Source organism: Candidatus Anstonellales archaeon, from assembly GCA_038869735.1.
In the GTDB taxonomy this organism is placed as follows: Archaea; Micrarchaeota; Micrarchaeia; order Anstonellales; family CG1-02-47-40; genus JAWCQO01.
This window is the reverse complement of record JAWCQO010000002.1, coordinates 56845-114515: the sequence shown is the minus strand read 5'-3', so window position 1 is coordinate 114515 and position 57671 is coordinate 56845. Positions and strand designations below refer to the sequence as shown.

General features: G+C 40.6%; 55 protein-coding genes (2 of these 55 only partly in view). 25 read left to right on the top strand and 30 right to left on the bottom strand.

Annotation, left to right across the window (positions count from 1 at the left end; genetic code table 11):
- Positions 1-189, top strand: partial view of a hypothetical protein gene (locus QXF67_01455; GenBank protein MEM3060184.1) — the 3' portion only. It extends 165 nt beyond the left edge of the window; 189 of the gene's 354 nt are visible here — the last part of the coding sequence; the start codon falls outside the window, past its left edge; it ends in the stop codon at positions 187-189.
- 23 nt (positions 190-212) lie between these two features.
- Entirely contained in the window at positions 213-1376 is a 1164-nt protein-coding gene (locus QXF67_01450) for a tripartite tricarboxylate transporter permease (protein ID MEM3060183.1), read from the top strand.
- Between the two features lie 31 nt (positions 1377-1407).
- Here the strand turns inward: QXF67_01450 and QXF67_01445 are convergent, their stop codons facing one another.
- The 3 genes from QXF67_01445 to QXF67_01435 form a co-directional block, all read right to left on the bottom strand.
- Entirely contained in the window at positions 1408-2265 is an 858-nt protein-coding gene (locus QXF67_01445; GenBank protein MEM3060182.1) for a thiamine pyrophosphate-dependent enzyme, read from the bottom strand.
- 17 nt (positions 2266-2282) lie between these two features.
- Positions 2283-4097, bottom strand: a complete 1815-nt coding sequence (locus tag QXF67_01440; GenBank protein MEM3060181.1) for a 2-oxoacid:acceptor oxidoreductase subunit alpha — start codon at positions 4095-4097, stop codon at positions 2283-2285.
- Between the two features lie 212 nt (positions 4098-4309).
- Positions 4310-5686, bottom strand: a complete 1377-nt coding sequence (locus tag QXF67_01435; protein MEM3060180.1) for a hypothetical protein — start codon at positions 5684-5686, stop codon at positions 4310-4312.
- Between the two features lie 42 nt (positions 5687-5728).
- Here QXF67_01435 and QXF67_01430 point away from each other — a divergent pair, with 42 nt between their 5' ends.
- Positions 5729-6358 (top strand): hypothetical protein, encoded by a 630-nt coding sequence (locus QXF67_01430; protein ID MEM3060179.1) that lies wholly within the window; start codon positions 5729-5731, stop codon positions 6356-6358.
- A gap of 77 nt (positions 6359-6435) precedes the next feature.
- Here QXF67_01430 and QXF67_01425 read toward each other — a convergent pair whose 3' ends face one another.
- The 5 genes from QXF67_01425 to QXF67_01405 are packed head-to-tail and all read right to left on the bottom strand — an operon-like array spanning position 6436 to position 10265.
- Positions 6436-7212, bottom strand: a complete 777-nt coding sequence (locus QXF67_01425) for a geranylgeranylglyceryl/heptaprenylglyceryl phosphate synthase (GenBank protein MEM3060178.1) — start codon at positions 7210-7212, stop codon at positions 6436-6438.
- Entirely contained in the window at positions 7193-8179 is a 987-nt protein-coding gene (locus QXF67_01420) for an NAD(P)-dependent oxidoreductase (protein MEM3060177.1), read from the bottom strand. The genes QXF67_01425 and QXF67_01420 overlap by 20 nt, the downstream gene beginning before the upstream one ends.
- 22 nt (positions 8180-8201) lie before the next feature.
- Entirely contained in the window at positions 8202-8843 is a 642-nt protein-coding gene (locus QXF67_01415) for an N-glycosylase/DNA lyase (GenBank protein ID MEM3060176.1), read from the bottom strand.
- 14 nt (positions 8844-8857) lie between these two features.
- Positions 8858-9418: an MBL fold metallo-hydrolase gene (locus QXF67_01410; GenBank protein MEM3060175.1), complete on the bottom strand. Its 561-nt coding sequence runs from the start codon at positions 9416-9418 to the stop codon at positions 8858-8860.
- Position 9419: 1 nt separating this feature from the next.
- The gene (locus QXF67_01405; protein ID MEM3060174.1) at positions 9420-10265 is read right to left on the bottom strand and encodes an NFACT RNA binding domain-containing protein; all 846 of its coding nucleotides are present in this window, start codon (positions 10263-10265) and stop codon (positions 9420-9422) included.
- 96 nt (positions 10266-10361) lie between these two features.
- Here QXF67_01405 and QXF67_01400 point away from each other — a divergent pair, with 96 nt between their 5' ends.
- From QXF67_01400 to QXF67_01390, 3 genes are read left to right on the top strand one after another with little or no spacing between them, the layout of a single operon-like run.
- The gene (locus QXF67_01400) at positions 10362-10883 is read left to right on the top strand and encodes a hypothetical protein (protein MEM3060173.1); all 522 of its coding nucleotides are present in this window, start codon (positions 10362-10364) and stop codon (positions 10881-10883) included.
- Positions 10884-10888: 5 nt separating this feature from the next.
- Positions 10889-11134: a hypothetical protein gene (locus QXF67_01395; GenBank protein ID MEM3060172.1), complete on the top strand. Its 246-nt coding sequence runs from the start codon at positions 10889-10891 to the stop codon at positions 11132-11134.
- Positions 11135-11154: 20 nt separating this feature from the next.
- Positions 11155-12135 carry a hypothetical protein gene (locus tag QXF67_01390; GenBank protein MEM3060171.1) on the top strand — a complete coding sequence of 327 codons (981 nt, stop codon included), beginning with the start codon at positions 11155-11157 and terminating at the stop codon, positions 12133-12135.
- A gap of 15 nt (positions 12136-12150) precedes the next feature.
- Here the strand turns inward: QXF67_01390 and ileS are convergent, their stop codons facing one another.
- The gene (ileS, locus tag QXF67_01385) at positions 12151-15165 is read right to left on the bottom strand and encodes an isoleucine--tRNA ligase (protein ID MEM3060170.1); all 3015 of its coding nucleotides are present in this window, start codon (positions 15163-15165) and stop codon (positions 12151-12153) included.
- A gap of 8 nt (positions 15166-15173) precedes the next feature.
- A complete protein-coding gene (locus tag QXF67_01380; protein ID MEM3060169.1) occupies positions 15174-15524 on the bottom strand; it encodes a hypothetical protein in 351 nt (116 codons plus the stop codon).
- Positions 15525-15637: 113 nt separating this feature from the next.
- On the opposite strand from QXF67_01380, the gene QXF67_01375 reads away from it, so the two are divergent.
- From QXF67_01375 to QXF67_01350, 6 genes are all read left to right on the top strand, one after another.
- Positions 15638-16600, top strand: a complete 963-nt coding sequence (locus QXF67_01375) for a replication factor C small subunit (GenBank protein MEM3060168.1) — start codon at positions 15638-15640, stop codon at positions 16598-16600.
- A 94-nt stretch (positions 16601-16694) separates the two neighbouring features.
- On the top strand, positions 16695-16910 hold the full coding sequence (locus tag QXF67_01370) for a hypothetical protein (GenBank protein MEM3060167.1): 216 nt from the start codon (positions 16695-16697) through the stop codon (positions 16908-16910).
- Positions 16911-16998: 88 nt separating this feature from the next.
- Complete coding sequence (locus QXF67_01365) at positions 16999-18036, top strand: mRNA surveillance protein pelota (GenBank protein ID MEM3060166.1); 1038 nt, start codon at positions 16999-17001, stop codon at positions 18034-18036.
- An 11-nt stretch (positions 18037-18047) separates the two neighbouring features.
- On the top strand, positions 18048-19820 hold the full coding sequence (locus tag QXF67_01360) for a ribosome biogenesis/translation initiation ATPase RLI (protein MEM3060165.1): 1773 nt from the start codon (positions 18048-18050) through the stop codon (positions 19818-19820).
- Positions 19821-19840: 20 nt separating this feature from the next.
- Positions 19841-20362: a DJ-1/PfpI family protein gene (locus tag QXF67_01355; GenBank protein ID MEM3060164.1), complete on the top strand. Its 522-nt coding sequence runs from the start codon at positions 19841-19843 to the stop codon at positions 20360-20362.
- Positions 20363-20397: 35 nt separating this feature from the next.
- Positions 20398-20889, top strand: coding sequence for a hypothetical protein (locus QXF67_01350; protein MEM3060163.1), 492 nt, complete (start codon positions 20398-20400; stop codon positions 20887-20889).
- A gap of 15 nt (positions 20890-20904) precedes the next feature.
- On the opposite strand, the gene uvrC is transcribed toward QXF67_01350, so the two are convergent.
- The 4 genes from uvrC to uvrB form a co-directional block, all read right to left on the bottom strand.
- A complete protein-coding gene (uvrC, locus tag QXF67_01345; protein MEM3060162.1) occupies positions 20905-22512 on the bottom strand; it encodes an excinuclease ABC subunit UvrC in 1608 nt (535 codons plus the stop codon).
- A 78-nt stretch (positions 22513-22590) separates the two neighbouring features.
- Positions 22591-23328 (bottom strand): VIT1/CCC1 transporter family protein, encoded by a 738-nt coding sequence (locus QXF67_01340; GenBank protein ID MEM3060161.1) that lies wholly within the window; start codon positions 23326-23328, stop codon positions 22591-22593.
- 87 nt (positions 23329-23415) lie between these two features.
- Positions 23416-26235: an excinuclease ABC subunit UvrA gene (gene uvrA, locus QXF67_01335; protein ID MEM3060160.1), complete on the bottom strand. Its 2820-nt coding sequence runs from the start codon at positions 26233-26235 to the stop codon at positions 23416-23418.
- A 59-nt stretch (positions 26236-26294) separates the two neighbouring features.
- The gene (gene uvrB / locus QXF67_01330) at positions 26295-28238 is read right to left on the bottom strand and encodes an excinuclease ABC subunit UvrB (GenBank protein MEM3060159.1); all 1944 of its coding nucleotides are present in this window, start codon (positions 28236-28238) and stop codon (positions 26295-26297) included.
- A 107-nt stretch (positions 28239-28345) separates the two neighbouring features.
- On the opposite strand from uvrB, the gene QXF67_01325 reads away from it, so the two are divergent.
- The 4 genes from QXF67_01325 (at position 28346) to QXF67_01310 (ending at position 32062) form a co-directional block, all read left to right on the top strand.
- Positions 28346-29929, top strand: coding sequence for a PINc/VapC family ATPase (locus QXF67_01325; GenBank protein ID MEM3060158.1), 1584 nt, complete (start codon positions 28346-28348; stop codon positions 29927-29929).
- 160 nt (positions 29930-30089) lie between these two features.
- Positions 30090-30659, top strand: a complete 570-nt coding sequence (locus QXF67_01320; GenBank protein MEM3060157.1) for an L-threonylcarbamoyladenylate synthase — start codon at positions 30090-30092, stop codon at positions 30657-30659.
- A 57-nt stretch (positions 30660-30716) separates the two neighbouring features.
- Complete coding sequence (locus tag QXF67_01315) at positions 30717-31412, top strand: RNA methyltransferase (GenBank protein ID MEM3060156.1); 696 nt, start codon at positions 30717-30719, stop codon at positions 31410-31412.
- Positions 31409-32062: a protein-L-isoaspartate(D-aspartate) O-methyltransferase gene (locus QXF67_01310; protein MEM3060155.1), complete on the top strand. Its 654-nt coding sequence runs from the start codon at positions 31409-31411 to the stop codon at positions 32060-32062. The genes QXF67_01315 and QXF67_01310 overlap by 4 nt, the downstream gene beginning before the upstream one ends.
- Positions 32063-32203: 141 nt before the next feature.
- On the opposite strand, the gene sepF is transcribed toward QXF67_01310, so the two are convergent.
- Entirely contained in the window at positions 32204-32569 is a 366-nt protein-coding gene (gene sepF / locus QXF67_01305) for a cell division protein SepF (GenBank protein MEM3060154.1), read from the bottom strand.
- A gap of 114 nt (positions 32570-32683) precedes the next feature.
- On the opposite strand from sepF, the gene QXF67_01300 reads away from it, so the two are divergent.
- Together QXF67_01300 and QXF67_01295 are read left to right on the top strand one after the other, a co-directional pair.
- Positions 32684-33961, top strand: a complete 1278-nt coding sequence (locus QXF67_01300; GenBank protein MEM3060153.1) for an AAA family ATPase — start codon at positions 32684-32686, stop codon at positions 33959-33961.
- A 47-nt stretch (positions 33962-34008) separates the two neighbouring features.
- Positions 34009-34350, top strand: coding sequence for a hypothetical protein (locus QXF67_01295; protein MEM3060152.1), 342 nt, complete (start codon positions 34009-34011; stop codon positions 34348-34350).
- A 47-nt stretch (positions 34351-34397) separates the two neighbouring features.
- On the opposite strand, the gene QXF67_01290 is transcribed toward QXF67_01295, so the two are convergent.
- From QXF67_01290 to QXF67_01265, 6 genes are all read right to left on the bottom strand, one after another.
- Positions 34398-34697, bottom strand: a complete 300-nt coding sequence (locus QXF67_01290) for a DUF1805 domain-containing protein (GenBank protein ID MEM3060151.1) — start codon at positions 34695-34697, stop codon at positions 34398-34400.
- A gap of 79 nt (positions 34698-34776) precedes the next feature.
- Positions 34777-35118: a hypothetical protein gene (locus QXF67_01285; protein MEM3060150.1), complete on the bottom strand. Its 342-nt coding sequence runs from the start codon at positions 35116-35118 to the stop codon at positions 34777-34779.
- A gap of 22 nt (positions 35119-35140) precedes the next feature.
- Positions 35141-35332 carry a transcription elongation factor subunit Spt4 gene (gene spt4 / locus QXF67_01280; GenBank protein ID MEM3060149.1) on the bottom strand — a complete coding sequence of 64 codons (192 nt, stop codon included), beginning with the start codon at positions 35330-35332 and terminating at the stop codon, positions 35141-35143.
- A gap of 116 nt (positions 35333-35448) precedes the next feature.
- Positions 35449-36030, bottom strand: coding sequence for a DNA-directed RNA polymerase (locus QXF67_01275; GenBank protein ID MEM3060148.1), 582 nt, complete (start codon positions 36028-36030; stop codon positions 35449-35451).
- A gap of 360 nt (positions 36031-36390) precedes the next feature.
- The gene (locus QXF67_01270; GenBank protein MEM3060147.1) at positions 36391-36879 is read right to left on the bottom strand and encodes a response regulator; all 489 of its coding nucleotides are present in this window, start codon (positions 36877-36879) and stop codon (positions 36391-36393) included.
- A 210-nt stretch (positions 36880-37089) separates the two neighbouring features.
- Positions 37090-39204: a sodium-translocating pyrophosphatase gene (locus QXF67_01265; GenBank protein ID MEM3060146.1), complete on the bottom strand. Its 2115-nt coding sequence runs from the start codon at positions 39202-39204 to the stop codon at positions 37090-37092.
- A gap of 177 nt (positions 39205-39381) precedes the next feature.
- Here QXF67_01265 and QXF67_01260 point away from each other — a divergent pair, with 177 nt between their 5' ends.
- The 4 genes from QXF67_01260 (at position 39382) to QXF67_01245 (ending at position 41852) form a co-directional block, all read left to right on the top strand.
- Positions 39382-39771 (top strand): PIN domain-containing protein, encoded by a 390-nt coding sequence (locus QXF67_01260; protein ID MEM3060145.1) that lies wholly within the window; start codon positions 39382-39384, stop codon positions 39769-39771.
- Between the two features lie 136 nt (positions 39772-39907).
- Positions 39908-40996, top strand: a complete 1089-nt coding sequence (locus tag QXF67_01255) for an inositol-3-phosphate synthase (protein MEM3060144.1) — start codon at positions 39908-39910, stop codon at positions 40994-40996.
- 2 nt (positions 40997-40998) lie between these two features.
- Entirely contained in the window at positions 40999-41619 is a 621-nt protein-coding gene (locus QXF67_01250; GenBank protein MEM3060143.1) for a CDP-alcohol phosphatidyltransferase family protein, read from the top strand.
- Positions 41620-41657: 38 nt separating this feature from the next.
- Entirely contained in the window at positions 41658-41852 is a 195-nt protein-coding gene (locus QXF67_01245; GenBank protein ID MEM3060142.1) for a hypothetical protein, read from the top strand.
- Between the two features lie 25 nt (positions 41853-41877).
- On the opposite strand, the gene QXF67_01240 is transcribed toward QXF67_01245, so the two are convergent.
- Positions 41878-42387 (bottom strand): DUF359 domain-containing protein, encoded by a 510-nt coding sequence (locus QXF67_01240; GenBank protein ID MEM3060141.1) that lies wholly within the window; start codon positions 42385-42387, stop codon positions 41878-41880.
- Positions 42388-42512: 125 nt separating this feature from the next.
- Between QXF67_01240 and QXF67_01235 the strand changes: the two genes are divergently transcribed.
- A complete protein-coding gene (locus QXF67_01235; GenBank protein MEM3060140.1) occupies positions 42513-43550 on the top strand; it encodes an Lrp/AsnC family transcriptional regulator in 1038 nt (345 codons plus the stop codon).
- Here the strand turns inward: QXF67_01235 and QXF67_01230 are convergent.
- The 8 genes from QXF67_01230 to QXF67_01195 form a co-directional block, all read right to left on the bottom strand.
- Positions 43540-45828: a hypothetical protein gene (locus tag QXF67_01230; GenBank protein ID MEM3060139.1), complete on the bottom strand. Its 2289-nt coding sequence runs from the start codon at positions 45826-45828 to the stop codon at positions 43540-43542. The genes QXF67_01235 and QXF67_01230 overlap by 11 nt on opposite strands.
- Positions 45829-45904: 76 nt before the next feature.
- Entirely contained in the window at positions 45905-46957 is a 1053-nt protein-coding gene (locus QXF67_01225) for a hypothetical protein (protein ID MEM3060138.1), read from the bottom strand.
- Between the two features lie 526 nt (positions 46958-47483).
- Complete coding sequence (gene rpiA / locus QXF67_01220; GenBank protein ID MEM3060137.1) at positions 47484-48215, bottom strand: ribose-5-phosphate isomerase RpiA; 732 nt, start codon at positions 48213-48215, stop codon at positions 47484-47486.
- 222 nt (positions 48216-48437) lie between these two features.
- Positions 48438-49802 carry a phosphoribosylamine--glycine ligase gene (purD, locus tag QXF67_01215; protein ID MEM3060136.1) on the bottom strand — a complete coding sequence of 455 codons (1365 nt, stop codon included), beginning with the start codon at positions 49800-49802 and terminating at the stop codon, positions 48438-48440.
- Between the two features lie 24 nt (positions 49803-49826).
- The gene (gene purF / locus QXF67_01210; protein ID MEM3060135.1) at positions 49827-51338 is read right to left on the bottom strand and encodes an amidophosphoribosyltransferase; all 1512 of its coding nucleotides are present in this window, start codon (positions 51336-51338) and stop codon (positions 49827-49829) included.
- Complete coding sequence (gene purQ / locus QXF67_01205) at positions 51335-52126, bottom strand: phosphoribosylformylglycinamidine synthase I (protein ID MEM3060134.1); 792 nt, start codon at positions 52124-52126, stop codon at positions 51335-51337. The genes purF and purQ overlap by 4 nt, the downstream gene beginning before the upstream one ends.
- 6 nt (positions 52127-52132) lie before the next feature.
- Entirely contained in the window at positions 52133-55105 is a 2973-nt protein-coding gene (locus QXF67_01200; GenBank protein MEM3060133.1) for an AIR synthase-related protein, read from the bottom strand.
- Between the two features lie 338 nt (positions 55106-55443).
- Entirely contained in the window at positions 55444-55947 is a 504-nt protein-coding gene (locus tag QXF67_01195; GenBank protein MEM3060132.1) for a hypothetical protein, read from the bottom strand.
- Between the two features lie 52 nt (positions 55948-55999).
- Here QXF67_01195 and purM point away from each other — a divergent pair, with 52 nt between their 5' ends.
- Complete coding sequence (gene purM, locus QXF67_01190; protein ID MEM3060131.1) at positions 56000-56977, top strand: phosphoribosylformylglycinamidine cyclo-ligase; 978 nt, start codon at positions 56000-56002, stop codon at positions 56975-56977.
- Between the two features lie 43 nt (positions 56978-57020).
- Positions 57021-57671: the 5' portion of a hypothetical protein gene (locus QXF67_01185; protein MEM3060130.1), read on the top strand. It continues 648 nt past the right edge of the window; the window shows 651 of its 1299 coding nt (coding positions 1-651); its start codon is at positions 57021-57023; its stop codon lies off the right edge, out of view.

The following is a 57671-nucleotide window of genomic DNA, read 5'->3' as shown; positions in this document are numbered from 1 at the left end:
GAAATTGTAATTGCAGAAAGAACGAAAGTAGTTCTTTGCGACGCAGCAGTAAATTGTATAAACGTGTATTTTAGAGCCGACATTTACAATCCGACATTTATTTCTAAAGGCGAGGTTGTGAAAGTAGAAGGGAGGGTTTTAGAGTATATGGGAAGAAAACGAGTTGAAGCAGAAAGAATATGGAGCTAGTATGAGTAGATATGTGTGGGTACTTGCTGATAATTTTTTTTGGTATAATTGTTGGTGGGATAAGCGGTATTATTCCTGGATTGCACACTAATACCCTTGCTTCGATATTGGGGTGGAATTTTGATGGCTCTGATATTTCTCTTCTTATAATTGCTATTTTTGGTTCGCAAGTTGTATTTTCATTCGTACCTGCAATTTTTTTTGGAATTCCTGATGAAAAGTCAGTTGTTTCCGTCCTCCCTGGCCATAGGATGGCAACCCGTGGAAGAGGGTACGAGGCTCTTTTGATATGCTTACTTGCTGGTGTCCTTGCTTGCATTGTGTCTTTGTTGTCACTACCTATTGCTATTTGGTCCTATCCTCTTGTTTATTCTATTTCTGAGCGCTTTATTCCCCTGCTTTTAGGGTCCGTTCTCTTTTTGCTCATCGCAAAAGAAAAGGACATGGTTTCTCGTTTTTTGTGTTTAGTAGTTACATTAACAGCTGGGCTACTTGGGTTTGTGGTTCTCAACAGTGGAAATCCTGATCCTCTTTTCCCTCTTTTTTGCGGGTTGTTCGCCGTTAGTGGGATTGTGTTTGCAACTATGGGAAATGAAAAAAGATTTTCACAACAAAGGGATATGAGCACAATAAATTTTGATTTTGCTCCAGAGATTATTTTTGGAGTAATTCTTGGGTGGTTGGCAGATCTAATTCCCGGAATCTCTTCGCCTGCCCAAATGGCACTTTTAGGTGGTCTTATATTTTGGAGAGAGGGTGAAAAAGAAGATGCGCGAAAATATTTGGCACTTATTTCTGCAATTAGTGTTTCTCAAGGAGTGTTTGCTTTTGCTTCGCTTGAGGCAATTGGAAAGGCAAGAGTGGGGGCTCTTGCAATCGCAAGCGAGATTTCTGAGAGTAATATTCTGTGGATGGTGGGAATCTTTTGCTTTTCGTTTGCGGTCGCTTCAATTGCTCTGCTTGGTCTTTCAAAAATTATAAGGAGATTAGAGACCGGAAACATCAAACGAACATATCCTGTGATTCTAGGATATTTAATTTTAGCTGTTTTGTTGGTCTCGGGAGTTGATGGATTGATAATCTTGCTTGCCTCTACACTAGTCGGAAGTCTCCCAAACATCTTAAAGACAAGCAGGCTTGCACTTATGGCGTGCTTGATAATACCAACAATTTTGTATTACATGTGATAGTAGAACATTTTAGTGAGTTGAGCAGAGCTTATTCAAATTCGTCGAGAAGCCTTTCTATGTTTACATTGGATATATCATGGCGGTGTAATGGAGTTTTTTGAATTGTTGGAAGCTCATCTTCATAGGTTGGGCGAGATTCGCGGTAAAAAATACCTATTGGAATCTTCCCCTCTCCCCACTCAAGCGATTTTTGGAATGCGGCAATCTTATCTTCCGGATTGTGATTTTGTTCTTCTAATTTATAGCAGTTTTTCTGGAAAAATGAGTAGGTATTTATTTTATTGAATATGACGCATGGCTGGAGAACATCAACAAGAGAAAAACCTTTGTGAGCTATTGCCTGAGAAAATAGTGAGGTTAGATGCTTTAGGTCTCCTGAGAACCCGCGAGCAACAAATGTTGCACCTGTTGCTATTGCAAGCGAAATTGGATTTATGGGGATTTCTATTACACCATGAGGGGTACTCTTTGTCTTTGCTCCCTTTTCGCTAGTGGGTGAAGCCTGTCCAGTAGTAAGGCCATATATCTGGTTGTTGTGGACAATGTAAGTGATGTCTATATTTCTTCGCATGCAATGTATGAAGTGACCCATGCCAATTCCGTATCCATCTCCGTCTCCACCAACAGCAATAACCTTTAGGGTATGGTTTGTAAGTTTTATTCCTGTTGCTACAGGCAGCGCACGTCCGTGCAACGACTCATATGCATATGTTTTTGCAAAGTGAGGAAGCTTTCCTGAACAGCCTATTCCAGAGACAATTACTGTATCCTTTGGATTGCAATCTCTTTCTGCAAGAGCGTTTTTTAAGGCTAGGAGTATTGCATAATTTCCACAGCCAGGACACCATGTTGGTTTGTTTGGGGAGTTAAATTCTGCTGTATTCATTATCATCACTTAGGGTGTTAGTAAAGACGCTTTATCTCATCCGCTATTGCAATCGGGTCAAATGGTCTGCCATCGTATTTCAGAAACACATTCTTTATGAAAAAACCTGTTTTTTCTCTGATAAGTGAGCGCATCTGGGCTTCTGAATTCCCTTCACATATAAGTTGCTTTCTGCTTCTTTGCAACTCGTTTAAAACTGAGAGCGAATCAAAGGGGCATGCCCAACTTATGTGCATAAATTTAATCTTGAAACCCTGGTCTTGAAGAAGCTTTAGAGCTTCCAGGCAGGGGCCCTTGGTAGAGCCCCATGCTATAAGGAGGAATTCCGCATTTGGGTCACCGTATATTTTTGGTCGGATCAAACTCTGCGGCACTGAAGCAAGTTTTCTTGCTCTTTTGTCTATCATTGCAACTCTCATTTGGGGATCTTCCGATGTAAAGCCGGTTTCATCGTGTTCATAGGAAGAGGCAACGTGCATTCCGTTCTCTTGACCAGGAAAACATCGGGGGGAGATTCCATCTTCTGTAAATACATGTCTTTTGAAAACAGGATAAGATGCATCGCTTTTGCTTTCGAAGCGCTCATCCATCCAGTGTCTGAAATTTTTCATTTGCTCGTCAGTCATTATTTTTCCTCTATCTACGCAAGCTCTATTTACATCAAATCGGTTGACGGTTGCATACTGTTCTGCCAAGTACTTATCAGAAAGGATTATAGCTGGGACCTGAAGCTTTTCAGCCAAGTTCATAACGTCCACCGTACCATAGAAACACTCTTCTACGTCCCCAGGACAAAAGACAAGGCGAGGAAATTCTCCCTGAGATGCATGAAGAACGAATTGGAGATCAGCCTGCTCAGTATAAGTTGGAAGACCTGTGGAGGGCCCACATCTTTGCACCTCAACAATTACGATGGGTTGCTCTGATATTCCTGCCATTCCAAGTGCTTCAACCATGAGTGAAAATCCACCTCCGGATGTTGCCGTCAATGCCCTTGCTCCTGCAAACGCTGAACCGCAAATCATGTTTATTGCCGCAATCTCATCTTCAGTATGCTTTACTACTAGTCCAAACTCCCGTTCGTATTTTGCCATCAAGTGCAGGATGGAGGAGGAGGGGCTCATAGGATATTCTGCAACAAACTTGCATCCTCCGCGCAATGCCCCAAGACAGATTGCTTCGTTTCCATTTAAGAGAAGTTGGCCTCTAATTTTTTCTCTTATTTCTATTTGAAGAGAGCCAGATTTGCCAAGATTGCTTACATACTGGAACCCTTCTTTAGCTGCGGTGATGTTCTTTAGGGCTATTTCTTCGCTCTTTTTTGTTTCAAACATCTTATTTAGTTGAGCTTCAACAATATCAATGCTTCCACCAAGTAAGCACATTCCAGCACCTATTGCAGCCGAATTCTCATAAACTGGATCTCCCTGTTCCTTTGCAATTCTTGAAAGTGGCACAGAGATATAAGAAACGTCGTCTCTCTTTTCTTCGCTGTTAAGTTCAAATGATTCTCCATCGTATATTATAGCACCTCCTTCAACAACTTCATCCCTGTGGAAAATCGCAGAGTTTTTATTTAGACATAAAAGAAGATGGACTGGTCCTAGCAAAGAATGGACTCTTCGTGTGCATGCCCTTACTGTTTGTGTGTTGTGCCCCCCGCGTATAAGTGAGGGATAATCATTTTCGGAGAATATATAAAACCCAAGATCTTTAAGACATCGGGCAAGAGTAAGTCCAATCGTAGCAACGCCGCTTCCGGCTTCTCCACCTATCTTGATGGTTACGTCATTAAGGGGCGTGGTTATGCGGCTTTTTTCGTCTTTGTTCATCTGGGTCGCCTTTTGAAGTCTTATTTATTTGTGGAGTTTACTCTTTATCAAAGACATTAATAAATATTTTTAATTGGCAAATGACGAAAGGGAATAAAGGATGCAATTGAGTGCGTCAGAGTCAAGTCACGACATCATTGGATTTTGCCTCAGCGTCGTATTGCTCATCATCCGACACCATGAGAGGTTGAAAAGAATTCTAATCTAGAATTCTAATCTTTATAGAATATCTGCTTCCACAAGAAATCGTATAATCTAAGACTTAGGTCAAACAATTTGTGAGAAGAAAAAAACCACTTTGGATAAAAATTGGAAAGTTTGTGGATATGCCTGAAAAAAGCAGTATCTATTTCTGAGTCAAAGCCGTCTGGTTTTGTTATATCAAAGACATATTCATTTGGGTCTGAGAGTAATGGAAGATGAATGGATAGCGGGTCTCTAATCTCCCGTATCTCCGTTCCTTTTCCAAAATGTTTTTTGAGTAGCGCATGGAAAAGTTTTTTTGGGAGAAATGCGTTTGAGTATTCTACGCTGATTGTTGACGATTCAGATGAATGCATATAGAGATCTGGAGGGTATGGCTCATATATTATGATGGAATTTGAGCCTTTATCAGGAAGCAATTGGAGGAGATTTCCACTTAAAGCGTTGATTGCTCTCACCACCCGAACTCCACTTTGCGTAGCTTCAGCCTGAGCGAATGTTGGATGAAAAATTTTGTTTGTTTCTACACCCTTTGAGCGAAGAAGCTCTAGCATATATTCGTACACTTCTCTATTGAGTTTTTTCCAGTTCCGCGTGTGGAGTATGGCTTTTTCTATCTGCCGATTTAAATGGGATTTCTCCATGCCCTCAAAGATGGTTTTTGCGTTCTCTAATCCATCTAAGCTCTTTATGGTGGTCATGAATACACCTATTTCCCTGCCCCAGTCGGAATAAAGCTCGTTTAGATAGGATTCGTATGTTGTTACATGGTCATATGTCATCTTGCTAATTAGAGCTGAAAGGGACCAGCCATTTATGTGAAGATTAAACTTTTCTGATATGCTCTTTACGGTACGGTTTCCATAATCCTCTCCTATATCGTGAAATAGGCTCAGGATTATGGCTTTAACGTCCCCACCAAGTACGGCAACGTCTCGGGCTACTGAGAGAGGGTGCGCTATTGCGGGGCTTCTATTGTCCTTTCGAAGTGTAGATCCATAAACGCCTTTTAGATGGGTTATTGCTTCTTCAAGCAATTTGGCCTCGTTTCTGTAAGAAGGTGTATGTCCAAAATGAGTCATGAACGCGGTAAATATCTGTTTTTCCAAGATACTGATTGACGGATAAGGAGGCTGATGAAGCAAAAGATAGAGAAGCTTTTCTCGCGAACTTGGTAAAAGTGGTATTTTGTCTTCCTGTGGAAGGGTTTCTGAAAGGATAGAAAAGAGGTGAGTGATTGCAGGTCCATTTGCTGGTAGGGGATGGGACTCTCCTGATTCGGAGTGGTTGCTTCTTATTTGGCTGTGCAGACGTCTAAAGACTCTTGTTGGTGAGGAAGAATTATGAGGATGTAGTTTGTGTTGCTTTTGGTGGATAGTTAGCATAAGAATTCGATAATTAATTTGATTTTTTGATTATTTAAGAATTTGGATGAGAGAAAAGGGTTAAATCATTTTTGGGAGTATAGGGATAGGATAAGCATGAAAAAGGAAGTTGTGGTAGGGATATTGATTATAGTTGTGGTTATTCTTATCCTCATAAAGCCATGGGAAGCGGCAGTGAGCGCTGAAGACGCAACAAAATACGTGATGGAGGACATGAGGACAAAATACCCGAATGCTGATATTATAGAAGTGTTATCCACAAGGGAGGAATACGGGTCATACAAGATAAAGGGGAGAGTTTCATTTGAGATAACATCCAAATGTCCTCAAAGACTTCACCTCTATTATGATTATCCTGCATCGCATTTTGTGACTTGGACAGAAAACATAACGAAAAATTGCAAAGTATGTGAAGGACTTCCAAAATGTATAGTTGCTTTTGAGGAAGAAGCAGTAGCAGCTTCTCACACATATTCTGGAGGTGAGAGAGCGCGGAAGTATCTTGAAGACTATCCTGATGCAAAGGCTTCTTGGAGATTTTTAGATGAATTCGAAGGAAAAGAAGAAGTTTGGCTTGTTATTTGGAAATCACCAAAAGCAAATAGTATTTTAAAAGTTTATATCTCAAAACCTGAAAACCGTATTCTGAAGGTAGAAGAAGAACAAGGATGATTAGACAGACACTATTTTTCTCTTTTTCTATTCTAATAAAAGATAAAATAAGTAAGGCTGAGAAAAATTTTGCTTGTTTACTTCGTTTTTTGCAAACCACTATTCCTTATGGCTCTTACCATTTCCCCTACCAATTTTTTTAGATTTTTTCCATGTTCAAGCGCTGTTCCTACCTGAATTGCATCTGCTCCTGCCTTTATTATACCGGCAGCTTGAGTTGGAGATTTTATACCGCCAGCAACAATGTAAGGGATATTTATAGTGCTAGAAACTGCTTTTACCATATCAAGTGGGATCGGACCAAGTGAGGGATTGCTTCCTGCATCCGTTAAAACGAATCTAAAACCCATATATTGAGCGGAAAGAGCGTGTGCTGCTGCAATTTGCGGTTTATTGCGACTTATGAGATTTGCATCCCCAACATAACCGACTGTTCCACCCGGCTCAATAACAATATAGCCTACTGGCAGTGGCTCAATTCCAAGAAGTCGAATTGAATTTGCAGCCAACATCTGCGCTCCTGTTATCCAATAAGGGTGTCTGCTGTTAAGGAGGGACATAAAATATACTGCATCAGCATATTTTGATATGGTGCTTATGTTGCCTGGAAAGAGAATGACAGGTACGGACACTGAGCTTTTGATTTCTTTGGTTACGGTATCAAGAAGTTCTCCTTCTGCCCCTATGCTGCCGCCAACAAGTATAGCGTCTGCTCCTCCTTCGCAAGCTTCTCTTCCTGCTTTTATTGCATCTTCTTTGTGTTGGTAGTCTGCAGGATCAATAAGAGCAAGAAGAAGGCCTTTCTTTTTCTCTATTTCTTCTAAAAGGTATTTTTCAGTTCTCCCAACTTTCATTAAGCTCACCTTTCACTTGTCTGCTTTTATACTGCTCAGATATATTTTTTATACCATCCTCTAGGCTTATTCTTGGCCTCCATCCAAGCTCCTGCCATGCTTTTGTAGACGAGAATGAGCGATTTGAAGAGAGGATGTCTATGTATTCTGATTTGGTAGGTGAGAAGAGACAGGCGGCCTTTGCTAGGAGGGGATGGATTCTTTTTTGCGGAGGCTTGACGTCAAGATATTTGGATGCCAAAGACAAAACTTCTGCTTGAGTCTTTTTTTCTCCTACTATGTTGTAAAATGAACCTGAAGGTACGTTTGAGGTGAGAGCGAGGAGGATAGCATTTGCCACGTCCTCCACGTGAACAAAGGGAATGACGTTGTTTCCATCACCGATGATTCGCATTCTTCCACACCTTAGTAACTCAAAAACCTCCCTATAACCGGCATCAAATCCTGGTCCGTAGACCACCCCAAGACGCAAGATTGTAATCGGCAGTCGCTTGCTATGTTCAATACAATATTCCTCTGCCTTCATCTTGCTTTTAGCGTAGATTGAATCTGGGTTAGGTTTTCTTTTTTCATCTACTTCTTCTTTGTCTAATTTCTTTCCATAAACCGCAATTGAGGAGCAGTGGATAAATCTCTTTATGCTGTTTGGACAAATTTCCAATAGATTTTTTGTGCCATCTGCGTTGATTTTCATCATCTTTTGTTGATTTGAAAAATCAACACTTCCTGCAAGGTGGATTATTTTTTCAACGTTACTGACCGCATCAATTAAGCTTCTCTTGTTGGTGATGTCGCCATAAACTATCTCAACTTCTTCGCCTAAACTGTTTATGCTTAAACTGTTTATGCTTTCTTTTTTCCTCACGAGAGCACGCACTTGCTCTTTCTTTTTTATTAGGTTTTTGATTACTACACGTCCGATTCTGCCTGATGCGCCCGTAACCAAAATCGTATGAGAATTACTCAAAGTCTACACCTCTAATAGTTGTCTACTTAAAGATAAAACCCGTTTCTCTTGCCCATAAAAGCAAATCAAGATGAGGAAGGGGTATTTTTTTCTCTTTTGAAAAGTCCAAAAGTTTTTCTTCTATATGGAGATAATCTGTCTTTTTAAGTGACTTTGGGATAGCTCCCTTTTTCATTATTCCTTCCCGAGCAATATTCTTCAAAATGTGCCTATCAAGAATTGCAAGTGTTTTTCCAAATCCTATATTGCGCAAAAAGTGTGATGCCTCCTTATAACCCATTCCCTTTACGCTTCTGACCAAAAATTCGCGGGCTTCCCGTTCATCCCTTTTAGCAATTTCCAACACTTTGGTCAAGTCGAAGTTTCTTGCGCTAGCAATGTACTTTGCTTTCGTATTAAAAAAGCGCACTCCGTGTTTTTTTATGACCGGAGCTATTTCTTCTGCTCTTCCAACTGCAAGAAGGCCGGCCTCTTTAAGATCCTGAATTGCTTTGTTTGCTCGTATGGCTGACGATTGTGGAGTTAGTAAGCAAAAACAGAGTTCTGCAAAAATTAGGCTCTTGTTGCCTGTGCGCCCTAAAGATTCGAATTCGGATATCCTTGCCTGAATGGCTGTTTTTAACCTTCTGTATTCTTCTTTTAATATTGGGCCTTTTTTCCTCATTCTTAAGCATCTCGCTAAAGAGTTCTTTGTTTTCTTCTTTCAATGTCTCCGTGTCCTGGACAGAGAAGCTTGTATGGTAGGGATTCTATTAGATTTAGTGAATTTATTATTTTATTTTCGTCGCCGCCAAGATCGGTTCGTCCCCGCCCTCCTTTAGCAAACTTTGTATCTCCAGAAAAAAGGATTCCTTTTTTTCGTTCAAAAATGCAAACGCTACCGGGAGTGTGCCCTGGCGTGTGAATTATTTCAAGAAAAAATGGTGGGAATAAAACGTTGAATTTTGAAAAGGCTTTTGCGTTGTCAGGAATTTTGATATATGGACCTTTAAAGGAAAATTCTTGAGGATGAAGATAAACTTCATTCCAGCTACTTTTGACTCCTAAGGTATGGTCTAGGTGTCCGTGTGTTAAGAGGCAGATGTCAGGGTCAAAATCAAATTCTAGAATCCCGCTTCCGGAATCAATAAGGAGAGTTTTTCCATTGCGGCCTATCAGAACGTAGACATTAGAACAGAGGCCTTCTTGACTTGTAACCATAAAGACGCCATCTGCGATTTGCACTTTTTTTTGTTTCATGTTAGCCCCTCGCTCCTTTATCGGTAAATTCTGAAATTACCCTAAACTTTCCAGAAGGCAGAAGTAAAAGTATTTCTTCCTTATCGCAAGAGAGTGCTTTAGCAATCTTTTTTGCAGCTTCCTGCTTGTCATCTTTTCCCCTAGGATAGATTAGAACTGAGTTGTGCATTAAATTCATTTTTTCAGGAACTACTCGTGGAATTCCTTTTTCATCAACATACAGTTTTAAACCCAGAGGGATTTTTCTAAACCACTCCCGTTCTCCGGTGATTGCAAAGCCACCCTTGGGAATAAATCCTCCATGTGAGTGCTTTGAAAGTTGATTTTTTCTTACTGCATAGACATCTACACTTGCTGCTCCTACCTTCCAAGCAGAAGAATAAGAAGCCGCAAACTGAGCACTAAGGAGCTTTTCTGGATTATCGGCATGCAGCCCATTTTTTAGTACCGTTGCGGGAGCTCCTTGGATATCTGCGTGAAAAAAAAGGTCGTTGTCTTCTATATATTTCGAATAGATTAGGTCGTTTTGCTTACTGCTTCTTCCGGCAATTACGAGTTTTTTTTGAGGAGTGACAAAGAAGTGAAATTGCTCAAACCATTCTTTCTTTCTTTTTATACTAAAGAGACTTAGAAGTTGGGATGAAGAATCCCTTAAGCTATTGGACCCCCTATCTTTTTGCTTTTCTGATTTTAGTTTCTCAAGTTCAAGGATACTCTGAGCAAGGGCGGCCTTTACTCTAGAAAGTTTTACTTTTGCCTTTTTTGCCATCTCAAAATAAGTTGAAGCATTTTCTTGAGCGCTTTTTGATGCATCTAGCTCAACAATCGTTTTCTCATCCTTTGCCATTGTAATATAACTAATTTGAGATTGCTTAAAAGCTGTATTGTTTTTGAGACTCAAGACCTACATTACATTTAAAAAATGTCAGAGAGTAAAGGAATTATGCCTCCTTCGCAAAAAAGAAAAGAAGAAGGGTCACCCGATTATGGTATCAGTCAGGTTGCAATGGATACTCCTTCTGCAAAAATGTGGCCAATAACAAATATTTTACTTGCTGCCGGAATGGGCAGCTCAATAATAGTGGCATTTCATATTGTGAAGCTGACCGTTTCACTTATAAGAGTTTCAGAATTAAGAGTCTACTCGTGGATTTTGTTTCCTGCAATCTGCGTAGCATCTTTTCTTGGGGGTATGATCTCTGCTTTTGTACTTAGAAATTTGGAGGGACGAGTAATGGAGAGAGGCGTAAATGCCTTTACGGGTGCTATATGTGGCCTTTTTGGTTCTGCAATTGGTATCTTTATTACAATAGCGATTGATGTTTACAATAATATAAATGCAACCACTGATGTCTTGGTAATCGCAGTAATTTCAAGTATAATGTTGGGTGGTTTGTTGTCAATAGGTTCTGCTATCTTTGCTGCGGCTGGAGCACTGATGTTTGTATTTTTGGTTAGGAGGTAAGAAAAATGGCATATATAGAAACGCTTCTTGCTGGAATACAGGCCACTCTTACTAACATCGGACCTGTAATATCGCTTATACTTATTGTGCTTGGAGGTATAGTATACGGCGTTGCACAAACTCAACCGTCCGAAGTCAAAGGAAGGTGGCAGAGCGTTGCAATTGGGATGATTGTCGGCGGCATTATTGTTGCAGCTATACTTGGGGCTGCGGTTATTATACGGGACACTTCGCTTAAACTACTTCAATAGCTCAAACCGACTCGAGGCTTATGATAGTGGATGAAAGCTTTGCAAGAGCAAGCTATGCTATTGCTTCAACGCTAGTTCTGATATCGATAATAATTTCCGGTATTTTGATAGGCTTAGGGAAGGCGTTTTCGTCAAAGCGCCTAAGCGCTTTTGGTTTTGAGGAGCTCTTTCAGTCGATAATAAATGGAGCTCTTGTTGGAGGGGCATTTACGATTACCACCATAATAGATTCGCTAGGAAAGGAGAGTGTACCTCCAGGGCTTCTTTTTGATGGTTGTCTTGGAGATGCGTCTATACTTGCAACGTCTCTTTGTAGCCTTAACAAAGTTTATAGCCAGCTCTCAGCGCTTATGCAGTCGAGTGCAGTTACAACCAACATAATAGGATTTGTTTCTAAACTCTCGTTTACTTTTGGTTCTGTTTCAGCGCAGCCGTTTTTTTCCCTTGAATCTTCGGCAACCAATCTGTGGCTTATACAGTTTTATCTTCTGATCATTATGGTGGCTACGAATATTCAATATTTGATTGTTGATTTTTTATCTAAATACGCACTCTCTCTTCTTTTTCCTATTGGGATATTCTTTCGTTCATTCTTTGCAACAAGAAAAATAGGGGGAGCGTTCATTGGACTTGCGATTGGAGCCTACATATTTTTTCCTCTTTCAATCTATCTTTCATTGTCATTAGAATCTGATGGATGGATAGCGTACGAGGGGCTCTCAAGTACACTTTCAGACTTTCATGCGGATTTTGGGGCTATAGCATCAGTTGATTTATCTGATGGCGCAAACATAAGACATCAAATAGACAGATTAAGAAGCGAAAAGTTTGTTGATAGGGTTGCTGAGATTTTTGCAAAATACTCAGCATTGCTTTCTCTTCTTACTATGCAGAACATTATTATGCCATTCTTTGGCTTTTTAATTTCAGCGTTTGCGGTTATTCAGCTCTCGAGGGCATTCGGAGGCGAGATTTTTGGGGTAAATTTCTGGATGGTGTAAGTAAGTTGGTTGCCATCATAATCTTGTAATTCTGATGAGGACTATTTCTCCGTCTATTTCAAAACGAGAGGCGTTTTTTAGGTCTTTGGAAAACTCCAAAGAGGAAGCATTAACCTGAGTAGCAAGATGTTCTCTGCCCTCTTCAAGCATGGACCTGAGTTCGTTGCTACACGAGATTTCAAGCGATATCTTGTTCTTTTCGACGAGACCTAGTTTCTTGCGCTCGATCTGTACCCTCCTTGCAACTTCACGAATCATTGCTTCACACATAAGTTGTCTGGACATTTTTGTTTTTATATAAACAATTCCGTCATCAAAAGAAGATATGGCGTAGCCCTCTGCTGCCTGCTGTGCAACTGAGACCATTTCTTTAGTAATCTTGTATTTCTCAAGAACGAACATTCCATTTTTTAAAAGTTCGCTTTCTATTACTTCAGGGTCCGCTTTTTTAAGCTTATCAATTATCCATTGTGCATTTTGTTTGAATTCTTCATTTATCTTTTCGTAATTTATTGTCAATGAAAACGTTAGTGAATGTGGCTTTGCAAACGAAACCTTCTTTACATTAGCCATTTCGGATAATATCTGGGAAAGTTCTACTGTAGTGTCCTTTACCTCACTGTTTTCACTCCAGATAAGCATCTCCTCAAGCGGCCACCTAAGTTTTATTCCTGCTTTTTGTCGCGCGTGTGTGGCAGCCGCTATTATTTCTAATACAATGCTGACTCTCCGCTCTATAAGTCTATTTATACCCATATCATCTGCCGTATACCATGGCCGCAGATGCACTGATTCTTCTTTTTCGTACCTTCTGAAAAAATTTTGATATACTGCTTCGCAGGTGAACGGTATTATTGGGGAAGCCAACGTTATGGCACCAAGCACCGACCCATAGAGGTATGACAATGCCTCCTCGTCATCTCTTTTTTTGATAAGTTTGAGGTAGAAATGGCTGATGTCCTCAACTATAAATCTCCTGATAGCTTTTACTGCGTCGTGGATTCTGTATTCTTCAAAGGCTTCAGTACATTCTTTTGCAGTGCTTTCAAGCCGTGAGAGAATATAGATGTCTTCTGGTTTGGTAGGCTTTTTGAAAGGTATCTTGCTTTCAGGATAAAAACGCTGAAGATAGATGCCGAGGTTATAGAGGATTCCAACATCTCGCGAAGCTTCGCGTATTTCATCCCAAGAGAATCTCAAATCTTCCCATATTGTTGATGAGAGACACCATAGCCTAAATGGGTCTGCTCCATACTTTCCTATGATTTCTTCAAGTTGAACAAAATTTCCAAGAGATTTTGACATTTTTTCTCCTTTCTCATCTACAAAAAATCCGTGCATGAGAACTGAAGCGTATGGTATTTTATCTTTGAGGACAATGCCACTTCCAAGAAGAGAGTAGAACCAGCCTCGAATTTGGTCTTTTCCTTCTATGATGAGGTGGGCAGGATAAGGGTATTCGCTTCCCTCAAACTGAGCCCAAACTGCGTTGCCCGAATCAAACCAGACATCTAGAATATCTGGTGTTCTTTTCATCTTGCCTGAGCACTTCTCGCAGTCAAGCTCTATTTTGTCCAGCTTAGGCTTATGAAGATCATTGATGTTCACTCCAAGCTCTGCCAGCGAACCTATAACCTTAAAAGCGCTGCAATCTTTACAAACCCAAATAGGAAGCGGAATTCCCCAGTATCTTTGACGTGAAATACACCAATCTGGGGCAGCCCGAACAAAATCGATAAACCTAAGCTTTGCAAATGGAGGCTGCCATTTGCATTCTTCTATCTCTTCCAGCATCCTATCCTTGAGCTTGTTTATTGTTATGAACCACTGTTCAGTAGCTAAGTAGATAAGCTTTGTTTTGCACCTCCAACAATGAGGATAGCGATGCCTCATTTTTCCTGCATAGATAAGGCAACCGGAATTCTCCAAGTCAGAGAGTATTTCCTCTTCAACTTCATTTGTCTTCTTGCCGGCATAAGCCCCTGCTTGAGAGGTAAATTTTCCTGCAGAATCAAGCGGAGAGAATATTTCTATATCAAATCTCTTTCCTATTATGAAGTCCTGTGGGCCATGACCTGGTGCGCAGTGAACAAGTCCGCTTCCGTCTTCAACACTAACAAATTCGTCAGACAAAACGACTTTTCGCTCATATTCCTTCCCTATCTTCTTTTGTAGTGGATGTTCATATTTTAGTCCCTCAAGTTTTTTTCCAGAGAATTCCCCAATGATGATTGCTGAAGAATTGGCAAAAGCCATCACTGCATCTAATCTCTCCTTTGCTATTATCCAAATTTCTCCGTTTACTTTTGCTTTAACATATGTTAATGTAGGATGAACCATCACTGCCATATTGGATATGAGTGTCCATGGAGTAGTTGTCCATATGACCAAATATTCGTCTGAGTTTTGAAGCTTAAATTTTACGTAGATGCTTGGGTCGGTATCCTCCTCATATTCTAATTCATAGTTTGCGAGAGTAGTTTCACATCTTGCGCAGTATGGAAGCACGTATAGACCGCGCGACAGAAGCCCTCGCTCGTAAGCCCTCTTTATAGTTGCCCATGAAGATTCGATGTAATTGTCTTTGTAAGTTATATAAGGAGAATCAAAGTCCATCCATACTCCGCATCGCTCAAACTGACTACTCATTAGTGAGATATGGCGAGTTGCAAAGTCCCTACATTTGTTTATGAATTTTTCAACACCTACCCGCTCTTCTATCTCCTTCTTGGAAGTTATTTGTAGCTCCTGTTCCACCTTTACTTCTATGGGAAGGCCGTGGGTATCGTAGCCTGGCTGTGCGCGAACAGATTTTCCACACATGCGCTTGTATCTGCATACTGAATCTTTGAGACACTTATTCCATGCTGTTCCGGGGTGTATCTGTCCTGTGGCGTAAGGGGGGCCGTCACAGAAAAAAAACAATTCGTTATTTTTGTTTTTATTGTTTGACTTTTGGTATATTTTCTCCTTTTTCCAAAAATCCAATATTTCTTGTTCAAGAGAAATTTGATTGTGCATTTCAATCATGCCCCTATTCAAGATTCGACAAGGCGTGTTCTGCTAATCACGCTTATTGGTGGGAGGAGGAAGAATAATATAAATATGAAACCGAGGCTGGAAAAGGATAATTTTCCAAGAATGAGGATTGAGGAGGCTACAATTGCGAGGATGGATGATGCAGCCATAACTAACCCTGATTGTTTTGCAGTCAAGTTTTTTCTAAAAATGTCAAACATAATATAGCCACTGACCACACCACAAAAAGCCAGTGCGATTAACGCTATTCCTGCTTGATTAAAACCACCAGCTCCAGTTGTATAGATAAGCAACAACAGGATTGCTGAAGTAAGTAAAATAAATGCAAGATCCTTTTTTTTCTCGTCCATATTAGGCACCGCTGGAGCAACAACCTGCTATTCGTGTTGAGGTAGAGAGCTATGTTTATTTGGTCAAAACAACTTATATAAGGTTTGTCCCAAAAAAACTATTGCGCGATTTTATGGAAGAGATATTACCTTGGACCGAGAAGTATCGCCCAAAAACGCTTTCTGATATGATTGGGCAGGATTACGTTGTTGAGGCATTAAAGGCTTTTGTGAAAAGCCGTAATTTACCAAACCTCCTTTTTGCTGGGCCACCTGGAATTGGAAAGACAACGGCAACCATAGCACTTGCACATGATTTGTATGGAGAGGACATTTCAGGAAACCTTTTAGAGCTCAACGCAAGTGACGAGAGGGGCATAGATGTAGTAAGGGGAAAAATAAAGGATTTTGCGCGCAGCGTCGCTATACAGTCCGTCCCGTTTAAAATTATATTCTTAGATGAAGCTGATGCGCTTACTCCGGATGCGCAGCATGCACTTAGAAGAACGATGGAGAGATACCTTTCAGCAACGCGCTTTATCCTCTCGTGCAACTACTCCTCAAAAATAATAGAGCCACTGCAGAGTAGATGTTCGGTGTTTAGGTTCTTGCCTCTCTCAGATGATAGCATGCGCCGCATGGTTGAGAGAATATCTAAAAATGAAGGTTTAACGATATCAGAAGAGGCCATATCAACGCTTCTATATGTAAGTGGAGGGGATATGCGAAAGGCAATAAACGTCTTGCAGGGCGTTTCTTTCCAATCAAAAAAGATAACACCAGAGGCAGTTTATAAGATGGGCTCGCATGCACAGCCTTCTGAAATAAGAAAAATGATTGAAGCGGCTCTTCGCGGACGGTTTAGTGAAGCTAGAAACATGTTAGATGAGCTTATGATAAAATATGGAATGTCTGGAGAGGATGTAATCTTGCAAATCTATCGAGAGGTACCTTCGTTGCCAATTGCAGAAGAAAAAAAAGTTCATCTTGTAGATCGGATAGGAGAGTATAATTTTAGAATGGTTGAGGGTGCCAATGAGAGAATACAGTTGGAAGCGCTATTAGCTCAGGTTATGCTGATTGGAAAGAATCCTTGATTTTATGGAGGTAGGATTGTTCGCTTATCGAGAGAAAGGATTTTAAATATTCTCTATGGTATTTTGTTTTGGTATCTCTTTGGAGGTGTAAGAAATGGGAAAAAGAATTGGTTCTGAGAAGATAAATAGAGAAGACGGCTATCTTTATTATGTAGGGAAAGATGGCTATGTCTGGGCTTCGCCTATGAAACACAACAAAGGTGGGCGCAAGAAGAAAGTCGGCAACGAAAAGATTACACGAAAGTCTGGATACATGTACTATGTTGACAGCGCCGGGTATGTTTGTGAAGCTAAAATGAAGAACGCCTAACTTTTTGAGCTTATTTTTTAAGCGCTCTTCATTTTCTTTCTTTTTGTTCCTTCTTACTTTTTAAATCCTAAAAATTACAATCTAAAGGATGAGGGTTAACTATTCTCATATAAAAGAAGGAAAGATAAGAATAATTCCGGAAAATGCAGAGGACCTGTGGCATATTGGAAGTATTCTTAATATCGGAGACCGTGTATTTTCAAAAACTTGGAGGAGATTCAAGCCAACAGAGGATGACGCAGGAGAAAAAATGCCTGTTAATATAGAATTAGAGGCTGAAAAAGTAGAGTTTTCTGAAGAGCTAAATAGGCTGAGGGTTACTGGAAAAATAATTTCCGGAGAGCCTGAGGAATACGCGCCCCGTGGGCAATATCACACGGTAGATGTTGAAACTGGCTTTCCGATTGTTATACAGAAAGATTGGAAGGAACATGAACTTCAGAGACTCAAAAAAGCAGTGATGGACTCGAAGAAACCGAAAGTCATTATAGTGGTATTAGACAATGAAAAAGCGCTCTTTGCAACTCTCACCGGAAGAGGGGTACATTATGATTTTGAGATTGAGAGTAAAGCATCAAAACGGGATGAGCGCTTTGCAGAAAAGGAGAGAGAGTATTTTGACGAGATATTAAAAAAAGTCCAAGAAAGAAAGGAGGAGCGAATAGTTATAGCTGGACCTGGATTTACAAAAGATAATTTAAAGAAATTCATAATGCACAAAGACCCTCAACTTCTCAAAAAAATAGTGTTTGATTCTGTCTCTTATGCAGAAAGAAGTGGTGTTGAGGAGCTTCTTTCGCGAGGAGCAATATCAAAAGCGATAGTAGAGCATGAGATTGAACGCAACGCCGCAATTATGAATAAGTTTATGGAGCATGTTGGCCGGGAAGACGGCCTTTGTGCTTGGGGACTTGATGAAGTGAAAAGGGCAATGGAGTATGGAGCTGTTTCGGAGCTCCTTGTACTTGACTCTCTCTTGAGAAAAAGAAAAGACGTCTCGGAGCTTGTTGAAAAGGCTGTTTTGATGAAAGTTAACTTGCATGTATTTTCATCAGGCTGCAGCCCTGCAGAAAAGTTGGATGGTTTTGGTGGACTGGCTGCAATTCTTAGGTTTAGGATAGAATAAAGCTGATTTTCATGAAAAAGAGTCATAAAAGAATAGCTATAATAGACCGTTCTCTTTGCCTTGGAGCAAGATGCGGCTATGTTTGCATGAAAGTATGCCCTGGAGTAAAGATGGGGGATAAGACAGTATGGATAGACAACGAAGGTTTTCCTGTAATATCCGAGGTGTTATGCACCGGTTGTGGTATATGCCCTAAAAAGTGCCCTGTAGATTGCATAGATATAATCAATCTACCATCTGAAACTGGGACTCTCATTCACCAATATGGTGTTAATTCCTTTAGGCTATACAACCTCCCCATACCCCAAGCAGGCGTTTGTGGCATAATTGGAAAAAATGGTATTGGAAAGAGTACAGCTATAAAAATTATGTCAGGGAAGCTCTCACCGAATTTTGGGAACCTTAGTCAAAATGATGAAGAGAAAGGTCTTCCTCCTGATCTTCCACTTGCGATAAAAAATTATTTTTTGGATAAAAGAGCAAAGCAACTTGTAGTATCTTACAAGCCGCAAAATATAGATAAAATTCCGGATGTGGTTTCTGGGAAGGTAAATGAGATTCTAAAAAGAATTGACGAAAGAGGAAATTTTGAGGATGTGGTCAGGAGATTTTCATTGCAGGATATATTGGAACGAGAGATCAAAAACCTTTCTGGAGGCGAGCTTCAGCGCCTTGCTCTAGCTGCATCGTTACTGAAAGACGCTGATATCTATTACTTTGATGAACCTTCTTCTTATTTAGACATCGAACAAAGGATAGCTATTTCAGTTGCTATAAGAGAGGTTGGTGAAACAAAAAATGTGATGGTTGTTGAGCATGATTTAGCGGTGCTTGACTACCTGTGTGATTATGTGTACATCTTTTGGGGGCATGAGAACGGCTACGGCGTAGTCTCGAGCCTTAAGAGTGCGAGAAGAGGGATAAATGAATACCTAAGTGGAGTTCTTAGGGATGAGAATGTCCGCTTCAGAGAAAACGAGATACGCTTTTCTTTTGGAAGTGAATCTGAAAGAAAAGCAAGCGTTAAACTGGCCTATCCACAATTCCAAAAAAAATATCCTGGATTTGTTTTCTCCTCGGAAGCTGGGGAGATAATGGAAGGCGAAATCGTGGGAGTGGTAGGTAAGAACGCGCTTGGAAAAACACTATTTGCAAAGCTTATCTGTGGAATTGAGAAACCAGATGAAAAATATGGGGATTTACCCAGAGTCTCTCTTTCGTACAAACCGCAGTATTTAAGCGCAGATGCAAAGATGACGGTTAGCGAATTTTTCTCATCCCAAAAGCTTAATGCGCAATTCTTTGAGGAATGTAAAAGGAGATTGGGTATTGAACGCCTTATGCTAAGAAAGCTAACTCAGTTGTCTGGCGGAGAACTCCAGAGAGTTGCAATAACTTCGTGTCTTTCAAAAGAAGCTGAGCTTTATTTATTAGATGAGCCTTCTGCATTTCTTGACATTGAGCAGAGGCTTCAATTTTCAGAGCTTATTAGAAGCTTGATTGTGAATTCTAGTTCATCGGCTTTGGTTATAGACCATGACGTCGTTTTGATTGATTCGCTTGCTTCTCGTATTATAGTTTTTGATGGGAGGTCATCTGTTTATGGACATGCAAGTTCGCCGCAGTCAAAGATAAATGGAATGAACTCTTTTCTCAAGAGTATGGGGATAACTATGCGAAGGGATGTAGACACTCTTAGGCCGAGAATAAACAAACCTGATTCGATTATGGATAGAAAACAAAAAGAAGCAGGGCAATATTTTTATTACAAAAGCAAAAAATGAGTAAAAGGAGGGTGTTTGATATGAAAAAAGTCCTTTTTGTAATTGCTCCTTCTGATTTTAGAGACGAAGAACTGTTTGAGACTAAAAAGGCTCTGGAAAAGGTAGGCGTCGTAGATTCTGAATTGGCAAGCACAAAAAAGGGAGAAGCTGTGGGGATGCTTGGTAGAAGGACAAATGTTGATTTGCTTGTTTCACAAGTAAAGCTGGCAAATTATTCCGCAGTTGTTTTTGTTGGTGGCAAGGGAGTAGAGTCACACAGACTTGCAGAAAATCCTGATGTTTTAAAGCTTGCAAGAGAGGCTTACGCCTCCGGAAAGGTTGTTGGAGCAATTTGTATTGCTCCTCGCATACTTGCATCTGCCGGAATAGTTAATGGGAAAAAGGTTACTTCGTTTCCTGACAGCAAAACAAAGGAGCTTTTGAAGAATGCTGGCTCGTATTACACAGGAGCTTCTGTTGAGCGAGATGGCAAAATAATAACTGCAGACGGACCAAATTCTGCAACCATCTTTGGGGAAAAGATTGCCCAAGCGCTATCGTAATAAACTTTTATAAGTTGAATTGCCTTATTAGTTTTATGGTAGGTCAAACAAAAGACGACATGTGCTATCCTGACTTGGACGTAAAAAAATATGATCAGCGAGTATGGCAATTCAAACAAAAACCTTTTTTGGCAGTTAACGTATTACAGCTGTTTCACGTACCAATAAACTTAAAAGCAACTATAAAATACGCAAGCGAACAGATTGAAAAACACTCGCTTGGAGCTTCATCTCCGCAAATGATGCTTTACGGAATGGAGGGGCTTTTCTGGGGAAAGGTGCTTTTTGAAGTGCAAAAACCTCATCCAGACGATAAACAGAATGTTTTTCTCAGCGGAACTTTTCTGTCTAAGTCTTATGTTGGAGCGTATTCTGGGCTCTCTTCTGCGCTGTCTGAGCTTTCAGAACTGTGCAAAAAGAAGTTTTCAAAAACACCTACCGAGTTCTTTTTTTGGTATGTAAGTTGCAAAAAATGCTCTGGGACAGATTCAAATCTCAAGACAATAGTCTTTGCAAAGATTGAATAAATTAATTTGAATAAATCAATAAATATGTGGTTTAACGGCTTTTCGTCTCAAAGCGCGGTGGTAGGATAAACCAAATCTGTGAGCCTCATCCCGAGCGTAGATGAGGATTTTTAAGCCTTCGTTGTTCTTACCAAGCTTTATTGTTTGAGGAAAGTTAGGAGAGTATATAGCTTCCTCTCCTTTTGCAAGCGAGATGCAGTCTATATCCGTGCGAAGACGAGAGAGAGCTTCCATTGCTCTTTTAAGTTGCGATGTGCCGCCATCTATCAGGACAAGGTTTGGCATTTGAGCATTTTCCTCCATTAACCGCTTATACCGTCTAAAGATTATTTCACCTATCATATTTGGGTCGTCTTGTTTGGTTCCCCCTTCACCTGCAAAGCGTATTTTAAAGCGTCTATATGATGATTTCTCTGGTTTTCCATTAACAAAACGAACAACGCTCCCTACGGAATCCTTACCAAAGAGAGTAGATATATCAAAGCAATCGATAACCCGTGGAATTTCGCGGAGCTTTAGTGCCTTTTGGAGTGTAAGAAGCGCAGGATTGGTTTTTCCTGTTACTTCGGCTTCCACATTTTTTTTAAGGAGATTTAGTATATCTAGTTTCTCTCCTTTTTTTGGTACTAATAGTCTAACTTGCCTTCCGGCCTTTTTTGTCAGATACTTTTCCATTGCGTCAATACCCTCAAATTTGTTTTCTAAATAGATTGCGTCTGGAGTGTTGTCTCTTTCGTAATAGTTGCTTAGGAATTCTTCCAGTTCCTCTCCTTCTCTTGCCTCAAAGAAAAATCGTTCTCTGTCGCGGATTACCCCTTCTATCACTTTAAATATTTGGAGAGTTACTTTTCCGTTCACTGAAATATATGAGATGTAGTCTTCGCTTCCTGCCTTTTTGCGTTCAATCTTCTGTTTCTGGGAAAGGCCTTCAAGTAGTCGTATGCTATCCCTTAGAGTCATTGCCCTTTCAAAGTTTTTCTTGTCTGATTCTTTCTTCATCTCGCTTCGCATAGTTTCAAGTATCTTGTTAAAGGATTCGCCTTCCCCTGTAAGCACAGATTCCAATATTGATATACGCTTGAGGTAGTCCTCTTCGCTTATCTTTTCCTCGCATGGAGCTGTACAGTTTCCAAGATAGTACTGAAGGCAAGCTTTTTTTGGCAATCTTTTGCAGATTCTGACTCCGAACGCTTTTCTGAGCGTATCCGCAACTAAAATGCGCGCAGAACCTCGCGCGAAGGGGCCATACCATCTCCCATTGGGTGCAAACCGGCTTCTAATCCTTCTGCTGAGGAGAAGCCGTGGAAACTTTTCTTTTGTTATAACGATATATGTAAACTTTTCAGAACTCTTCAACTCGGTATTAAATTTGGGGAAGTAGCGTTTGATAAGGCTGTTTTCAAGAAGCAGAGCCTCAACCTCATTGTCTGTGATGATGAAGTCAACGCTTGCGCTTTCTTCCAAAAGAGTTGCGGTTTTATTGTCGCACTTGCGTGAAAAATAGCTCTTGACTCGCTTTTTTAGATTTCTTGCCTTTCCTACGTAAAGAACGGTTCCTTTTTTATCTTTGAATAGATAGCAGCCTGGCAGGGAAGGAAGAGTTATCTTGGATATATCTAACATTGAGTATCACCAAGGCCTAAAGAAAAAATTAACAGCATCCAATAATATTTTTGCGTAGGCGTATAAAAGAGTAAAGATTCAAAACCCAGCTACTCCCAAAACGGCACCCACACTATACCCCGCTATTCCTGCAATACCGCCTATAAGCATCATTTCAAGTCCATCATGGAGTAGCCTGCCTGTTGTTAGCTTGCCTTTTATTACTCCTGCTACAAATAAGACAAACAAGGAAAACAAAATAGATACCCAGAATGCTATGCTTGGTGTGAAATACGATGGCGATAATAAAAATGGGAAGAGAGGAATAAGGGAGCCAAAAAACGCTGACAATCCAACAACAACTCCTTCACGCGGAGGATTTATTTTCTGAATATCAGAGAAACCCAGCTCTTCTTGCATCATTACCTGTAACCAAAGATTTTTGTCAGAGGTGATAATGTCAGCTATCTTCTCCAAATCTTTCCCCTTAAAGCCCTTTTTGCGGTAGATTATCCTAATCTCCTCTTTTTCTATGTCGGGGAGATTCTCGATCTCCCATTTTTCAACTTCAAGCATCTTTTTGTAGTGGTCTTCCTCAGCTCGTGAGGAAGTGTATGCAACAGCGGCCATCGAAAGGGACTCAGCAAGAGTCGCAGCTAATCCTGCTATTATAACAAGCTGTGGATTTTCGGTTGCCGTAGCGACTCCGAGGACTATACCAAAAACGTTAACGAGGCCGTCCTGACCTCCTAGTATTATTTGACGCAGTAGTCCCCCTTTGTTTGATTCGTCCTCCTCTTCCATGTGTTTCTTTGTGATTGCTGTAAGACTACCCATATACTTTTTATACCCCGCAAAACTTTTTAGGCAGTTAACCTTTTAACCGGCCCTTCGTGCCATTTTTTGGCAGGCTTCAGGGCAAGATTAATTTTCCTGCAAAATTCTTTTTAGATACTGGCCAGTATAGCTTTTATTGTTTTTGGCAATCTCCTCGGGAGTTCCTGTTGCAACAATCTCTCCCCCTGCCTCTCCTCCTTCCGGACCAAGGTCTATTATGTAATCTGCTGTCTTTATCACATCTAAATTGTGTTCTATGACAATTACGGTGTTTTCCTTTTCTACAAGGCGCACGAGGACATCCAGAAGCTTTGCTACATCATCAAAGTGAAGCCCAATTGTTGGTTCATCAAGGATGTAAACGGTTCTTCCCGTAGGTCTTTTTGATAGTTCGTAAGAGAGCTTGACCCTTTGAGCTTCACCTCCTGAAAGGGTTGTAGCTGGTTGTCCAAGCTTTATATATCCAAGACCGACATCTCTAAGGGATGATAATTTATTTTGTATTCTGGGGATGTTTTGAAAAAACTGATATGCTTCATCTACACTCATTTCAAGAACATCTGCTATATTTTTTTCCTTATATGTAACCGAAAGAGCCTCTTGGTTGTATCTTTTGCCACCGCATTCCTCGCAAGGAACATAAATATCTGGAAGAAAGTTCATCTCTATTCTAACCACTCCTCCACCTTCACACTTCTCACATCTTCCTCCTTGCACATTGAATGAAAATTTTCCTGCTAAATAACCTTTCATCCTTGCACTTGGAGTCATTGCAAACAGCTCTCTTATCGGAGTGAATACGCCAGTATAAGTCGCGGGGTTGCTTCTTGGTGTTCTGCCGATTGGTGTTTGGTCGATGATTACAACTTTGTCTATGTAGTCAAGGCCCTCAAAACCGGAGAACTTTCCTGGTCTCTCCTTCTTGCCGTATATTTTCTGAGCCAAACCTTTGTATAGTGTTTCAATGATTAGAGTTGATTTTCCGCTTCCGGAAACGCCAGTAATGCAGATAAACGTTCCAAGAGGAAAAGACACGTCAATATTTTTTAGATTATTCTCAAGACATCCTTTAATTTTTAGGAACTTCGTGCTTTTTCTTCTCTTTTTTGGTATTGGAATGAAGAGGCGCTTTGAAAGATACTGCCCTGTTATCGATTCTGAGCGTTCTCCAATTCCCTCGGGTGAGCCTGCAAACATCACTCTCCCGCCATTTTCTCCTGCGCCGGGACCAAGGTCAATTATGTAATCGGCATTTTTTATGCATTCTTCATCGTGCTCAACTACTATCAACGTGTTTCCCATCTCTCTGATGGATTTGAGAGTAGATATGAGTCTTTCGTTGTCGCGCTGATGGAGACCGACTGTTGGTTCATCCAGAACATAGATTACGCCGGTTAGGTTTGAACCTATCTGCGTAGCAAGGCGTATTCTTTGCATCTCTCCTCCAGAAAGTGTGTCGGACGTCCTTGAGAGAGTGAGGTATGAAACTCCAACGTTTATAAGAAACTCAAGGCGGCTTTTTATCTCTTTGAGGACTGGTTCAGCAATTATCTTTTGGCTTCCATAAAGAGTGAGAGAAGAGATAAACTTGTAGCAGTCGCTTATTGGAAGTTCGCAAAGGTCAATTATTGATTTTCCTTGAATTTTTACATATAAAGCTTCTTTTTTGAGTCTTTTTCCTTGGCAAGCAGGACATGTTCTTTCTCGCATAAACTTTCTGATTTCCTCTCTTCTCCACTCTGACTTTGTCTCTCGATATAGACGCTCAAGATTGGGGATAACACCTTCGAATGAACCGTCAAACTCGTGTACGGTGCTACCAGTGCGCGAGCGCAATTTGTAGTGGAAAATCTCATCGCTGCCCCATAATATAATGTCTATCTGTTGCTTTGACATCTGTCCAAGAGGTGTAAAGAGGTCAAATCCGTATTTCTTTCCAACTGTTTCAAGCATCCCGCTTCTAATACTTGCTATGTTTGATTTCCAAGCCACTATTCCACCGTCCGCAATAGATTTATCAAAATCCAAAACAAGTTCTGGGTCAAATTCCATTTTTACTCCAAGGCCATGGCACTCCTCGCATGCGCCGTATGGCGAATTGAATGAAAAAGTACGCGGTTCTAACTCACCGATGGATACCCCGCAATCCGGACAAGAATTTTTTTGGGAAAAAAGCTTCTCCTCATCTCCTGCTTTTACTATTACCAGTCCGCTTCCATATAGAAGTGCTTTTTGAACAGCTTCAAATAGTCGCCCTCTCTCTTCAGGGTTCGATGCAACCTTGTCTACAACTATTTCTATGTTGTGCTTTTTGTTTTTGTCTAAGTTGGGGAGGATTGTCCCTACATCAATAATTACGCCGTCAACTCTTACTTTCTCAAAACCAATCTGTGAGATTCTTTCAAAGATTTTCTCGTGGACTCCTTTCTTCCCTCTTACAACTGGAGCGAGGATTTCGACCTTCTTTCCAGAATAGGAAAAAAGGATAACGTCTGTGATGGCATCTGTTGTTTGTATTGTGATTTTCTTTTCACACTTGGAGCAGTAAGGCTCTCCAATTCTTGCATACAAAAGACGTAGATAATCGTAAATCTCAGTAATCGTCCCAACCGTTGAACGAGGATTGGAGGGGGGAGACTTTTGCTCTATTGAAATTGCTGGGGAGAGACCCTCTATAGAATCCACATCAGGCTTTGACATTATACCAAGAAATTGACGAGCATAAGAGGATAGAGATTCAACGTATCTTCTTTGACCCTCTGCATAAATAGTATCAAATGCCAGTGTGCTTTTTCCACTCCCAGAAATTCCTGTAATGACAGTTAAGGAATTGCGTGGGATTTCGAGGTTTATATTTTTGAGATTGTGCTCTCTTGCACCTTTTATGATTATCTTGTCTTGCTGCATCTAAACTCGCCTTTAAACTTACTAAAGATTACATAAACGTAATTATTTGTTGGTTGCTTTTACATCCTTGCCATTTTTCTTTTGAGTTCTGTTATCTTATCTCGGAGGTCTATTGCTTCTTCAAAATCAAGCCTTTCTGCCGCTTCGTTCATCTTTTCTTCTAGGATGATTATCTGACGTTTTATCTCAGCTCTGCTTACTCTTCTTTCTTTCTCTTCAAACTCAATCGTTATCTGTACAGGGATATCTTTTACAATGCTCCTTGGAACAATATTATTCTTTTTGTTGTATTCTTCTTGCACTCGCCTTCTCCGATTAGTTTCAAGAACTGCTGCCAAGATGGCTGGCGTTTTTTTCTCTGCATACATTATGGCAGTTCCATTTACATTCCTCGCAGCTCTTCCAATGGTCTGGATAAGACTTGTCTCGTTTCTGAGGAATCCCTCTTTGTCAGCATCGAGAATAGCAACGAGGCTCACCTCAGGAATATCCAATCCCTCACGCAGGAGGTTTATTCCTACAATACAGTCGAATTCGCCTAATCTCAGCTGTCTTATAAGTTGATTTCTCTTTAATGTTTCTATTTCTGAATGCATGTATCTTGCGCGAATTCCGGCTTGGATAAGTCTCTCTGATAAATCTTCAGCCATCCTTTTTGTAAGTGTCGTTACCAATACGCGCTCGTCTCTATCTCTCCTTAATTTAATTTCGTGGATGAGGTCTTCTATTTGGTTGTGGGTGCCTCTCACCTCAACATAAGGGTCTAGGAGGCCGGTTGGTCGAACAAGTTGCTCAACTATCTGGGAGGAGTGGCTCTTCTCATACTCACCCGGGGTTGCGGAAACGAAGATTAAGTCGTGATTAGAAACCTTTTCTTCAAACTCCTCAAACTTGAGCGGCCGATTATCATATGCTGAAGGGAGCCTAAATCCGTAATCCACTAGGTTTTTCTTTCTCGTTTTGTCTCCTCTGAACATTCCATGAAGTTGAGGTATAGTGACGTGGGATTCATCTATAACTATTATTGCGTCCTTAGGGAGGAAGTCAAGCAGAGTATATGGAGGTTGACCGGGGCTTCTTCCGTCAAAATGGCGTGAATAGTTCTCAATTCCGTTACAGTACCCCATCTCCCGTATTAGTTCAATATCATATTTTGTGCGGGTGCGCAATCGATGAGCGCAAAGTTCATCAAGTTCTGGAAGGCGCTGCTCCAGCTCAAGTTCAATTTCACGAAGTGCTCGCTCTTTTGCAGATTCTGGCACCAGGTAATGTTTGGCTGGAAAAAGAAGAATGTCCGATTGTCTTTGAATAACATTCATATTGAGAGGGTCGAGGATGGAAATTCTTTCAATTGTTCCGTCGTTAAGTGATAACCGCACGATTTCGTCAGAGTAGCCTGGAATGATATCAATTGTTTCTCCCTGGACCCTAAATTTACCAGGAGCAAGAGCGATATCATTTCGCTCGTATTGCATCGCAATAAGTCGAGCAATAAGTGAACTTCTTGGTGTGTCCTGTCCCACTTTTAGAGCTAAACTCATTTTTCTCCACTCATCCGGAGAGCCGATGCCATAAATACAGGAAACCGTAGCAACTATGATGCTCGGCCCTTCAGTCATGAGATGAGCCGTTGCATTTAGCCTCATTCTTTCTATTTTTTCATTTATCTTTGCGTCCTTTTCGATGTAAGTATCCGTTTGCGGGATATAGCTCTCCGGTTGATAGTAATCATAGTAGGAGACAAAATAACCTACCTTATTTTTTGGAAAGAACCCTTTAAATTCAGAATAGAGTTGGGCAGCGAGAGTTTTATTGTGTGAGATGACAAGCATGCTACGATTTGTTCGATAGGCTACGTTTGCAATTGTAAACGTTTTTCCAGAGCCAGTTACTCCAAGGAGAGTTTGTTTACTTCTTCCATCAAGTCCCCTAACCAACTCTTCTATTGCCTTTGGCTGGTCTCCGGTTGGTTTGAAGTCAGAGCGAAGGGAATAATGCACCATAGGGGTTTTAATTTTGATTTTTGAGATAATAAATTTTAGCTAGGGTGCGGTCCGCAGGTAGGGGGTTTTTAAGGTATATGAGATTTAAAGTGAATGGGTGCTTTTAGATGCCTGAAGTTTTTGTATGCGACACATCAGTTATAGTAAACGGAAGAATAATAGAGCTTGTGCGCTCAGCTGGACTTTCAGGAACGTTGGTTATACCTGCAGCTTCGATAGCTGAGATAGAACATCAGGCTAATTGTAAGAGAGAGGTTGGATTCGCTGGTCTTGCGGTTTTAAAGAGGTTAAGGGAGATTGGAGAGGAAACGGGCATTGTAGTTGAAATTCGAGGAGAGAGACCAGACCCACGAAGTATTGAATTTGCAAAAAAGGGAGAAATTGATGCGCTCATAAGAGGACTTGCAAAACAGCTTGGGGCAGTTTTGATTACAGGGGATACGGTTCAGGCAGAGATTGCGAGGGTAGAGGACATTGAAGTCATTTATCTCAAAGCTCGAGAGCAGGTCAGTGAGCTGGCTTTTGAAAAATATTTTTCAAATGAGACAATGTCTGTTCACTTGAGAGCCGGAGCATGTCCGATGGCGAAGATCGGAAAGCCGGGAAATTTTCGTCTTGCTAAAGTGGGGGATCAAAAGTTAACAACAAATGATATTCGCAGAATGGCAACTGAAATTGTTGAAGCAACCGAAAGAAACAAGGAATATTACTTAGAAATAGACCGAGAAGGGGCAACGGTAATTCAGATGGGTAAGTACAGGATTGTAATCACTAAACCTCCATTCTCAGATGGGTTTGAGATTACTGCTGTTCGACCCATACTAAGCAGAAAACTTGAGGATTATGATATGAGCAAAAAGCTCCGCGAAAGGTTGGATGGAACTGCAGAAGGAATAATCGTATGTGGACCACCCGGAAGCGGTAAAAGCACGTTTGCCGCTGCTCTTGCTAACTATTATTCTTCGTGTGGAAAAATTGTAAAAACCATGGAGTCTCCAAGAGACCTTCAAGTTGGTGACGAGGTTACTCAATACGCACCGCTTGAGGGCAAGTTTGAGCTTACAAATGACATAGTGCTACTTGTGAGACCAGACTACTCCGTATATGATGAAATGAGAAAGAGTGATGATTTCAACATTTATGCAGATATGCGGATGGCTGGAATTGGACTTGTTGGGGTATTGCATGCAAACAGGACAATAGATGCTGTCCAGAGATTTATCAATAGGATTGAACTTGGGATGATTCCACAAGTGATAGATACCATAATAATGATACGGGGAGGGGAGGTAGCTGAAGTCTATTCAATGGAGCTAAAAGTTAAGGTTCCTACCGGAATGACAGAGGAGGATTTAGCAAGACCAGTAATTGAGGTAAAAGATTTTGAAACTGAAAAGTTGAAGTATGAGATATACAAATTTGGAGAAGAGACAGTTGTTCTTCCTATTTCTGAAGAGATGGAAAGGAGAAGTCTATCTCGTCGAATTATAGATGAAGATGAAGTGGCTCGAAAGCTTGAGAAGCTATTAAGTGGAAGGGTAAAGGGAGGTTTTGAGATTGAATTTCGTGGAAACCGGGTGATAATTGGTCTAAGACGGAAGGATATACCAAAAATTATAGGCAAGAAGGGAGGGGCAATAAAGGAGCTTGAGAAAGTCATTGGAGCAAAAATTGACGTCAGGGAGAGGTAAAGCAAAATGTGGCTTACATTAAAAACGGACAAAAACGGCATGGGTATGTTTTTGGTTAAGTGTTAGGAGAGGAAATGGAAGCGTACGAATGGAGAGTGACAGTCGTTTGTTATGTCAAGTTCTTGCATTTATAAGGAGTCTTTTAGTTGGATAGAGAGATATGGTCGTGGTATCTTTTCTTAAGGAACCTCGGAGAGCGGTGCTTCAGGCCGCGCGTGCGGTGTTGACGGGGAAGCTTATCGTTTATCCGACAGACACTCTTTATGGGATAGGATGTGACGCAACGAATACTGAAGCAGTGAGACGGGTTTATGAGGTCAAGAGGAGGGACAGACAGGCGCCATTGTCAGTTATGATGGCAGACATCAAGATGATTGAGGACTATTGCATAGTAGACGATAAACAGATGCAATATTTGAGAAAGTACCTGCCGGGCCCATATACTCTTATACTTAAATGTAGGACTGGAAGAGAAATTCCTGCATCAGCCAACAGGAAGCTTGGCGTTCGAATCCCAAAACATGCCTTCTGTGAATTACTTCTAAAGCATTGTAGAGTGCCTGTTGTAACTACAAGCGCAAATATCAGCAAAAGAAATCCTCCTGCCTCTTTTAATGACATTGAAAAAAGCATAATTGAATCCGTTTCAGTAGCAATTGACTCAGGACCATGTGAATATGGAAAGCCGTCCACGATAATCGATCTTGTAGAGGGGCGTGTTATTAGATAATAAAAATATCTCATCAGATAAATAGAGACAGAGTCAGATAGTTTGGTGTGTTTTCATATGCTTAAAAAGCTTCTTAGGGTTGTGCTTGTTGAACCAGAACATCAGATTAACATTGGCCACTGTGCGAGGGCAATGAAAAACTTTGGATTTTATGAACTTTATTTAGTAAGGCCACGCTGTGAGATAGGCTTGGAAGCCAGGAAGTATGCAAAGCACGCCTTGGATGTGTTGGAAAACGCAAGAATCGTTGCTAAATTAGAGGAAGCTGTAGCAGGTTGTGATAGTGTAGTTGGTACTACAGGAATACTTAGACGGCACAAGCACATCATTAGACAACCTATTTCACTAAAAGAATTTTCAAAAATGAAAAGACAGGGAAAAATGGCCGTCCTCTTTGGACGGGAGAGCATAGGACTAAAAGAAAGTGAAATTGAACTTTGTGAAATGATGATACACGTCCCAACTCATCACATATATCCTGTTATGAATGTCTCTCACGCTGTTGCTATTGTGTTGTATGAGCTGTCTAAGTTGCGTTTAGAGAAGAGAGCTGAACTTGCAACATATAAGGAAAGGGAACAGGCAGTTAAGTTTTTTGAGAAGATGGCGATTGAAGGTGGACTTAACAATCCTCAAAAAACGGCTTGTGCATTTAGAAGGGTTTTAGGTAGGGCGCAACCAACAAAAATTGAGAATGCGTGCATCCTTGGAGTTTTTAGAAGGGTTATAAATAAATGCGGTGGTGCTTGTTGATAGATAAGATAAATAAAAATAAAGAACTTGTTGAATCTCTTATATTGAAGGGATATTGTAAAGAAAGGGTTGCAAGGGCGCTTCTTGAAGTACCGCGAGAAAAGTTTGTTCGTCCCGAATACTCGGCACAGGCTTATGAGGATATGCCACTACCAATTGGCTACGGACAAACCATATCGGCTCCAAGTGTAGTTGCGTTTTCACTTGAAAGGCTTGATGTTAGGGAAGGAATGAATGTACTTGACATTGGCACGGGGAGTGGATATGTTGCTGCTATCCTCTCTTTCCTCGTTGGAAAAGATGGTAGGGTAACAACAATAGAGAGAAAGAAAGAACTGCTTAGTATGGCAAAAAAATGCTTGTCTGCATTTTCATATGCAAAGAACATTAAATTTGTTCTTGGTGATGGTACACTCGGTTATGGGAAAAATTCGCCTTATGATAGGATAATTGCAGGTGCAGCGGCTCCAGAGATACCTCCGCCACTTATCTCTCAGCTAAAGGAAAATGGAAAGATGGTAATCCCTGTTGGTGATGTATACCAAGACTTGGTTTTGTATGAAAAGAAGGGGGAAGGTGGGCAATCTACGAGTATTTTGCCTGTTATTTTTGTTAAGATGATTGGAAAATTTGGTTTTAAGGAAGAGTAGGACAAAAGCAGGAAATATTAGGTATTTGCTGGGAAAAAGTAAGGTCATAAGGCGAGAAGACGTGATAGAATGCAATTTTATGATAATAGCATAGGTTGCTTAAATGAAGTGGTAGATAAACAAAAAGAAAAGGAAGAAGAATTACTTACGCCTGCTTTTTACTATTTTTACTTTTGAAGGAGTTAGCAGAATTTTATCGTTGTCAATCCGCGCAATATCGCCATTTGTCTTTGTAATGTAAGTCTTAAGCTCATCTATTATCCGCTTTAGGCGATTTGGCTGTTTAGAGATAGGGGTTACGTTGAGGAGTATTATGTTTTTTTTCTTAAGCTCGTCCTGAATAACTGAGATGTCCTCCTCTGATTCCAAGGCTATCGGCTTTACATAGAAGTCGGCTGCTTCGTGAAGGACGTCTACATTTTCCATCTCAACTGTGTCCATATACTCTTCTATATTCATATCACGTCCAAGCCCCAAACCCCTTGAGATTTTCTCAAAAATCCCCATATTGGTCACCTCAAAGCAAATATAAGCCATGATGATTAAACGGAAAGGATTAATAAGGCTTTTCTTAATAAATGTTTGCTTGCGTGGGAGAGATAGAAATGGAGAGGGTAGGATATGCCATCTTTTTCTCAATTGCTTGAGAGGAAAAGCGTATTTAAGAACAAGGACGTTCTTTCTCCCCACTATATCCCAGCAATACTTCCATTTAGAGAGAAAGAAATTGAGGGTATAATGGTTGCAGTCTCGCCTTCAATTGAGGGTAAAAGAGCCCAAAATCTCTTTATATATGGAAAAACGGGGACGGGTAAGACTTGTTCTGTTAAACATGTTATGGGGAAGTTAAATGAAGTTAACAGCTATTATGCAAAAATGTTTTACTTGAACTGTCGCATTTACAACTCAAAATACAAGGTGATGCACAAAATCACCAAGACGTTTGTGCCAGAACTCGAGAAAGCAGGTTTTGGCATTTCGCTTATATATGAGAAGCTCCTGGAGTGGATATCACAAAACAAAATACAACTCATAGTAGTTTTGGACGAGATAGATATGGTTAAGGATTTAAATGAGCTTATTTACGCGCTAACGCGCGCAAACGACGAATTGAAACAGGGAGGAATCTCAATTATTGGGATATCAAATCGCCTATCGTTCAAGGAACTGTTAGATCCGCGCAGTAGAAGCTCGCTTTGTGAGATTGAGATGACGTTTGCTCCCTATGATGTAAGAATGATGAGGACTATACTTGAACAGAGAGCTAGCATTGGGTTGCGTGAAGGCGCACTTGACGAATCTGCTCTAAACCTTGCAGCAGCAGTTGCAGCCAATGAAACAGGAGATGCGCGGTATGCCCTAAAACTTATGCTTCGAGCCGGAGAGATAGCGGACAGCGAAGGAGCGGATAAGGTAAGTGATAAACATGTTGAAGAGGCTCGTATGAAAGTTGAAGAAGACTTAGTAAAAGAAACCATAATTACTCTTCCAGAAAATCAAAGGCTTGTGCTCTATGCGGTTGCCAATTTATCTCTTCGGGGGGGGAGATACTCCCGGCTTGGGACAATAGGGGTTGGAGAGTCTGAAAACGAAGAAAACTTTTTGCTGTCAGGCGAAGTTTACGAGGAGTATAGCAAGATATGTACCGTGCTTGGTAAAAAACGAAAATCTGCACGATGGTATCGCGAGTATTTAAATGAACTTGAGATGTTGGGTTTAATTACTACTGTGCAGAGTGGGAGAGGAATAAGAGGACACACAAGGTTAATAAAAAGTGGATATCCAGTAGAAGATATGAAAAGAATTGTAGAGGAAGCGTTCTCAAAGCAATCAGGAGCAAGTGAAAATACTGTCAGAGATAGTGAAAAGACAACAAGTATGGAGAATGGTTCACTGTGAAATCACGTTACGGGGTTTTGATTTTACTTTTACCTTTGTCTGTTTTTGTGATTTTGTCAGGATGCACAAATTATGAGCAGCGAGACTGTATGGAAGTTGTTGGTGTGGATAATAGGATAAACTGTTTTTCTAATTTAGCAGCTTATGCCGTGATGATGAGGGGTAACGTACAAGAAGGAATTGATACGTGTAAGGGAATCTTCCAATTTCGTAATCAATATAGGATTAATGATGAGGGCGAGGCAAAGAGGGGGGCCATACTCTGCCTTTTAAGATTAGCCCAGGCAACTCGAAACAGAAGATTCTGCGATGAATTAGAGCCCGGATATTTTGATGATGAGAATGCCCGACAACAAATAGTGCTGAATTGCCTAAGTTATGTTACTTAATGTTAATGTCTTAGAGCGTCTAGTTCTTATGTCTATCTACCACAAGACTATTTTCCATCATAGGAGTCTATGAGTTCCAGTGCTTTTTTAACGCTCATTCCTTCCCGTATTCCTATGTCTTCCGCCCATTGCGTTGCAGAGCGAATTTTTGCCCTTAGGATATCTTCGTAAGATTTTACACCAGAAACAAAGCAAGCAATGTCGCCAAGTTTTTCTGCGGTCTCTTTGTCTATGTAGCTGCATGCCACGTAGCCGTGTTTTGCTTTGATGATAATAAGAGGGACGTTTCCAAGTTGGAGACGGATGCCTACATATTTTTTTCCTTCAAAACTTATCGTCTCCTCCATCACGCCACCCCACGTACGCCACTTTTTGATGGCGTTATATGTTAATATGTTATAGTGTGATATCTTGTTATTAAATTAACTATTGTGAAATTTTTGAAAAATGCGGCTGGCCACTTTCCTGATTTTTAGGATAGGTAGATTGCTGACCGAAGGATTGCCTGAAATGCCGCCTTGATTCCCTCAGCTGCCTTCGCTTTCTGAGTATCTCCTTTTTCTTTTCGTATATTCTCATTGCTTTTGCACATGAGGGACAATAATTGTTCGAAACGCGAGAGAGGACCTTAACATCATCTTTTGTTTTCATATCTGTGGAAAAGATTAATGTGCGGTCAAACTGAACTGCCTTATCGCGTGGTACTCTCCTACCGCATGAGCTACAGTTCAGCAAACGCTCCCTTCCCCTCTTTTTCTTATTTCCCATGCATACACTCCTCTGGTGTTTACTATCTAACACGCACCGCGTATCTTCCGGGAACCGTTGCACCAAATTTTTTTGCTATTTGGGACTTTTCTATATCAAAAAAGATTATTTGACTTGAATATTTATCAGTAATATCACTTGAGTTACATAGTGGACATGTTGAACCTGTTATGAAAAGAGTCCTGCAATTTTTACATGCTTTAAACTTTTCCATTTTTCAGATTTCACCCACAACTTTATGTTTTTGATGCTTTTTTTTCTTTAATTCTGTTCAGATTTAATTCTTTTTCAGACCTATTCTTTATTCTTTATCCTGCCCTAACGAACCTGTTATTTTTTCTCCTGAGTCTTTTTACTCTCTTCCGTTTTTTTCTTCTCTGCTAACACAATCCATTCGTCCTTTCCCAAACCTTCCGGTCTCATGGTAAGCCCTATTTTTACATCATTTAGTGAGCTCTTCATACTTACTGTTGATACCTTTGCAAAAACATGGTCTCCTTTTTTGAGTGATTTTTTTGATTCTTTACCAACAAATGCGGGAATTTTTTTGTTGAATGTAAGAAAGTCATTTGCTATCTGCGATAGATGTACTAGACCTTCGACTGGGCCGAGATCTAAAAATGCTCCGAATTCAACGAGTTCTGAAACTTCTGCCTCGTAAATTTCGTTTACCTCTGGGAGGTATGTGAGAGCCAAAAAAGATACATCATAGTAGGCTGCTCCGTCTCCATGAATCACCGTTCCATCCCCATGAGTCTTTGCGTCCCATATTGAAATGATAACGCCAAGGTCTTTGTCACATATGCGCTCGTATTTCTCGCGCAGAATCTGCGTTATCGCATCGTTTAGATTCATGGAAAAGTACTGTGGAGGAACGCGCACTCTATCTTCCAATTCTATCTTCCAATACACAAGTTCACCTTGATTTTTGATTTTGTGTTCGAGGCACAATCGCAAACAGCAGACGTCAAGAAGAGTATTCTCTTAATACGTATAAATAGCTTTCGCTTTTGATGATTTATTAGCTTAGAGTTGCGGAGTTAAAGAATCGCAGGGACTGTTCGAAAAGAATTCACCAATGAATTAATTTGTGCCTTTTTTGGAGTTAATTTTCTTTCGCTCTCGGCTCTTTCATTCGAAAAGAATTCACCAATGAATTAATTTGTGCCTTTTTTGGAGTTAATTTTCTTTCGCTCTCGGCTCTTTCATTCGAAAAGAATTCACCAATGAATTAATTTGTGCCAGACGTAGCTTGGATTGTTGGTGTTTAGTTTATTGGGCAGTTTGAATGCGTCTTTTGTTTTTTGAGATTTCATTAGTTAATGGGATGGTTTTGGTTGGCTTAGCAAATGCTTTTCTTGATTCGCTTTTTGGTAATTGTGAAAGCTCCAATGAATCTCTAATGTTCCTGACTATGTCAATCAGATTTGAAAGCTTAAATGGCTTTTGAAGGTTGAACGTAAAATAGCCTTCTTCTTTTTGCAAACTTCCGCTTATTCTTATGATTGGGATTCCACATAACTTTCTGATCTCAGCGCTCATTTCTCTGCCGGTCATTTCCGGCATATCTTCATCTGTAAAGACCGCATCAAATGGATGGCCATCGTTCCAGCGCTCTAGGAATCTTTTTAGTCCAACTCGTCCGTTTTCCGCTGTCGTAATTTGGATTTCTGAGCCTATAGAGTGGGAGGCTACACGAAATGCCTCAATATATAGCTTTAGTAGTGTTTCGTTGTCTTCGACAACTAAGATATTCAACACAATGAATAGTTTTGCGCCAACAAAATTAAAAAGATGAGAGTTTGCAAGGTGATTCGTTTTTGGTGTATTGGAGGGGGTGTAGAGGGGATGTAGATAGCTCAAATTTACAAGGGTTCAGGAGCTGTTTTAAGCATTCAGATTAAGCTCTTGGCAAATTATTGGCCACTGCTCTGATCTGGGTTCCTAATCTGGAGTTAGTGGGAATGGGTTTCATATAAAATGCAGTGCATACTGCAAAAAGAATGAAACGAACAGGATGGAAATCGTATTTAAAATTTTAATCATTGGGTTGAGCGATGGGCCTGCTGTATCCTTAAAGGGATCCCCAACAGTATCGCCAACTACTGCTGCTTTGTGAGCTTCAGAACCTTTTCCTCCAAGATTGCCCTGTTCGATGTATTTCTTTCCGTTGTCCCACGCTGCACCGGCGTTGCTCATAAATACAGCCAGAAGCTGGCCGGATATGAGGGCACCTACTAAGAATCCTGCAACTGCAGCAGAATCCAGCATAAAGCCTACTGCAAGTGGAGTTCCCACTGCCAGAAGCCCTGGAACAAGAAGCTCGCGAATAGCAGCATCAGTTGAAATATCTACACAGGAAGCGTAGTCTGGCTTTGCTTTCCCCTCCATCAAGCCATCTATTGATCTAAACTGACGTCTCACTTCAAGAATAATCTTTTGGGCAGCTTTGCCTACTGCCATCAAAGCATATGAAGAAAAGATGAAAGGAAGGGCTCCGCCTACTACAAGACCGATTATAACCGATGCGTCCATTATATTTATTATTGGTACACCGGAAGCAGAGAGAGGGAAGCCAGTTATTCCAAGCTTATTGGCTGTTAGGTTCACTTCGTGAGCAAAGGCAAGAAGAAGAGCAAGCGCAGCCAAACCTGCTGACGCGATGGCAAACCCTTTGGTTGTTGCTTTTGTTGTGTTTCCGACTGCATCAAGCCTTTCTGTAACTGCCCTAACAGAGGCAGGAAGGCCAGACATCTCAACGATTCCGCCTGCGTTGTCAGCAACTGGACCAAAAGTATCTACAGCTACAACAATTCCTGCAAGTGAAAGCATAGCCATTGTTGCTATTGCAACCCCATAAACACCACCAAACTTGAAGGAGAGTAAAATACCAAGAGAAATTGTCAGAGCATAGGGTGCAGTCGATTTAAGACCTACGGCTATTCCTGTAATCAGGTTCGTGCCTGCTCCAGTCTGTGAAGATGTTGCTATATCTCTGACTGGAGGTTTGGTTGTGGAAGTGAAGTAATCAGTGATATACACTATTGCAAGACCTACACAAAGCCCAACCAGTGCTGAGAGAAAAACGCCAAACGAGCTTTCCTGTGGTAGTGAGAAGGATGACAAAAAATAGAATAAAGTTGCGCATACGATTGCTGTTACAAGAATGCCTTTTGATAGCGCTGTCATAGGGTCGGCATTATCTTTAATCCTTACAACAGAAGCGCCTATAAACGTTGCAAGTATACCCCCCACAGCAATTAGTAAAGGAAAAAACATGCCGCTAGGTCCAAGCACGATGTTTCCGAGAATCATAGAAGCTATGAGAGTTACTACGTATGACTCAAATATGTCTGCGCCCATACCTGCGCAATCGCCAACATTGTCGCCTACATTATCAGCTATAACTGCTGGATTTCTAGGGTCGTCTTCTGGAATTCCCTTCTCAATTTTTCCAACTAGGTCTGCTCCTACGTCTGCTCCTTTGGTGAATATCCCCCCTCCTACCCGCGCAAACATTGCAACGAGGGAGGCACCAAAGGCCATTCCAGCTATCATTTGCATTAGGGCTGCGCTCTGGTTTTCAACTGATACTAAGATAGAGTTTGAGATTGTCCAGTCAAAAAAGAGTAGAAGAATTGAGATTCCAGTCAAGCCGAGCCCTACAACGGCCAGACCCATAACAACTCCGGCATGGAATGAAACGTTGAGCGCTTCACCCAATCCTTTCTTTGCAGCTTGTGCGGTGCGTACGTTTGCTTGTGTAGTTATATCCATTCCTATATAACCTGCTAGTGATGAAGAAGCCGCTCCCACCAGAAAAGCGATTGCAATTCCAAACCAAAGTCTATCAAAAAGTGCGCCTATAACTAAAAAAATTGCTGCCACAACGGCTGCAAAAAAACCTACGTATCTTGTTTGTCTTTTTAGATAAGCAATTGCTCCTATGCGTATCGCGTCTGCAATTTCATTCATCTTTTGATCTCCTTTTTCAGCTTTCCGGATTTTGAGATAAAGAAAGAGTGAAATGCCTATTGACAGCAGACCACAGAAAAGCGAAACGAGAATTTGAGTAGAATTCTCCATTGCAACGCCACCTCCAAAAATGAGATGAGTAGATGCAGATGGTTTAGTTTTAATATAAAAGATTAAAAATATTGCTTTTTGAACTGAGAAGTGAGGGAGGCGTCTAAGTAGACATTGCTGGCATAGTTAAGTCAAGACAAGTTGCTTTAAAGTTTTTGTTAAGCAAGATTTGTTTATATGCAAGTTATTATCTTTGACACAAATTTTTTGCTTGTTTCCTATCAGTTTAGAGTTGATATTTTTTCAGAGATAGGAAGAATAGTTGAATGTCCTTATAGAATAATAGTGCCTTCCGGAGTAGTTGGGGAGCTTATGCATTTGCGGCGTAACAAAGGAAGGGTTGGGCGTGCGGCAAATCTTGCTATTACAATGTTGCATAAATTAAATGATGAGGGCAGAATAAAGATAGTCGAAAGTCACGGAGAAGTAGATAAGTGGATATTTGATTTTGCAAAAAAGGAATCCGCAATCGTTTGCACAAACGATATCCTTCTCAAAAGGAAGTTGCTTGGCGAAGGGATAAGGATAATTGGATTACGAGAAAGGTCTTATTTAGCTTTGTATTGATGCTGCGGATGACTGTCCAAGTGCGTTTGTTGCAGTCAAAGAGAAAATTCGAAGGAAAGGCAAATATATGTATATATTTTATATATTTATATGGAGGTATATATTTATATGGAACTAAAATATTTTGCGTGATTGCATGTCAAAGATACGTGTCGGAGTCGTAGGTGTCGGAAACTGTTTTGCTGGCCTATATCAGGGAATTGAATATTATCATCAAAACCCAGAAAAGAAAGTAATCGGGATAATGCACGAGAAGGTTGGGGAGTATTCGTGGGACGATATAGAATTTGTATCGGCCTTTGATGTTGGAAAAAATAAGATAGGCAAGCATCTGCACGAAGCTGTATACTGCGAACCAAATTTGGTTCGGTGGGTAGAACGGATGCCTAAGAGCGAGTGCATTGTATCTGAGAGTCCGGTTCTAGACGGAGTAGGGATATGGGTTGAGAACAGGATAAATCCGATCAAAAACAAAAAAAGCCCGAGTCAACTAAAAAAGGAAATTTTAAACAAGTTAAGGAAGACGGAAACGGAAGTAATCATCAATTACCTTCCTGTGGGAAGTCAGAAAGCTACTGAATTTTGGGCCAGAGTTGCACTAGAGGCTGGATGTGCTTTTGTAAATTGCATTCCTGTATTTATTGCAAGCGATGGCAGATGGGGAAGGAGATTTGAAAGGGCCGGGATTCCTGTAGTAGGTGACGATATAAAGGGGCTAGTTGGAGCTACAATATTGCATAGAACTCTTGTGAGGCTCTGCGACGAAAGAGGGGCTAAAATTTTGAGGACGTATCAGATAAACGTAGGGGGAAATACTGATTTCATAAACATGAAGGAACAAAAGAGACTTGAGAGTAAGAAAATTTCAAAAACTGAAAGTGTTCAGAGTCAGCTTAAGGAGAGGTTGCCTGATGCTAATATATACGTTGGTCCAAGTGATTTCATTCCTTTTTTAGGAAACACAAAGATTATGTTTATGAGAATAGAAGGTGCTATGTGGGCGGGTATGCCTTATAGTATAGACGTGAGATTGGAGGCTGATGATAAAGCAAATTCTGCAGGAATTGCTATTGATGCAATTAGAGCAGCTAAAATCGCAATGGATAGGGGACTTGGCGGACCCATTGAGGCAGCGTCAGCTTATCTTATGAAACACCCCCCAAAGCAATATAGTGATGATGTTGCAAGAAAAATGTTGGAAGAATTTATTTCATGCGATGAGTGAAGATGCTAAAAGAGACAAATTTTGCGCGGCGCATATCAGATAGAGCAGGCGAGATATTTTCACTAATTCCGATTTCTCCGAATCAATGGACGGCACTTTCACTTGTATTTGCCGCCTTAGGGGCACTTGAGCTTTTTGGTGGAAAAGCTCTGACTGGAGGTGTTATGTTTGGAGTTTCGTTTTTCTGTGATTTTGTTGATGGGGCAGTAGCAAGGAAAAAAGGAGAGGTTAACCCACTAGGGGCTTACTTTGATGGCATGAGTGATAGAGTTAGTGAATTTCTTCTTCTCTTTGGGCTTTTGTTTTATCCTATTCCAACCATGATTTTTCCGTCTTGCGTGTGGATATTTCTGGTCCTTTTCTTTGGCACTTGCATGACGTCATATGCCAAGGCGTATGCAGATCATAGGAAGGTGCTTTCAAAAAATGAGATTGAAAAGACCAGTAGTCTGTTTGGACGAGCCGAAAGAGTGAGTGTTTTGTTATTGTCCGTCCTGGCTCTTGAACTTGATAGGAATTTTTCGGGTTATCTTCTTGTTTTAACAGCTGTCTTATCTTTCCTGACCGTTGGGAGGATATTCAGAACGGTTGTTGGCCGTGCAAAGAACAGCAAAAATCGTTGAGGTAAATTTTATAAAATAGAATTTACAATATTGGGTTCATGGCAAGCACAACAATGAAGGCACTTGCTTCGATAGGGAGGGCATCAGTATCGCTTTTAGGTGGGGGCATTATAGGGTATATGCTTGATCAGACCGGCTGGTCCCCAGAGATTTCTGTTGTGTGTGGCATAGTATCTACAATGATTATTTTTTTTCTTCTCACTAAGCTTTCTGGAAGCGCCGGAGCAGATTAGGTCTACTTTTTTGCATTTTTTACTTCTATCTCCGCTTTAGCATACGGAGGATCTGTTCTGCACGCTTCTTAGAGGTTTTATCTGCAGGAACTGCTACGATTCCTTTTTTTGGTTGACCATAGAATACATGGGTGCCGAGCGGGGCATATTTGATAGCTGGCAGTGCAAGAAGATCTTCTTCTCCATCCACAAGAATAAATCGATTAGGGCTGGATTTCGTTTTGAAGAATTTTAAGATTTCGCAGATGGCTTGTTTTGAGATGGTGCCAGCTTTATTCCTTATTTTTTTTAAGGGTTTGCAGTGTCGTTTTATGAGATCAGTTATCCTTTTGGGATTTTTCCTTCTTTCTGAAAGTAAGTCGAATATTGCTAATCGTGGCTTGAGATTATTTTTTAAGAAGAGGTATAAAGTCGAGTCTCCGACAACCACAAAGGACTGAGATTCCTTAGCAATTTGGAGAGCTTGTTGAGATCCAACAAGGCGTCCCAGAGGTTTTTTTAGTATTGAGCGTGCGCGTGGAGTTAGGTAAAGCATATTTTCAATTTTGCAGGGTAGATTAAAAGTATTTGGTGGCAGTATTCTTGCCCACATTTGTACGCTGGATAGTTAATTTTGAAAAAACAAAAAGAATATATATTTTAAGTGAGAAATTTCAAAATATGCCTAGTGATATTTTGGACTCTTTTGATAGAAAAATAATTTATGAACTTGATTTAAATTCACGTCAGCCTCTATCTCGCCTTGCAAAAAAACTTCGGATGTCCCCTCAGAGACTGGATTATCGTCTAAAGATTCTTGAAAAGAAGAAGATAATCATTCAGTACATAACTATTATCAACTACAGAAAGCTTGGAAGCTACAACTATTATGTGTGCAATTTAAGGACGTTTGGGATGGGTGTTGCTGAAGAGGATGCAATTTTAAAAAAGCTGGCTCTTGATCCAAAATGCACTCTTCTTTTCAAGTGTGAAGGACGCTGGGACATCATGATTGGTACCGTGGCAAAGGATATATTCGAAGCAAAGGAAACGTTCAGAAGATTTCTTGAACCATTTAAGGGAAAGATCGAGGAGAAGGCCATTGTGATGCATATTGGGACGTATCATTACGGGAGAAGATATCTCATAGAAGATAGCTATCTGGACAACAAAATAAGCTTTGGTAGCGATGCCAACAAGGACATGTATCATGTAACGGGGTCAAGTACTAATGTGGTTGACTATGATGAACTGGATATAAAGATACTCGGAGTCTTGTCTTCAAATGCTAGAATGCCCACTATAGAGATCGCGAAGCGGCTGAAGTCAAACGCAGAAACGATTGCTTATCGGATTAGGGAGCTTGAAAAGGAGAAAGTGATAAGTTACTACTCCATTTTGATGATGCCGGAGAACTACAAGTATACATTTTATAGAGCTTATGTTAAGGCAGATAGGATGACTGAAGAAGAAGAATTAGAGTTGGCGGACTATTTGAAGCGGTTCCAAAATATATTTAGACTGATATATCTTTTTGGGGCATATGAGTTTGCTATGGATTTGGTTATGGACAACACGGAGAGGTTGCGGATAATACCTTCAAGTTTAAGGGAACACTACAAAAACAGCACTATGAGATTTGAGCCGAGTAATATAACGATGATTTACAAGTTTGCTTATTTTCCAACCTACGTCTTTAATCCACACTTTACTGTTTAGGTATATAGATTTCTTCTATCTTCAAAACGGTTACTCCTTCCGAGATTCTGTTGCTTATGCATAGATTATATGGTTTCCCATAAAAATCCAGATGAACAGTTTCGCCCTCGTCTGAACCGGAAATAGGCGCCAACCTATGAAAAGATTCGTTGTCTTTCCAATAAGATATTCGAAGGTTGTGTCTTCTTTTGGGTAACATGTCTAAATCAAGAGAGAAATTTCCAAAATTGGTTATTGTCAGACTCATAACTCCCTCTATTTTGATATCTGATACTTGTGCTGCCGGACCAATAAGCAGGAGCGATTTGGTTATTTTAGAGGTGGTTGTATTTTCTGAAATGATGGGTTGTTTTGGATATAGGAGTAGGGCACCTTGAATCTGAACTTCTTTAAATCCTGAGTCTTCAAAGGTTTGTGCAATTTTTTGCTCAATAAATGGATGATTGAGATATGCATTTAGGTCATAGATTTGGCTCTGGATCCGAGTCTGAAACGTGCCTATCTTGTCAAGTAGTGAGATAAGATTTTCTTTTATAAGAAAATAGCTTTTATCATAGACATTTACATTAAGTCCGAATTCCGCCCCGCTCCTAATATCAAATTGTTCTATCCGCTTAGCTATTTTCTCTCCCGGTTCACTTATTATGAAAATGCTTGGAAGAAAATTCTTTTGTTGTAAGAGGCGGATAACGCGTAACCTGAGGTCGTTGTTGGGGGCATTGGTTGCATTTTTTGTATGTAAGATACAGCATGTGGCATGATCGAGTTCATCTAATAATTCTCCTACATTAACACCATTACTAATCACAAGTGAAACGACATTAGTTAGATTTTTGCTGTTTATGACTTCAGAGATGTATTTTGATATTTTTTCTCTAAAGTAAACGTCATCGCTTATTAAGATGATTTTTGAACTAGCAGACGAAGATGATGGTAGATTACCGTTTTTGTACGCCCTAAAGGCGTATTCTAAGGTTTTATGCATCCTGCTTCTGATATCAGCAGGAAGATTTGGGTCTTCAAGATATTTGTGAATGTTTTCAACTATTTTTGAGTATTCTGTCAGAGATAATGTTCCAGGTTTCATTAGCTTTAATCCGTGGTAGAATATATCAATAAGGGTTGAGAGTGTTGTTTTGTTTGGTGAAGAGACCAAATAATCCAAAAATCGATTTCTTGTTTCCGGAAGGTAAGTAAATAGCACGCCTACAAGATATCTTAAAGCAGCAGGATTGAAGTTTTTAGTATTTAGGATGTCTTTTCGGGTGTTGAAAACTGTTTGGAAGGAATCCTTGAAGGGAGAATTTATGATTACTTGAGTTATCGTCTTGTAGCACGAATCAGGAGGCTGGAGTTCTCGGAGAAGGCGGCATAGAAATTCATTTAGAATTCTTTGTTTGTGTTGGGTAATTGGCTTGTTTTTGTTGACTAATCTATTCAGAAAATTCTCCAAAAATACTGCTGCCCCTTCACGAATTTCTCTTGATTCATGGCTAAGCAAAGGGATAGCGTCGAGGGCATGTCTAATGCTATTGATTTGTGACGCTCCATAAAAGAAGTGTTTTAAGTAGATTGTTCCTTTCGCCTCAAGCGTGGATATTTCAACTAACCTATCTAAGAGTTCTCTATCTGAGAGTTGTTTTTTTATAAGAAATCTAAAGTGAAGGAGTGCCAGATTCTGTGTTTTCTTGTCCTTTAAATTTATGATGTAAGATATTGCTGCCTTTGCATTGGAAACGTATGCATCTAACTCACTTTTTGGAGGAGGAAAGCCGTCAAAAAGAAGTTCCATCAACAATTCTCGGGCTTTCTGCCGCATGGCTAGCCCTTCTTCTTTTATTTTTGCTAGTAAGAGCTCTAGTGCTTTTTTTTGTTTGGAACGCGACACTATCTCTACAATGGCTCCGATAGGTGCTTTTGTTTTTGTATCTGTGAGGTGGTTTGCGAATACGTTAAATGCTAAGGGATCCCTCTCAGCGAGCATTGAGCCTATTTTGATTAGTGCAGCAATTGAGCCCGGTGATGAAAAATTTTGACTACATAGCGCATTAACTATAGCTTTGGCTGATGCCTTACCCCTACCTAAAAGAAAATCAACAGAAGTAGGGTCCTTGCGAAATACGTCTTGTCCCAAACTCAAAACTGAGTTACATGAGCTCTGGATTTTTTTCAACGGGGGGATTAGAGAACGTTCGGAGTGTGGAATGCGTGAACGGCGTTTTGTGCAAGTTAAGTCTTGTGCTGTTTTTTGTTGTGCTATTATAGATAGGTTAACCATTATAACTCAACCTTTATAGCTTGTTTTAAGAATACGGAATGTATAGATAAGAAGAAGGAGTATATAAACGTAGAGGTTAGTCCCTATGCTCTTCGAATTCACTTTTCTGTTGTGTAGAAGGCCATTGTTTTATTATGGAGTCTGCAAGGCTCTGGAGTGGCGAAGGTAAGACCGACCACCTTTGTTCAGTAGTTATTGTTAGTAAAACAACGTTGAGAAAGCTTGCAGCCATTATAAGAGGATAGCTGAGGTAGTGTGGAAGCAAAACCATTGAATAACAGGCAGCTGCAACTAAAGGTGCGCTGAAAGCCCATATTTTGAGCATGCTGACGCGGGCATTTATTAGTTGGCGCTTGCGTTCTTCGGAATCTGTATTAGGAGTGACTCTTTTCTCAACAATCCAATCTCTTAGTTTTCCATAAATCCATGAGTAGAGGGGCATCCAGACAAATTGGATGCCAAGAAAAATTGCTGTCCCTGCAATTAGAGGGGAGTTTGATGGACCATCAGCAAGAAGACGAAAGAGGTTTATAGCGTTGTAAGTTCCAAAACCTGAAACTGCAGTGCCTATTGCAAAACACAGAAGCACTGAGCGGGTGAACGTTTTACGAAATGCTTTCTCTGCACGCATATAGGCAGGAAGAGCAGTTTGCGAATACCATTGACTGAATAAGTGCGTGACGGTACCTGTCATGAGCGCTCTTATCGAGATGTCAAGCCATTCTAAAGATTGAGCTTTGAATAACTTGATTTTTATGTTGGGTATCAAGTGGTTTATGAGCATAATTGATGTCGCAAAGCTTATGAGTGTTGGGATGAGTACGGGCCAAAATTTCTCAAGGTTATTTTTTGCGTTTTGAGGAAAAGCCACTATCTCTTCTTTGCAACTTTTTATAAAAAGTGGAAGAATGTTGGTGCTATTTTCTACGTGGGCATCATCTTTAAGATCGGTTTTTAGATTTTGTGAGAGATCCAAATTATCCTTACTTGTTATATTCTTAGGGATATGCAATATGTGGGACTGAATTTCGTTTTGAGGACACTTTAGAAAACGGTTATAGAAAGTATTAATCGGACACCTGTGATATAAGATTAGTGGTGTTTTATGAGGATGTGGTCTTAGTTTCACTTTCCAAAGCACCTCTGTCTATGATTGGGTTGGTCCGTTTGTTTATCTCCCATAATTTTCTTGTTGGTGAGTGTTATAATTAAGCTGTTCATAATTATAAGTAGTTGGAGCTTATATAACTATATGTTAGAGTATTAGAGTATATGGGAATAATGAAAAGAGAGATGGTAATCCCTAGTGTAAGAATAAGGACATTTAAGGATATTTATGTAATTGGTTAGTATCTCCTTATCAGGCTTGGAGGGGAAGTCTCAGGGATGAGTTCTTTTAAGTTTTTATTCATAATGTGCCTTGCTATATTTTCCAACTTATCCGAATACTTTTTCACTCTCACACACCGAGGAATAGCTAGGGGCTTGATAGCTATATATATTTAGGAGTATATTTTTTTAAAAAATCATAAAGATTAGACAAAAAATGTATTAAAAACAAACAAAAAAAAGTTATAGTTATAATTTATAAGAGTTATATTAAAAAAAATCCGAAAAAATCCAAAATTAGTTAATAATCTTATTATTTTGAGTTATTATTTTAGAGCTTGCTTATGTGGTTTGTTTATGTAGGGCTGCTTATGTTTTGGAAAAATCTCAACGTAGCCATCTTTCTTACCTACTATAAGAAGATCACAGCGTGTAAAGACTCCAACTTCTACCACACCCGGTATATTTTTTAATTGGAGTTCTGTCTTTTTTGGATTTACAATATTCATATGAAGGTCAATTAGAAGGTTTCCGTTATCAGTTACCACTGGACCTGCCTTTCCTGTTCCTTTTCGTGCCTCAGCCCTAAATCCAAGAGCTCGAAATCTGTTGAGAAGGAAGGTATATGCAAATTGCATAACTTCTATTGGAACTCGGACATTTGTCAGTGTCTTTCTAAGTTTGGATTCGTCTATTATTAGGATAAACTTTTTTGAGTTGTAAGCTATTATTTTTTCTCTTGCAAGCGCACCTCCCCCACCCTTAATTGAGTTTAAGTTTGAGTCAACTGCATCTGCACCGTCTACTGCAAGATCTATTTTGTTTACTTTGTCAAGTGAACCGAGTGGTATCCTGTTGTCAAGTGCAATCTCTTGTGTCTCAAATGACGTGCATATTCCATAAATATTTCGCAGCTTTCCAAGCCTTATCTTCTCCCCAAGAGCTTCTATAAAATATTTTGCAGTTGTACCTGTTCCCAAACCCACGATCATTCCACTTTTTACATAGGATAGCGCACGCAATGCTGCGTTTTTCTTTTCACTCTCGTAATCTGTCATGTGCTGATATCACCCAACGCATCGCGCTTTTTACATAGGCTTTTTACATAGGATAGTGTATATGCACTTACATGTTTCTTTTTTGTTTTTCTTTTTGAATCTTTTTAGTGGTTGGTTGATTGCTGCTACTTCAGCTCTTCTCTTTGGTTATGCTGTTTTAATACATGGACGTGTTTGCAGCTGATAATTATATGAGCTTTTTCCTCGCCCTGATCTGGATGTTTATATAGATTCTTCCTTGAGGCTTCTCAAGCGGTTCATCCTAGCTATTTTTTTATTTATAAGCTCTTGTGTTCCGATATCTGCTCTGTGACGAAGAGGACCTGAAACACAGGAACAAGCCCATTCTGCTGACTTCTCTGCTTTTGCAATCGAATCTGCAACTGCAAGGACACCTATCGACCTTGATTTTCTGGTGTAGATGATATTGTCCTTTTCGTAAACAGAAGCAAAATACAATTTTGCCCCTGTATTGTATACGCAGTTCCAATCTATGCGTATTGGCTGGTCGGATTCTGATTTTTCAGGATAGCCTTTCGGTACAAGATATTTGCAAACGGTTGCTTTTTTTTCAAATGAGAATGCTGTGTTTTGAAGCTTGCCGTGTGCCATTGACTCAAATATTGAGTAGAGATCGCCGTTCAATACGGCAAGTACATTTAGGGCTTCTGGGTCTCCAAATCTTGCGTTAAATTCTACTAAATTTATGGTTGTTGGAGTTGCCATAAACTGTCCATACAAAACCCCAACAAAGCTGTTTTTTTCACTTCTGAGGGCCTGGATTGTTTTTTGCATGATAGAAACAGCGTATTCGTATTCTTCCTTGGAGATGAATGGAAGGAGATGATTTGAGTCCGAATATGAACCCATGCCGCCAGTGTTTGGGCCGGTGTCTCCTTCAAATGCTAGCTTATGGTCTTGAACAAGGGGCATAGGATAAAGAGTTATACCGTCAGAGAACGCCTGGAGCGTAAATTCTTCTCCACTAAGCTTCTGTTCAATAATTACTGATTTGATGCCTCCTATCTCCTTATCAAATATTTCTTGAACATATGCTTTTGCGTCTTCTGGACCATTTAGTTGTACGCCAACAACCTTTACGCCTTTTCCACCGGTTAAGCCTGATGGCTTTACCGCAACATTGCCTCCGAGAGAATCAATAAAAGAGAATGCTTCCTCGGTGGTCGTACATACTTTAAATTTAGGATTTCCAGGGATAGAGTATCTCTGCATAAGGTCTCGTGCAAATGATTTATCCCACTCTATTTGCGAAGCTGCTCTTGTTGGAGATGCACAAGTAACGCCGCGTTGGATTAAAGCATCTGATACCCCTGCTTCAAGTGTGGCATCGGGCGATGAAAATGCCAATGAAATGTCTCTGGACTTTGCATATTCTGCTATTTCTGCTGCATTACAGATGTTTCCAATTGCGTATTCCCCACCAGATAGTTCGCAAAGCGCAGCTATGCCTGGATTTTTCGCGTCCATATACGCAAAAAACCTCACGTTTTTATTTTTGCAGACGGTTGCTGCTATTGCATGTTCTCTTGCACCGTTACCGACCAAAAGAAAATTTTGCCTAACCATCAAACCGCCAGCCAAGGAACAATTCTACTCTCCCTCCCATATTCTGCAACCCTTTAGTTTCCCGCCATGAGCTTTTAGCTTTTTTGAAAGCTTTTCGGCGGTTTTTGTAGGATATTTGTCTGTTATGCAACCAAGGCATAGGCGGTCTCCGAGTCCGATTGCAGAAACTAAGTCGTCTATTGGCAGATAGGCCAGTGAATCTGCGCCTATCTTTTTTGCTATTTTGGCAACATTGTAATTTGCTGCTATCAATTCTGAGTAAGTCGGGAGGTCAATTCCATAAAAACATGGAGCTATGATTGGAGGAGAAGTTATTCTAACATGGACTTTCTTTGCTCCGCCTTTTTTTAGGAGGGCTACTATCGGCCCGCAAGTTGTTCCGCGGACTATCGAATCATCAATCATTATTATCTCCTTGTCCTTGATCAGATGTCGCACTGGATTTAGTTTTAACCTCACAGCTTCATTTCTCTTTTCCTGCGAAGGCATGATGAATGTTCGACCAATATAACGATTTTTTAGTAGTCCTTCAACTACAGGTATTCCCGAACGCTCGGAGTATCCTATTGCGGCTGGTCGTGCCGTATCTGGAACAGGCACAATTGCATCTGCATCTACTGGCATCACTTCTGCAAGCCGCCTGCCAAGCTCAACCCGCACCTCATAAACTAGCCTGGATTCAAGAATTGAATCCGGTCTTGCAAAATAAACGTATTCGAACATGCAGTGAGCCGGCTTCTTGTTTGGCATAACTACTTTTCTGCTAATTCCGTGTTCATTTACAACGACAACTTCGCCAGGCTGGACGTAGCCAGATAGCTCTACTTCATTAATGTCCAGAGCAACGGATTCTGAGGCAAAAATCATCTTCTCGTTGTCTTCTCCATAGCAAAGAGGCTTTATTCCGTAGGGGTCTCTGAAAACTACAAGGTCTCCTTCACCGCTTACTAAAACTGCAGAATAGGAACCATCAAGCTTTTCCATGCATTTTCGCGCAGCAGAGAAAAAGTTGTGGGTTTTTTCATATTCAAGTGCAAAGAGATGTAGTATTATCTCTGCGTCGCACCCCGAGGATATCATTCTACCGCTCTTGGCAAGCTCGCTAGAAATTTCAGAATAATTTGCAATATTGCCGTTATGGGCAAGCGCCATGCCTCTTTTTGGGCTTGATATTATTTGGGGTTGTGCATCTTCTTTTGTACACCCCCCGATTGTTGGATATCGGGTGTGACCTATTCCGACATGTCCAATCAAGCTTTCTATGGCTTTTCTGTCAAATATATCGGCTACTAACCCAAGGCCTGTCTTTACAAATATCTTGCTTCCATTGCTTGTGGCAATTCCTGCTGAATCCTGACCTCGGTGTTGGAGCATTGAGAGGCCATTGTATATTCTAAACGAAACTGGGTGACCTATCTTTGAATATATACCAAAGATACCGCATGCTTCGCGTTTTCCTTCTCTACGTGAATATGGGTCTAGCTCTTCGTTGAGCTCTTTTAGTGGGACTCTTTGTAATTGGCTTTTAGGATTCACAATAGCTCACCTTTCATGTATCTTACTGCATTTTCAAATATGTTGATTCCCATAATTTCTCTTCCTCCCTCTCCACGAGTCCATCTTGGATGGTGATGAAAAAAGATATGACATTCCGGATGAGGCATAAGGCCGAAGATTCTCCCTGTTTTGTCACATATTCCTGCTATATTTTCCTCCGAACCGTTGGGGTTGGACGGATAAGGTGCCAGATTGCCTTTTGAATCAGTATATTGAAGACAGATATATCCGTCATCTTTCAGCTTAGTCTTTATCTCTTTTTTTTCTACTATGAACTGGCCTTCTCCATGTCTTACTGGAAGATAAAGGCGGGTTATCCCCTTAGTAAAAATACACCTGCTTTTTGGATTTGCGGTTAGATAGACCCATCTGTCTTCGAATCTTCCGGAGGCATTTGAGAAGAGTGTTGCTTCTTGGGTAAAGGTACCTGAAATATTTGGAAGGAGACCTATTTTTACAAGTGTCTGAAAGCCATTGCATATTCCAATAATGAGCTTTTCTTCATCTATGAATTCAAGGAGTTGGTCCCAAAGCCTTGTTCTTATCTTGTTTCCATAAACTTTTCCGGATGAAATGTCATCTCCAAATGAAAATCCACCGGGAAATGCAATGCAATGGTAATTAGAGAAATGTTCCTCGCCACAAAGAAAGTCGTTTAGATGGATGATTTTTGCCTCTGCCCCTGCCAATGAAAATGCATGGCTTGTTTCAATCTGGCAGTTTATTCCAAAGCCAGAGAGGATTGCAACTTTTGGTTTCTTCTCCATTGTATTTCACCAATTGAGGGTTCGTTTCCACGCGCTCTTTAGATCCTCTAAGCTTGCGTCTAGGATTACCTTTCCGTTGAGACCTCTGATTTTGAGTTGCGGTTGAGATGTTGTCGTTCCTATACACGAGACGCTTTTTCCCATTATCCTCTCAAATTCTTTCTCTTTACCTTTTTTTACTTCAATCAGTATCCTCCCTGCGCTCTCTGAAAAAAGGATATAGTCGTCTCTCATCTGTCCCTTGTAATTTATCCTTCTCAAATCAACTTCCGCGCCTATCTTTCCTGAAAAAGCACTTTCTGATAGAGTAACTCCAAGCCCTCCATCTGAGCAGTCGTGTGATGATAGGACCGACCCCGAACATATTGCCTTATAAAGCAAAAAGTATTGATTTGAAAATTTCTTTGCATCTGTCCTTGGAACGGTTCCCCCAAAAACACCTTTTAAAGAAAAGTATTGACTTGAACCAAGTTCGTCTTTTGTTTGACCCAAAAGATAAATTGGATTTCCAGAAGACTTGAAATCTATTGTAATGGCCTTTTCTACATCTGGAATGAAACCTATGCTTGTAAAAAGGAGTGTTGGAGGGATAGATATTCTTTTTTTGCCAACCAAAAAGTCGTTTTTCATACTATCTTTTCCGGATATACAGGGTGCTGAATAAGCTATTACACAGTCGTATAGAGCTTTGCAAGCTCTAACTAATGCCCCGAGCTTCTCTTTACCGTCTGGATTTTCTTCTGATTCCACTGGATCAGGCCAGCAGAAATTATCTAAAATCGCAATTCTTGATGGATCTGCACCTGTTGCAACCACGTTTCTAATTGCTTCGTCAAAGGCACAGGCTGCCATCCAGTAGGGGTCTATATCAGAGTATCGCGGGCATATACCATTTCCTACAACCAATCCGGCTTTCTCGTTGAGGAGGGGTTTTATAACTCCGGCGTCTGATGGTCCGTCGTTTTCTGCACCCGTGAGAGGCTTTATACACAGGCCTCCCCCTACTTCGTGGTCATACTGTCTAATCACGTATTCTTTGGAACATATATTGTATGAGGAAAGAAGCTCAAGAAGCTCCTCCAGAAGATTTTGGGGTTCTGGGAGTGTAGGATGAGGGCTTTCTTTCTTTTTCCACTCGGCTCTGAGTTTCATTTGTGGAACGCCTTTATGCAAAAAGTCCATGGATAAGAGGCCGACGGTTTTGCTTCCATACTTCACATGGAAGAATCCTGTGTTTGTAAATTTTCCAACAACTGTTGATTCAACAGATCTCTTTTTTGACAGAGAGAGGAAGTCTGAAATTTTTTCTGGGGGGACTGCAACGGTCATTCTCTCTTGGGACTCTGAAAGGAGAATCTCCCACGGCTTCAATCCAGGATATTTTAGGGGTGCTTTCTCAAGTTCAATTTCGCATCCTCCTGATAGTTGCGCAAGTTCGCCTATAGATGACGAGAGACCACCGGCTCCGTTGTCTGTTATTGCAGTATATAGTCCTTTATCCCTTGCTTCCATAAGAAAATCGTACATCTTTCTCTGAGTTATGGGGTCGCCTATCTGCACTGCAGTAGGTGGAGCTTCCTTGTCAAGATGGACTGATGAAAAAGTAGCTCCGTGTATCCCATCTTTTCCTATTCTTCCTCCGACCATGACTGCAAGGTAACCGTCCTTTATCTCCTTTTGATGGGTTTTTTTTCCCATTATAGTTGAGGGCATAATCCCCCCGGTTCCGCAATATACAAGTGGCCTTGCAATATAGCGCTCATCAAAAACTATACAACCATTTATCGTTGGGACGCCCATCTTATTTCCTCCATGCTCAACCCCCCTTCGCACTCCTTCAAAGATTCTTTTTGGATGTAGCACTCCGGCTGGAATCTTGTTTGGTGGAGTGTCAGGTGGAGCAAAGCAAAAAACGTCTGTGTTGAAGGAAAGCTGAGCACCCAACCCTGCACCAATAACGTCACGGTTGACACCAACTATTCCAGTAAGAGCACCGCCGTAAGGGTCAAGAGCTGAAGGAGCATTGTGAGTTTCAACCTTAAATGCAGCATTGTAGCTGTCAGTAAACTTTATTATTCCTGCATTATCTGAAAACACAGATACAAGCCAATCGGCGTGTTTAGAGACTTCTTCAGTTGATGAACGGATATATGTGTTGAAAAGTGAATTTATTTTTTCTACCCTGCCATTTTCGTCTTTGTATTCTATCAGTGCGTTGAATATTTTGTGTTTGCAGTGCTCCGACCAAGTCTGGGCAATTGCCTCAATTTCAACATCAGTTGGTTTGAGAGATAAGCCGTATTTTCTTCGTAATTCCTGAGTCCTCTGGTCGTTATAATATTTCTTTATGGCGGTCCATTCCTCAGATGAAAGAGCAAGACATCTCTTTTGAGAAAGGAGCAAAAGCTCATCGGACGGAACGTTTATATCTATCTCCTCTACGTTTGGGGTCTGCGAGAGGACGACTTTTGGAATTGTTATGGGAAATCCTTTTTTGATGTCCCACTCTCTGCTAGGTATTATAGTTGCTCGCTCGATTAAGGGGTTTGATAGAATCTTGACCGCTATTTCGCGTGCCTGAGTATCAGAGATACTCCCTGAGATGAAGTATTGAGTAGAGGTATATACTGCTCCCCTTAGTTTCCTTCCAAGAAGGTCTTCGCAGGCTTCCTTTGCGGTTGTACCAACATTATCTGTTACTCCTGGAAGAAAGCCTATTTCTATTGCATGTGAAAATGGCAAGTCTGATTTTAATGGGGTGGATATGGAATATTTTTCAACAACTAAGTCGCAAAAAAGACTTTTTGCAAGAAGTTCTGCTTCGCTTCTCGTAAGCTCATCATCGATGACATACACAGAGACTGTACGAACTGAAATAACTGAATTTATGCCAAGGTCATTGCGTATTCTCTGCGTTGTCCATATACCACGAGTGTCCTTTGACTGGTCCTTGAGTCCTACCTCTATGCGAGTTACCATAATTCTTTTTCGCTTTGATGTTTATTAATTTTGCCTCTGGTGATTTTGTTAGCTTATTGTGGGTATTGTGTGTATTGTAGGTAAATGTTTTATTTGTGCCGGCAGAGGGATGAGATTTTTTAGGACTCAAGGATGTTTGCGAGTTTCTTGATAGTTGGTTTGTTTTCTATAAATTCTTGAGGTCTCATCAAAACCTTATTGAGTGATAAAGTGAGGAGTAAGATTAAATCAACATGAGATAACAGAGCTCTCCTGTTGTGGATTTCTGCTTTTTGTCTGCCACCACTTAGAAGGTCTTGTGTAGGTTTTTTATTTCTTCTTCGGACTCTGGACGTTTATTAACCTATTCCTAAACCTTGACATTGAGCATTTTGTGGTCTGCAACCTTCTGGGCAACATCTCTGATTTATTAGACAAACGAAGCTGTTGTAACAGCACCTATGGGTATTTGGATCATAGGGTTGGACACCGCAGAACATCTGGCCTCCGCCTCCTCCGCCTCCTCCACCTCCTGCACCGCCACGGCACGATAAGTTCCACTGCTGGCCATAGATAGTTTCAAGAACTGCAGGAGCTATCACTGAAATAAGGATTCCTATAAGAGCTCCCATTAATAAAGATGTTGACCACAGTGACGAGCGGGCCCGCATTTCTGCACCCATAAGCTGGCCGCCTGCATAAACCAAACCTGCTCCTATCACCATAATCATTGAAATTGTAGGAAGGAGGTTGGATATAAAAGAACATAGGTCAGTTAGAGCATTTGATATGTTTTCAATCTGAGCCCGTGGAAAAGAAAAGAGAAATAAAAAAAAGACCAGAAAAAAAGAGAGTTTACGCATGTATTTACATCATGGTTGAAAATTTTAAAGGTATACTTCCTGAATATCTGCGATGGTCAAGTACAGAGACGTCGGCATCGATATCAAAAAGGCTGCAAAGATCCATGAGCTAATAGAGAAGATAGTCAGATCAACAGAAAACGAATTCAGCTATGGGCTTTTTGGCCATTATGCTGGAATTTTAGTGATTGGAAAAGAAAAAATAGCCGTCACAAACGACGGTGTTGGAAGCAAGATTCTCGTTGCGCGAAGCCTAAATAGATTTGATACTGTTGGTATTGACTGTGTCGCAATGGTTGCAAACGACATCATCTGTGTAGGGGCTAGGCCAGTTGCTATAGTAGACTACATAGCGCTCCAAAAGCAGGATGATAAGCTTGTTTTGGAGTTGATAAAGGGACTTGCAAAGGGCGCACGTGAAGCTGGTTGTGTAATTGTTGGTGGAGAGACGGCAATACTTTCCGATATAATAAATGGCTTTGACATTGAGGCTACGTGTGTAGGTGTTGTTGAAAAAGAAGTGATTGATGGAAGCAAGATTAGGAGAGGTGATGTGATAGTTGGACTTGAGTCAAGTGGTTTGCATTCTAATGGCTACACGCTTGCAAGAAAGCTATTAGGAAAAGGATGGGAAGAGGAAATGCTTAAGCCAACGCGCATATACGTAAGTGCTATCCGTGAGATGAGTTTGAAGTGCAAGATCAATGGACTTGCACACATAACTGGTGGCGCATTTTCAAAGCTTACTCGCTTATCTCGTCATTTTGGTGGTGGATTCGTGCTTGACAATATGCCTGAATTGGGTGGTATTTTTAGAGAGTTATATGAGAAGTTAGGGAAGAACGATTATGAGATGTATAGAACGTTTAATTGTGGAATCGGCTTTTGTGTTATTTGTCCTCCTGACGAAGCAGAGAGTGTAATAAAAATTGCAAAAAGAAAAGGAATCGGTTCTGACGTTATCGGAAAAGTAATGGAAGATAGAGGAGTAAGGTTAGTTAGAGATGGGAGGAGTATATCGCTTCTTTAAGGCGTTTTTGGTTCTTTCTTTTTTTCTAGCGGAGCTTTTTTGCATGGCTAGTTTTGGAGATGTCGTGCATGAAATAGCCAACAAAAATATGGAAATTGCGCAAACGTTTTGGCATTATAGTGAGAATTTTGGTGGTATTGAAGAGAGGACTCCTTCTTTTGATGACCCGGTGGTTTTTTCAGAAGCAAAGGTTCTTTCAGCTATGCCGGAAGTTGACGGAAGAATTAATAGTGGAGAGAGCACTTTTATTCTGGTTGGGTGGGGCGAGAAACACGCCGGCAATATAGAAAAAGTGATCCCAAATTCGCCTTGCCAACCAACACGCGTTACTCTAAGTGAAAGAGGGGTTAGGAACAGCCTTAAGGCTACATTCAGGTTCCTTAGGGTTGAGCGGCTTGTTGATGTCACAGGCCCTATTATTTCAGTTCCTTTCTCAAAGGATGAACTTGAAGCTGACATTGAAAAGGAAGAGAACAGTACAGCTGCGCGCAAGAATAAGATTGAAGTAACTCTGAATGGAACTATTTACTTTGATTACGATGAGACTGAACAAGGCTACAAGTATCGCTGTGATGAAGAAGGCTCTTGCAAGTGTGAGCGCTATGAGTCGGGGAGAATAAAAACGTTTGAGAAATTCGTAAGTGACCGAAGAAGCTTTGAGGTCGAAGCCGAAAAGCTTGATTATTTTGTTTTT

What these genes read in the sequence shown, in the direction of transcription:
- QXF67_01445 (MEM3060182.1), bottom strand. Translation starts at nt 2,265, where the DNA reads ATGAATACAGCAGAATTTAACTCCCCAAACAAACCAACATGGTGTCCT.
- QXF67_01440 (MEM3060181.1), bottom strand. Translation starts at nt 4,097, where the DNA reads ATGAACAAAGACGAAAAAAGCCGCATAACCACGCCCCTTAATGACGTA.
- QXF67_01435 (MEM3060180.1), bottom strand. Translation starts at nt 5,686, where the DNA reads ATGCTAACTATCCACCAAAAGCAACACAAACTACATCCTCATAATTCT.
- QXF67_01425 (MEM3060178.1), bottom strand. Translation starts at nt 7,212, where the DNA reads ATGAAAGTTGGGAGAACTGAAAAATACCTTTTAGAAGAAATAGAGAAA.
- QXF67_01415 (MEM3060176.1), bottom strand. Translation starts at nt 8,843, where the DNA reads ATGAGGAAAAAAGGCCCAATATTAAAAGAAGAATACAGAAGGTTAAAA.
- QXF67_01410 (MEM3060175.1), bottom strand. Translation starts at nt 9,418, where the DNA reads ATGAAACAAAAAAAAGTGCAAATCGCAGATGGCGTCTTTATGGTTACA.
- QXF67_01405 (MEM3060174.1), bottom strand. Translation starts at nt 10,265, where the DNA reads ATGGCAAAGGATGAGAAAACGATTGTTGAGCTAGATGCATCAAAAAGC.
- QXF67_01400 (MEM3060173.1), top strand. Translation starts at nt 10,362, where the DNA reads ATGCCTCCTTCGCAAAAAAGAAAAGAAGAAGGGTCACCCGATTATGGT.
- QXF67_01395 (MEM3060172.1), top strand. Translation starts at nt 10,889, where the DNA reads ATGGCATATATAGAAACGCTTCTTGCTGGAATACAGGCCACTCTTACT.
- QXF67_01390 (MEM3060171.1), top strand. Translation starts at nt 11,155, where the DNA reads ATGATAGTGGATGAAAGCTTTGCAAGAGCAAGCTATGCTATTGCTTCA.
- ileS (MEM3060170.1), bottom strand. Translation starts at nt 15,165, where the DNA reads ATGATTGAAATGCACAATCAAATTTCTCTTGAACAAGAAATATTGGAT.
- QXF67_01380 (MEM3060169.1), bottom strand. Translation starts at nt 15,524, where the DNA reads ATGGACGAGAAAAAAAAGGATCTTGCATTTATTTTACTTACTTCAGCA.
- QXF67_01375 (MEM3060168.1), top strand. Translation starts at nt 15,638, where the DNA reads ATGGAAGAGATATTACCTTGGACCGAGAAGTATCGCCCAAAAACGCTT.
- QXF67_01370 (MEM3060167.1), top strand. Translation starts at nt 16,695, where the DNA reads ATGGGAAAAAGAATTGGTTCTGAGAAGATAAATAGAGAAGACGGCTAT.
- QXF67_01365 (MEM3060166.1), top strand. Translation starts at nt 16,999, where the DNA reads ATGAGGGTTAACTATTCTCATATAAAAGAAGGAAAGATAAGAATAATT.
- QXF67_01360 (MEM3060165.1), top strand. Translation starts at nt 18,048, where the DNA reads ATGAAAAAGAGTCATAAAAGAATAGCTATAATAGACCGTTCTCTTTGC.
- QXF67_01355 (MEM3060164.1), top strand. Translation starts at nt 19,841, where the DNA reads ATGAAAAAAGTCCTTTTTGTAATTGCTCCTTCTGATTTTAGAGACGAA.
- QXF67_01350 (MEM3060163.1), top strand. Translation starts at nt 20,398, where the DNA reads ATGGTAGGTCAAACAAAAGACGACATGTGCTATCCTGACTTGGACGTA.
- uvrC (MEM3060162.1), bottom strand. Translation starts at nt 22,512, where the DNA reads ATGTTAGATATATCCAAGATAACTCTTCCTTCCCTGCCAGGCTGCTAT.
- QXF67_01340 (MEM3060161.1), bottom strand. Translation starts at nt 23,328, where the DNA reads ATGGGTAGTCTTACAGCAATCACAAAGAAACACATGGAAGAGGAGGAC.
- uvrA (MEM3060160.1), bottom strand. Translation starts at nt 26,235, where the DNA reads ATGCAGCAAGACAAGATAATCATAAAAGGTGCAAGAGAGCACAATCTC.
- uvrB (MEM3060159.1), bottom strand. Translation starts at nt 28,238, where the DNA reads ATGGTGCATTATTCCCTTCGCTCTGACTTCAAACCAACCGGAGACCAG.
- QXF67_01325 (MEM3060158.1), top strand. Translation starts at nt 28,346, where the DNA reads ATGCCTGAAGTTTTTGTATGCGACACATCAGTTATAGTAAACGGAAGA.
- QXF67_01320 (MEM3060157.1), top strand. Translation starts at nt 30,090, where the DNA reads ATGGTCGTGGTATCTTTTCTTAAGGAACCTCGGAGAGCGGTGCTTCAG.
- QXF67_01315 (MEM3060156.1), top strand. Translation starts at nt 30,717, where the DNA reads ATGCTTAAAAAGCTTCTTAGGGTTGTGCTTGTTGAACCAGAACATCAG.
- sepF (MEM3060154.1), bottom strand. Translation starts at nt 32,569, where the DNA reads ATGGGGATTTTTGAGAAAATCTCAAGGGGTTTGGGGCTTGGACGTGAT.
- QXF67_01300 (MEM3060153.1), top strand. Translation starts at nt 32,684, where the DNA reads ATGCCATCTTTTTCTCAATTGCTTGAGAGGAAAAGCGTATTTAAGAAC.
- QXF67_01290 (MEM3060151.1), bottom strand. Translation starts at nt 34,697, where the DNA reads ATGGAGGAGACGATAAGTTTTGAAGGAAAAAAATATGTAGGCATCCGT.
- QXF67_01285 (MEM3060150.1), bottom strand. Translation starts at nt 35,118, where the DNA reads ATGGGAAATAAGAAAAAGAGGGGAAGGGAGCGTTTGCTGAACTGTAGC.
- spt4 (MEM3060149.1), bottom strand. Translation starts at nt 35,332, where the DNA reads ATGGAAAAGTTTAAAGCATGTAAAAATTGCAGGACTCTTTTCATAACA.
- QXF67_01265 (MEM3060146.1), bottom strand. Translation starts at nt 39,204, where the DNA reads ATGGAGAATTCTACTCAAATTCTCGTTTCGCTTTTCTGTGGTCTGCTG.
- QXF67_01260 (MEM3060145.1), top strand. Translation starts at nt 39,382, where the DNA reads ATGCAAGTTATTATCTTTGACACAAATTTTTTGCTTGTTTCCTATCAG.
- QXF67_01255 (MEM3060144.1), top strand. Translation starts at nt 39,908, where the DNA reads ATGTCAAAGATACGTGTCGGAGTCGTAGGTGTCGGAAACTGTTTTGCT.
- QXF67_01250 (MEM3060143.1), top strand. Translation starts at nt 40,999, where the DNA reads ATGCTAAAAGAGACAAATTTTGCGCGGCGCATATCAGATAGAGCAGGC.
- QXF67_01245 (MEM3060142.1), top strand. Translation starts at nt 41,658, where the DNA reads ATGGCAAGCACAACAATGAAGGCACTTGCTTCGATAGGGAGGGCATCA.
- QXF67_01240 (MEM3060141.1), bottom strand. Translation starts at nt 42,387, where the DNA reads ATGCTTTACCTAACTCCACGCGCACGCTCAATACTAAAAAAACCTCTG.
- QXF67_01235 (MEM3060140.1), top strand. Translation starts at nt 42,513, where the DNA reads ATGCCTAGTGATATTTTGGACTCTTTTGATAGAAAAATAATTTATGAA.
- QXF67_01230 (MEM3060139.1), bottom strand. Translation starts at nt 45,828, where the DNA reads ATGGTTAACCTATCTATAATAGCACAACAAAAAACAGCACAAGACTTA.
- rpiA (MEM3060137.1), bottom strand. Translation starts at nt 48,215, where the DNA reads ATGACAGATTACGAGAGTGAAAAGAAAAACGCAGCATTGCGTGCGCTA.
- purD (MEM3060136.1), bottom strand. Translation starts at nt 49,802, where the DNA reads ATGGTTAGGCAAAATTTTCTTTTGGTCGGTAACGGTGCAAGAGAACAT.
- purQ (MEM3060134.1), bottom strand. Translation starts at nt 52,126, where the DNA reads ATGGAGAAGAAACCAAAAGTTGCAATCCTCTCTGGCTTTGGAATAAAC.
- QXF67_01200 (MEM3060133.1), bottom strand. Translation starts at nt 55,105, where the DNA reads ATGGTAACTCGCATAGAGGTAGGACTCAAGGACCAGTCAAAGGACACT.
- QXF67_01195 (MEM3060132.1), bottom strand. Translation starts at nt 55,947, where the DNA reads ATGCGTAAACTCTCTTTTTTTCTGGTCTTTTTTTTATTTCTCTTTTCT.
- purM (MEM3060131.1), top strand. Translation starts at nt 56,000, where the DNA reads ATGGTCAAGTACAGAGACGTCGGCATCGATATCAAAAAGGCTGCAAAG.